Source organism: Anaeromusa acidaminophila DSM 3853 (assembly GCF_000374545.1).
Lineage (GTDB): Bacteria > Bacillota > Negativicutes > Anaeromusales > Anaeromusaceae > Anaeromusa > Anaeromusa acidaminophila.
Window position 1 is genome coordinate 1 of sequence record NZ_KB894584.1, and the last position, 57,671, is coordinate 57,671.

The following is a 57,671-nucleotide window of genomic DNA, read 5'->3' on the forward strand; positions in this document are numbered from 1 at the left end:
GAAAAACGCGGGTCTTCAACGCTCCATGTCAAAGAAGGGGTGCTCTCCAGACAACTCTGCTTGTGAAGGTCTGTTTGGACGTTTGAAAAATGAAATGTTCTATAATCGTAACTGGTCCGGTGTAAGCATTCATCAGTTTATCGAAATCCTTAACAACTACTTAATCTGGTACAATGAAACAAGGATTAAAACGTCACTGGGAAATAGAAGTCCATTGGAGTACCGACGAAGTCTTGGATTGGTTGCTTAGGGTGTCCAAGATATCGTCCGCACCCCCCCTTGAGCAATCTCTTTGGCAAACTGCAAATAGCTTTCTTCCGTCCCCAGCAAGAGCTCCGCTCGCCGGATGGCATCACGCCCAATAGCGGAATGGGTTTTCATGACCGCAAACTCTTCCACGGTCAGCTTGCCTGGTTTGAGCAAGATGCTATCGGGAATACCCACCTTGCCGATATCATGCAACGGCGCTGAACGCACCAAGAGCTGAATGTTTTCGGGCGTCAACACGTCGCGATAGCCCCGCCGATTTTGCAAAAACAGCGCCAGCTCCCGCACATACGCCGCGGTACGCTGAATATGCGCTCCTGTTTCGTTGCTGCGCGTCTCCGCCAAGGAAGCCATGGCCACAATGGAAACCTCTTGAATCAAGGAAATTTCCTTCATACGCCTAGCTACTTCCGCTTCCAGATAGCTGGCTTTATCACGGAAAAACTGCTGTGCTTGATGCAGCTTAATATGCGTTTTAACCCGAGACAGCAAAATCGCCGGATTGAGCGGCTTGGTAATATAGTCCACCGCTCCTAAAGCCAGGCCTTTCGCTTCATCCTCCTGCTCCTGCCGCGCCGTAAGAAAAATGACGGGAATATCCGCCAGCACCGGGTCGGCCTGCAACTGTCGACAGGTTTCATAGCCATCCAGCACCGGCATCATTACATCCAGTAAAATCAAGTCTGGCGCCGCCTGCTTCACAATCTGCAGCGCCTTGGCTCCATTGGTAGCCACCTTGACCTTATAGTCCGACTTTAACAACGAACTTGCCAGAGCAATATTGTCGGGCGCATCATCTACAACCAACACAACCGGCTTTTCCGCTGTCACCGCGTACACCTTCTCTCACACAAATGGTTGAGCTGCGTCAGCGCATCTTCCAATTCAAAACGCCGTAACAGCTGCTCTAAACGAGAAAATTCCATAGCGTCAAACAACGGCGCCCAATTCTTTTTATGCGCTTGAAAATAGTCTTGCGCCTCGCTGTCAAACTCCGCTAAAAGACGCCGCAATTCTCCCAGCTCCGGTTCCGCTTGGAGCCATGCGTCTTCGCCGGCTTGGGGCGTCGCTTCTTCGGTTGTTTCAGAAGGCCAGGCTTCCTGGATGGACGAAAGAACGCGCTGCAGTTCTTCTTGCGCTTGCTGGAACAAGTCAGGCGTAGCTTCTTTCCCACGCAAAGCCATCTCCAACTGCGCCGCCGCCTTGGACAACGCCATCGCGCCTAGATTGGCCGCCGATCCTTTCAAAGTATGCGCCGTACGTACCGCCACGTCCCAATCTTCCTGCAGCATAGCTTCCTGCGCTGCCATAACCGCCGCCTCCTGATCCAAGGCGAATTCTTGCAATAACTTTTGATACAACTCTTCGTTACCGAGGAGACGCTGCAACGCCTCTTGCACATTCAGTCCTACAAGTTTTTCCATCCCCTTGACCTCCCTTCCCTGCACCGTCGGCTCCCGTCGCGCCAACGCCTTGCCCTTCCCGGCCGTCCAGTAAGCCAGCGTTGAATATAACAAGTGATAATCAATGGGTTTCGGCAGATGCGCGTTCATTCCTAACTGTAAGCAAAGCTCTCTTTCATTAGCCATCGCTCTAGCGGTCATGGCGATAATCGGAACCTCCTGGTTGCACTGACGAATGCGCTTTGTCGCCTCAAAGCCATCCATCACCGGCATATGCACATCCATCAAAATCGCATCATACGGCAAAATATCCGGCGGCACCGCTTCAATTCGCTCCACCGCCAACAGCCCGTTGCCTACTACCTCCACATATACATTCTGGCGATGCAGCAACTCTACGGCGATTTGCTGATTAATAAGATTGTCCTCCACCAACAGAACCCGCACGCCCTGCAAATGATAGTCCTTTTCCGGTTCGCCTCCGCGATACTCTTCCTCGGCAACCGTCTCTTCCGCCAGCAAGCGCACCATCGTGTCAAATAATACCGACGGCCCTACGGGCTTGATGAGCACCGTATCAATCCCGCATTGCTTCGCTTCCTCCTCGGCCTTATCTTTTTCAAAGGCAGTCACCAACACCACTTCCGGCGCCGGTTCCTGAAGCGGCGTTTTTCGTAATTGCCGCGTCGTCTCCAGCCCGTTAAGCTGTGGCATCTGCCAATCCATGAAGACCGCTGCATAAGGCTGATGCGCTTCGTCGGCTTCTTCCACCCGTTTTAGCGCTTCAACTCCGGATTCCGCCGTATCTACTGTGAAACGCAGAGACTTCAAATGATCCGCCAGGATTTCCCGAGCAGCCTGATTATCATCCACAACCAGCAGGCGTTTTTCTTCCAGCCCTTTAGGGACTCTGGAACGGATTACTTCCGCACCCACTCCCAGCCAAATCGAAAAGAAGAACGTACTCCCCTGTCCCGGCTGGCTTTCCACCCACATCTGGCCGCCCATAAGCTCTACCAGTTTCTTGCTGATCGTAAGGCCCAAGCCGCTGCCTCCATGTTTACGAGTCGTAGAGCTATCTCCTTGCGTAAACGGTTGAAACAGCCGACCCTGCTGCTCCTTCGACATGCCAATGCCCGTGTCCTTGACGGAAAACTGGAGCTGCACCCGCTCTCCAGTACGGCGTATATTTTGAATTTCAAGCACAATCTCGCCAGTTTCCGTAAATTTGACAGCATTATTGACTAAATTGGTCAATACCTGTCCTAAGCGCAAAGAATCCCCCAGCAGGTATTCCGGCACATCCGGCGCCACGCGGTATAAAATTTCCAGACCCTTTAGCTGGGCCTGGCGGCTCGTCATCGTTACCACCTGATCCAGTACGCCTTGCAGGGCAAATTCCGCCTGCTCCAGATGCATCCTATCCGCTTCCATTTTGGAGAAATCCAATAGGTCGTTAATAATCGCCAACAATGCCGTACCGGCATTGTGGATTTTTTCCACATAGTCCCGCTGCTTATCATTTAAGTCGGTTTTCAGCGCTAAGTACGCCATACCGATAATCGCATTCATCGGCGTGCGAATCTCATGGCTGATATTGGCCAAAAAGAGGGATTTTGCCTGCAGCGCCTCCTGAGCTTCTGCATGCGCTTGGTTTAGTTCTTCCTCTTTCTTTTTGAGCTCGCTTACATCCACAATGGTTCCCATCAGGCCGCCTGGGCTGCCGTCAGGCAGACGAAAGCCGGAAATCCAATATAACAGCTCATGTATGCTGCCGTCGGCAAAACGGCGCGGCACTTGGCGATACATCATCGCGCCTGTAGCAATAACCTCGCGCTGTTCCTCATAGTACGCCTGCGCTTCCTCCGGGGCGATATGCGGCATCTCCAAAACGGTCCTGCCGACGAGATCCTCCCGGCGCACCTGAAACGCTTGCTCGTAGGCTTTGTTGCAGCCCAGCAGCCGTCCGTCTTTGTCTTCATAAAATAAAAGATTGGGGCTATGATCCAGCAATTGCTCAATAAAAGAAGTTCTCTCCTCCACCAAGGCGTTAAGATTTTTTTTATGCCATTCCAAACGCATCTGGTAAATACCGGCTACTGACGCAAACAAACCAAAAAGTACTGGAGCCGTATAAGCCAGCTTAGTGATCGGCGTTATACTTTGGGCCAGCAGCAAATTACTCCAAGAAAACTCTAGCTGCAAGCGCATAAGTTCATACCCTAAAACAATAACAGGGAAAATAAAACCGAACAGCGTTCCCCCTATCCAGTAGGCTAACACTATCCGGTAATTCATCGCTTCCGCCTCCTTTAAAAACAAAAGGTAACGCAATCAACTTCTTAAATGTTTTAATATATTCTTAATTCGGTTTCCTTCGCCTAACTCCTTCCATTTAACACGTATACTCAGAAAAGAATCAGCGAGTCTTTAACTCCGCCAGTAGGCACTGACAAAGCACGGCGTCTTGAAAACGTCGGCACGGATCTAAATGAAGTATTTTTTTTATTTTTTCCAAACGGAACCGCAGCGTATTGCGATGGACGTAGAGCGCCTCCGCCGCCGCAGACACATTGAGATTATGCGCCAGCAAGGTTGCAACGCTCTCTAATAGTTCCTCCTTGTCCTTAAGGGATTCCAATTTTTCCGTTAACGGTCGCAGCGCTAAAGAGGATACTCCTGGACCTGGGCTTTTTTGCAACAAATAACCCAACAGCACTTCTTTTTCATAAATAGAACGCAAACCTTCCCCAGGACGCTCTGCGGCAAAAAAAGCCTCCTGATAAGAACGCCAAAGTTCTTCGTCCCCTAGAGTCTGTCCGCCAATGCCAATACTGAAAAAAATAGCCGGCAGCGCTTCCTGCAAGCGGGCCAGCAGCTTTGCCGCCGCTTCCATCAAGAGTGTCCCCGCTTCTCCAGCTCGCACCTCCTTGAGCATGCAAAACACGTCATTTTTATAGAACAGCCCCAAATCCTCCTGCTGTAAAACGCCGCTTTCGTTAATTGTGCGCAGCACTGTTTCATGCAGACGGTCGGCCGCTAAATTATGCAGCTTTTCATCAATAAACGAGTCTGCTTCCGTACGCAAGCGCAACAACCAGACCTGCCTCGGCAAGCCCAATTGGTAGCCTTGCAATTCCGCCAACGTCCGCAGCTCGCCATCTTCCGTTTTTACTTCCGGCGACAACAGACGCTTGACCAAACGGGACCGAAAGCGGTGTTCCGAACGATAATCGGCTTGAAACATTTCCCGCTCTAAGATCAGCTCCGTCACGGTTTTTACCAGTTGCGCCGTACTGCGCACTTCATCCGGCTTGCCGGTAACGCCGACCACGCCGATCACCTTCTCGCGCAACACAATGGGCCACATCGCCCCTGGCAAGGCTCCCAGAAAATGCTGCGTTTCCGTCGGTGCGATTTCCACCACATGGCGCTGCTGCGCCGCTAAAAGCCCGCCCTGATGAAACTGCCCTAGCCGCTCCGGCTGTCCGGAAGCGAGAATAATGCCGTTGCAGTCCATGATATTCACATTGCGCTGCACAATGCCCATCAGATGATCCACAATCTGCTGCGCCAATTCCTGATCGATGATCACGCCGCCCGCCCCCTTTATCTCTATTATAGTATAAACCAGCCTCAAGCAGGACTCGAAGCCGTCCTCGGAGAAAGTATATTCTTAAAACATACTAAAATTAAAATAAACCGTTTCACGTCTTTCCTGTATTTCGCGGTTCCTTAGCAACGTCTCTATCATTTATTGTCTAACCATAACCCTTTGAACTATCGGTAACTCTCAGGGTGCCACTGACTCTGCAAGTGCTCCGCCACAACGAGAAATGTTTTAGCCTGGCAAGGCAAAGTGGCCGCAAGAATAGCGGTGCTCTTTCAAGGGTACCTTAACGCAGCCAGACAAAAAAAGAACCGTCGTGGCGCGAGATACGAGCAAGTCAGTGGCGCCTAGAAAAAGGAGCTGTTGGGAATGGATAAAAAGCAACGCTATTTTTCACTGGCCTTCTTTCTGGCCGCCCTGCTCCTCACATGGCTTTTCAATGATTTACTTTTCTCCTCGCTGCCTGTAAAAGAGCGGGAAGTCTCCTATAATACTTTTTTGCAGGAGCTGAACGCCGGCGAAATCGATAAGGTCTTTATCGGCAGCGACCGCATTCGCTTCTCGTTAAAAAAAGACGCCGACAGCAAACGCCCCATCTACTCTCAAGTCGTTCCCGTCACTGACCCGGCTCTGACAGATCGACTCCTTAAGGCCGGCGTCTCCTTCTCCGCCCAAACAGAAACCTCTAGCCCGCTAGTCACCATATTCGGTTGGATTTTGCCGTTACTGCCCTTGCTGCTGCTCTGGTATATCCTGCTGCGCCGCATGGGCGGAGCCGACACGGCTATGGCCTTGGGCCAAAGCAAAGCCAACGAAATCCAAGGAGAAATGATCGGCGTTAAATTCTCCGACATCGGCGGTGTTGAAGAGGCTTTGGTGGAATTGCGGGAAATCATTGACTACCTGCAGCGGCCGGAATCGTTTGACCGTATCGGTGCGAAACTGCCTAAAGGCGTACTGCTCACCGGCCCTCCCGGCACAGGCAAAACGCTCTTGGCCAAAGCCACCGCCGGTGAAGCTGGCGTGCCTTTCTTCTTTCTCACAGGTTCCAGCTTTGTAGAAATGTTTGTCGGCGTCGGGGCCGCCAGGGTGCGGGATCTCTTCGCCCAAGCACAGAAAAAAGCTCCTTGCATCATCTTTATCGACGAAATCGACGCAGTCGGCCAAGCTCGTTCTAATCTCAACCGCATCGGCGCCAACAGCGAACAGGAAAATACCCTCAACCAACTGCTGGCGGAAATGGACGGCTTTAAAGCCAATTCCGGCGTTGTCATCATGGCCGCCACCAACCGCGCGGACATTTTAGACCCTGCCCTGGTCCGTCCCGGCCGTTTTGACCGGCAGATTCAGGTTTCCCTGCCCACAGAATCCGGACGCCTAGAAATCCTGCACATTCATACCAAACGAATGCCTCTCGGCCCGGATGTAGACCTAGAACGGCTAGCGAAGATCACTCCCGGCTTTTCCGGAGCCGATCTAGCCAACATTGCCAACGAAGCCGCCCTCTTAACCGTACGCCGCCAGGCGGAAGAAGTTACGATGGAAGACTTCAACCTAGCAATCGAACGCATCATTGCCGGCTTACAGCGCAAAACGCCTCTTTCCAGCGAAGTACGCCGCAAAGTAGCCTACCATGAAGCCGGCCACGCTCTAACCGCTTATCACTTGCCTGGTACCGACCCCATCCACAAGGTCAGCATTATCCCTACAGCCAAAGGCGCTCTGGGATACACCATGCAAATGCCTATGGAAGATCGCTATCTAGTCGGTGAAGGAGAACTTAAATCCCGCCTAGCCGTCATGTTAGGCGGCCGCGCAGCGGAATGCCTAATCTTCGGTGAAACGTCCACAGGCGCTGCCAACGATTTGGAACGAGCCACGGAAATGGCGCGACGCATGGTGACAGAATTCGGTATGTCCGCACGCCTAGGGCCTGTACGCTATGCAGCCGCTCCGGCATATCTGTTGGGAGGCGTCTCCAGCCGCACCGATATCAGTCCAGCTACGGTGGCGTCCATTGATGAAGAAATCCGCGCCCTTTTGGAAGAAGCCCAATGCGCCGCCCAAACCATTCTTGACAAGCACGCCGACATACTGCATCAAGTAGCGCAGGTGCTGCAGCAAGAAGAAGTCATTTCCGGCGACAAAATCAAGGAAATGGCGGCCCAGAAGGGAGAAACGAAAAGTCTGGAACAGGAGTAGAGGGAGTAAAGGGAGGGTGCGACAAAGGGCTATGAAAAACGCACAGCCGCCTCGACCAGCAAGGGTCAAGGCGGCTGTTTATATTATAGCTCGTGTTTTTCCAACCACCAGAATAGTGCGCCTATCGCCGCCACCAGCGGCACGATAACCAGCCAGTGATTAACCCCCAGCACTTGAGGCCAAGTAATCTTACCGTAGTTACCCCAGGTTAGCAATGTCTTGGACAAAAAGGGAAATGCCTCGGCATATAGGCCAGCGCCTGCCAGCATGCCTAAAATACCCCATACCGCATCCCAACGACCTTCTCCTAACGCCCCCAGGGAAGTACCCGGGCAATAGCCGAGAAGTCCCCATCCCAGGCCAAAAAGTAAGCCGCCTACAATAACGCCTCCTAAAATAGTTGGCTTTACCGACAGCTTGACCAACCCCAGGTCATACAGCCAATATACGCCGACCATGGCAACGGCAATATGGGACAGCATAAATTTGACAATAGTCATATCTTGCAAACGCAGCGCCGCTAGCTGCTTATCATAACGCAGGACACGTCCCTTCTGCAGGAAAAAGCCAAAACAAATACCGGTCAGGAATCCGTACAGCAGCTCCATCATCTCCGGCCACCTCCCCGATACAGCCAATTGGCCATCAACAAACCGCCGAGGAAAAAGCACGCCAGCGCCACATAGCCGCTGACCGCCAGCTGCAGCGACCCGCTAAGACCATGCCCGCTGGGACAACCGTCCGCCAAGCGCGCCCCAAACATGGCGATAACACCGCCGACAAAAGCCGCCCGCGCCCGCAAGGCAATGGACGGGCCAAAATGACGCTCCCACATTGGCGGCAGCGCTTGAATACGAAAACTGCCGGAAGAAACAGCGGCAATCCAGGAACCGACGGCAATTCCCAGCACCATCATCCACTGCCAATCGATTATCGGCAGTTCTCTCAAAAAATAGGACATTTGCGCCACTCGCTCCGGCGCAACCAGCTGTTCCATCATACCGGTAGTTCGTACAAAGGTTGTTGACGCTCCTAAATATTTGCCTGTAAACCAGACCGACCCCACCGAGACAAGGCCGCTCAAAGCTCCCGCCAAGTAGGGGCTCCAGCCTCCATCTCCTTTCATACGCACTCCCTCCTTTACGCTACAACGCCTCATCGTCCGGGAATACAAATTTTTCTTACTTACTAATTCTTGGAATACCCTGCAAATACCTGTTTTATTTTTTCATTATTCACTCTTTTCGTCTTAATACAGTCTTTGGAATAGAAAACAGAGTTAACAGCCATCTCCCTCGCTGCTAACTCTGTTTTTGGGCTACCTATTTCTAATTTGCTTATTCCGGCACTTCAATGACCTGCCCTACCATACCGCTAACAAAGCGGTCTCCCAAACGCCGCTCCAGCTCCGCCATCATCGCAAAGCCGGTGCAGTGACTGGCGGCGATAAACTGCGGCGCATACGCTTCAATCTGCGCCAACGTTTTCGTCTGCTGCTCTGCGCCTACCGGACCTAGATGGGTACCGCCGACCCAGCCAAACAAAGTTTCCGTCCCAGTGACCGCAAAGCCATGCTCCACTGTATTCACCAGCCCGGCATGAGCGCAGCCTGACAGCGCCACCAAACCCTTTTTATGCCGATAATACAAAGAAGTGTCGTCGGCAATAATATCCTGACAATCGCCCCCACAGCCGCCGCAAACCACAAGCTTGCTGTCTCCTTGTTCGTAGTCAGTACGCCTCGGCACAGCGCCGCTGAAAAAAAGCCCCGGTAAAATTTCACCCGGCTCTTCCGCCAACCGCCACCGCGCCCCTAGGCCGCTCAGCTCTTCTTGGGTATTGGGAATGCCAATATAACGGCGCTTATTGCCGGAAACGGAATAACGCTTAGTAAACAAGCCGCTATGTCCGTATACAGCCACAGGACGGCTGCGATGCTGCAGCAAACTGACCAATCCGCCGGCATGATCAAAATGACCATGGCTGATGACGATGGCGTCCAGTTCATCTGGATGTACGCCTAACAAACTGAGATTGCGCACTACCGCTCCCGACTGCCCGGCATCCAGCAACACTTGTTTCCCCTCCGTCTCGATCAATAGCGAATAGCCATGTTCGCCAACAAACGGCTTAGACGCTCCAAAAGGAACCATATTATCCATAACAACCGTCAATTTCATAACCTAATTCCTTCTTCCTTTAGAAAGTTCGGAGGATATCCTATGTCCAGGATCCCCATGGATACCGCTGCTCCCTAGTTATTCATACTGCAGCGTCAATCCCACGCCTATTTCCCTGACCTGCACTGCCTTAGCCAAGGCCATTTTCGAGGCCAGATCCGTACAATGCCCGGCATGTACGGTGTTAGGAGAACAAGCATGAAAATAAGAAACAGTCTGCTCTAAAACCTCTGGCGAAGGATTTTGCAAATGAAAGCCGCCAATGACGTCATAAATTCGCTCCTCGCCGCACACGCTCTTAGCTTGCTCGACAATATTGGCAATGCCAGCATGGGAACAGCCTGTAATAATCACTAAGCCTTTAGACGAACAATATGCCAAGGCGGAATCATCAAGCAGGAAATCGTCTTCCCATTGTCCATTTCGTAGTGTTTTCCCCAACGGCGAACGCCCTTCAAAGGAATTGCTTCTTTTGATTTCTCCCAAAAATACCAATTTCTCAGTTAACCAGAGAGACATTCTCTCTTTGCGCACGGCAAAACTGTTTTGCAGCTGCTCCATCGAAAGCATCATCCCAATATCCAGTCCCTGCTCTTGTTTCGGAAGAAACGCATCGTCATGCGCCACTAAAGCAGGCATTTTCTTCTGAAATCCTTCTCCTTGAGCCTCTGCCAAAAATCGCACTAGCTCTCCTAATCCCCAAGAATGGTCATTATGCCCATGCGAGAGAACCACTGCATCCAAGCTGCGTAAATCGAGGCCCAGCTTTAATGCATTGAGACAAAATAATTCAGAATAGCCGGTGTCGAATAGTATCTTTTGGCCGCTGCATTCAATAAAGTACGAAACTCCAGGCTCCCCTCTAAAATATCGATCGATGATCGTATTGTTATCCACTAAAACGGTTAGCTTCATAAGCCACCTCTTTTAACGTATTTTTTCTAAAGGAAGAAACCTTGGCTCCGAACTGCCACAACGGCAGTTCACCTCTTCGAGCCGTCCCAGCCAGCCTGTGCGCATGCGAATGGCTGGCGCACTGCGCCGCCGCAAGGCGGTAAGCGCCAACTCGCCCGGTTCTCCCGCCGGCAAAGCCTGCAGCGTCACAGGATCTACCGTTTCCGCCCAAAACGAATCCGCCGCGATATGAAACCCCTGGCGGCGCGGGCATTCCCAAGCTACCGCCGACGCCTGCAAGCCCGGCAGCCCCCATTGCCGATGCACCGGCGCGCCCAAGCGTTGTTCCCAACGCTGCCGCTGCTCCTCCGCCACAGAGGAAGTTAAACAAAAAAAGTTCCGGCAAATTCCGGCGTCCGCGCCGCTTTTAATCCAGGCGTCCAAAAGAGTCGCCGTCAAAGCGCAGGCGCCTGCTCCATAGGCCTGGATGTCTTCCCAAGGCTGCTCGCTTAACGTCGCTACTGTCGCCTGCAAAGACGCGGCGCCCTGCAGCACGCCCCAGCCAGGTCCTTCCCCTGCCAGTCCGTCCGCCAGCAGCAGCACGGAGCCTCTAGATAAACCGCAAGCCTGCAGCCACAAGGCGCTTTTAGCGCCCCAATCTTCCAGTTCTTCCGCCAAATACGGCGTAGAACCCATCAGTCTGGCAACAGCGCTTAAAGGCAGCGTCAACCGGCTAAAGACAGCCGCCTGCTCCTCCGGCTGCGGCTGCAGCGGCAACATTGCTAGTTGCGCTAAGGAAAGCTGCGCCGTTTTTACCTTTGCTTCACTGCAGCGCAGTCGAAAATCCATATCTTTTTCCTGGGCCCAGCGCAGGCATGCCTGCCATAAGGCCTCCGGCGTATTTTCTTGATAGGCTTCGCTCAAAATCTTCATCCTCTCCTGGCATTGTATGATTTTAGTTTCGAGTCACGTTGAATAAAGTCCTGCTTAACGTCGGAAAAGCCGATGGGATGCGACATTTTGAACAAGAGTCGCGGCGAGAACCGGAGGGCTTAGGAGGGTATTTTAACAGGAGTAGAGGGAGTAAAGGGAAGGTACGATGAAAAAGCATGGCAGCCTTAAACTCCATCTAAATAAAAAAAACGGTTCAGCAAGCGGCCTCACTTTCTGCCTCTTGTCAAACCGTTCCTTTCTTTAGTTGTTTATATCGTCATAAAAAATTTTTTGACTTTCCTAGAAGTCCGCTGCTTTTAGGAACACTCCGCCAAGACGAGGAGTATTTTCGTCCGACGCGAAAGAAAACGCAGGCATAGCGGTGCTATGCCGAGGCTTTCTGACAAAGTCTGACGGAAAAAATACCGTTTTGGTGTGAGATGTGCCTAAAGCAACGGATTTCTTAATTAGATAACTGGCCCGCGCATGTAAATATCCATGGAGTTTACATAGCCTGACAACTCCGCCTTGGTCATCGCCCCGGAGGCAACCCGCACCAGTTCTTCTAAGACACGCTGCCCGGCGTCAGGAATGGTATCGCCGCCGTCAATCACCGCGCTAAGGTTCATATCAATATGGTCAATCATTTTTTCCGCCGCCGTGCGGCTGCCGGTAATCTTCAGCACCGGCACAAAGGGGAAACCCTGCGGCGCGCCGCGTCCGGTAGCAAAAGCAATCACATTGCACCCGGCCGCCGCCAGACCGGTCAAAATTTCCGGCTCCCGTCCGGGAGAATCCATGACGACAAGGCCTGGTTTGTCCGGCCGCTGGCCGTATTCGTAAACCGCCTGAATCGGTGCAGAGCCTGCCTTGGCAATCGCGCCGAGAGACTTTTCTTCAATCGTCGTCAGACCTCCCTTAATGTTGCCGCCGGTAGGCTGACCGCCACGAATATCCTCGCCTACCGCCATGGCCCGCTGCTCCATGCGCTCCACCAGCTTCAAAATGCCCTGGGCCACTTCCTCGTTCGCCGCATGCTTGGCCAGAATATGCTCGGCGCCGATAAATTCCGTCACTTCTCCTAGGATCGACGTACCGCCAGCAGCCACGAGAAGGTCTGAAGCTACGCCAATAGCCGGATTCGGCACCAAACCGGAGGTCGTATCGGAACTGCCGCATTTCATCCCCAGCACCAGCTTGCTGATGGGAAAAGACCGCCTCTGTTCCAAAGACGCCTCCCTCACCATGTCCTGAGCCATCAAAATGCCTTGGGCCGTCGTGCGCGCCGAGCCGCCCACTTCCTGGACAACAATGTGCTCGACCCGTTTGCCGGAAGCGGCAATGGCTTCAATAACGCTAGAAAGATCGGTGCTCTCACAGCCCAAGCTGACCAACAGCACCGAATGCAGATTGGGGTTCTTGCCCAAATTAATCAACGTGTCATTGACAATATGAATATCCAGCGGCGTCTGGCAGCAGCCTTGATGATGCGTAAAGCGCGTCGTTCCCTGCACCTGACGTACAATATTCTCCACTACTTCGTTCACGCAAACTACAGCTGATAAAACGCCCACATAATTACGCGTGCCTACCGAGCCGTCCGCCCGGCCATATCCCAAAAATTCCTTCATGTTACTTATCTCCCTTCAGATCGCCCCGGCCGCGCAAACTTTCAATGTTTTGCACATGCGCGTGGCTGCCGCCGGCAATGCTCTTGGTGGCGCGGCCAATAACCTCGCCGTATTTTAGAATATCTTCGCCTGCAGTAATATTACGCACCGCAAATTTATGACCATAAGGAATGTCCTCAGTCATAAGAATTTCCACTTCTTCCCGGTTGCGGCGCACCCGGGCTTTTTGCCCCTTGGTCAGCACCTGCACTGCGGTAGCCACATTGTCATTGTCATTAAGAATAATACCGTCGATCATGGATCTGCCTCCCTTTTCATTGTTTTTAGCGAACAATAACCGCCACACCGTCAGGAATCACTGTAATTTTAGCTTCCTTACCGACCGTTTCTTCCGCCTGCGCCAGCGCTTCTTCAAAGCTTTCCACGGCGGCGAAGCCCATACGGCGCAGCACTTCGTGCTGGGCTGGCGCGGTGACAAAGATAACCTTGTGCTTGCACTGAATCCGCGCCATGATCTGCGTCGCCCATTGATCCGGCACGGTAGAGTAACGATCCACTGCTAAAATGGTTTTAGTCACGGCTGTTGCGCCTTTTTGCAGCCATTCATATAGTTCAGCGCTGCCGTGTCCATCGCCCAGATCAGCGCAGACAATAATAACGCCGCCTTTTTTACAGGTAGCTTCCGCGGAGGACAAGCCTTTTACATGCTGGTAAATATTCTGGTCCAGCGGATAACCGCCGTTGGTAGTAACGACAATTTCCGCCGGCGCAGCCGCAACCGCCGCCAGTTCCTGCAAAAAGGCGCAGCCCTGCAAATGAGCCTGCTCCATCTCGCCGGCAAAGGCGCCGATAACTTTTTTCTGTGCATCAATAACGACATTGACGATATAGGCCAGCTTAGCCTGGCGCGCCGCATGCACCATATCTTCGTGAATCGGATTTCCTTCTAACATGCCGACTCGCGCTTTCTCATGGGCAATATGCTCCGCACAGTGATTGACGCGAATGGTGCTGTCGCCGACAATGCCCGGCAGCACGCTTTTGCGGCCGCCGGAAAAGCCCGCAAACAAGTGAGGCTCAATGAAGCCTTCCGCCAGCAGCAAATCCGCTTCAGCAGCCACTTTGTTCAGCCACAGCTCGCCGCCGGAAGGCAGTTTTTCCAGCTGTACCAGCGAGTCTTTATCCCAGCAATCATGTACAACAATCCGCACTTTTCCATATAAATCCGGCCCGAATTTTTCGCGCAGTTCCTCTTCCGTTGTGCCGCGATGCAAGCCAGTCGCCACCAAGAACGTGACTTGCGCCTGCGGATTGCCTGCTTCAATTTCCGCCAGCAATAACGGCGCAATCACTTGCGTCGGCACCGGACGCGTATGATCGCTAACAATAATCACTATATTTTTCTTGCCTCGAACCAATTCCTGCAATCGCGGCGTACCGACAGGCGCCGCCATCGCTCGCCGCACCAGTTCTGTTTCACTTGCCTCCGCCTGATAGCCATGAGCCTTTGATTCCAGCACTGCCGCTACCCGTTCCTGGGGCAAGGCCAGCGTAAGCTCTGCTTTCCCGTAGGGAATATGAATGTTCATGCTCCTAAAACCTTCCTTCCAAAAATCATCTCCTTATTCATTCGTTCTTCCTTACCGCAGGGCCTTTGTACAGCAATACGAGTCTTCCATAAAGATCCAGTTCTTTTTTAGCCAAATTGCACAATTTTTGATATCAATATCGCCTTCCCCCTTATTTTAAGCATCATTTTTTAGCCAATCTCATTTACTCTTTTCTGGAATTATTCTTTGGTCTTTCCGTATACTTTTGCTTTTTACTTCTATTGCATTGTTTCTCTTTGTGCATCTCCTGCTTACGGTTGTATTTGACAGTCTTCCCTTGTTCGATATATGATAAAACCATAATATGTCATTTGACCGAAGGGAGAGAATGCTCTCATGGCCACCACAGCTATTCGCATCGTTGTTCTCGGCGGCGGCCCCGCAGGATACCTAGGCGCATTACGCGCCGCTCAACTTGGCGCCTCGGTGACCCTAGTGGAAAAAGATCACTGCGGCGGTGTCTGTCTCAACCACGGCTGCATCCCGACGAAAGCCTTGCTGCGCACGTCCGAACTGGCGAGCTATGCCCAAAAATGCGGTGATTTCGGTCTAGACATGCCTTTGTCCGGTCTCGACTGGTCTCGAAGTCTGGCCCGAAAAGAACGGATCACTAAGATTCTGCGAAATGGCGTAGAGCAATTACTAAAGGAAGCCGGCGTTACGCGCCTTACTGGCGAAGGACGTCTAAGCTCCGCCACGGAAATGGAAGTGGTAACCGAGACGGAAAGCCACTTGCTCAACTTTGATAAACTTCTCATTGCCACTGGCTCCAAAGCCAACCGCCCGCCGATTCCCGGCACCGACTCCTTGAGCGTCTTCACTAGTGACAAGCTGCTGACTCTCAAAAAAATCCCGCGCCGCCTGGTTGTTATTGGCGGCGGCGTCATTGGTCTGGAGTTTGCCCAAATGTTTGTCTCCTTAGGCAGCGAGGTAATTCTGCTGGAACTGCAGCCTCAATTACTGCCGGAAGAAGACAAGGATATTTCCCTAGATTTGGTTAAGTCCCTGCAGCGCCAAGGCCTGCGCATCTTTACTCAGGCGCAAGTAACGAATATCCTCTACAACAGCGAAGAAACAACAGTTTCTTTTACACACAAAGGCGCCGCCAAAGACGTACCCGCTGATATCGTTCTTCTGGCCACAGGACGCCAGCCTGCTCCGCCTCCGGAAGCGGCTTCTTTAGGTCTGGCCCTGGGGGACAAAGGAGAAATTATCGTTAATAAGCGCCAAGAAACCAATTTGCCTGGTATTTATGCCGCCGGCGATGTTACAGGCGGCAAACTGCTAGCTCATAAAGCGTATGCCGAAGGACGCGCTGCGATGGAAAACGCGCTGGGTTATCCAGCCGTCGTACCGCAGCACTTGGTTCCTTCCTGTGTTTATACCCAGCCCGAATTAGCCTCCGTCGGCTTAACGGAAGAGGCCGCCCTACGCCAAGGCTATGAAGTACGTTGCGGGCGCGCTTCGTTCCGCCAAAACGGCAGAGCTCTTTGCCTGGGCGAACGAGACGGCTTGGTTAAAGTTGTCGTTGACGCCGTCACCGACCGCTTGCTGGGCGTTCATATGAGCGGCCCCCACGTGTCCGAGCTGCTGGGGGAAGCCTCGTTGGCTCTTTCTTTAGGAGTCACCGCCCTGCAGCTGTCTACACTGACCCACCCGCACCCGTCTTTGAGCGAAGCTCTCATGGAAGCTTGCGCCCAGGCCACGGAGTAAAAACAAACAGGAGTAAAAGGAGTAAAGTGAGGGTACGACGGAGGGTTACTAGACACGAATAACCACAAAGTGGCTGCGCCGAAACGCTCGTTTCAGCACAGCCACTTTCTTTTTACTTCACGCTTCCGGCATTTTCACCCGCACGCAGTTGCGCCCGTCGTGTTTCGCCTCGTACAAAGCCTGATCCGCAGCCAGCAAGCAAGTTTCCAGGCTCGCCTGCCCTTCAGCCACGCCAAAACTGGCGGAAAGAGGCCAGCCCTCGCCCAACTCCGGTAAGCGCAGTGCTGCAATGCGCAACCGCAGCCGTTCCGCTACCTGCAGAGCTTCCTGCGCCGAAGAGCGAGGTAAAAATAAAATAAACTCTTCTCCCCCGTACCGACCTAGCAAATCGCTGTCCCGCAGCACTTCTTGCGCCGCCTTCGCCACTTGCCGCAATACTTCGTCTCCAGCCTGATGTCCAAAGGTATCGTTAATACGCTTAAAGTGATCCAAGTCAAAAATAATCAAGGCAAAGGTCTTCACATCTGCCGCTTCCTTGCGAAACTCTCCCTGACAAAGTTGAAAAAAATGCGTCCGGTTGTAAATCTGCGTCAGTCCGTCCATGGTAGCCGCCTGCTGCAGACGTTCCAAGAGCCGAACCTCTTCGGTCACATTTTGCAGCACCACAATGAGTCCGCTCCCTTGGCCCTTCGGGTCAACAATAGGCACTACGCGGCTGGCGCAAATTTCCTCCTCTTTACCCGGCAGACGCCAACGCACTCGCTCTTCGCCCTCTTCACGCTGCGCCACCTGCGTCAACAATACAGTATACTGCGGCAACACCGCTTCTATTTTTCTTCCAATACAACCTGTTTCCTTAAGTTCCGGCAGCATTTTCCCCGCCGCAACATTGCTGTCGAGCAAACGCTGCTTGCGATCTAAAACCACAATTCCATCACTAATCATATCAAAGACGGCCGCTCTGGCCACCGGCACCAAATCAAATAGCTGCAGCCAGAAAAAACCGCAAGCAAACGCCAAGAGGGAGCAGGAAAAAAAAACCGGCGTCAAATCAAGCCCCCAGGGAGTCAGCTTAAGTAAGTACAGCAAGTATGCCAGCCAGGGAACCAAGGAAGCCAGAAACATCACTAAAACCTGTCGGCGATACAAAGGCTCCGCCTGCCGCCATTGCTGCAAAAAAAGTAGGTTTCCCCCGACCACGGCCAAGCTCAAATAGGCGAAATGCACCCAATACCACAGGCCGTAATGCACCTTTACATGCAAAAATGGCCCGTTAGCCGTCAAGCCTTCCACCTGATAATGAAGACCGTGAAAAGAGGAAGTAAAATGCAGCGCCAGCGTCAATACAGGAACCGTAAAAAGCGCCGCCAGGGCTCTTGGCTGCAGCCACTGCTCTCTCCCTGAATAGGTCAGCGCCACACATAGCCAAAAAGCCGGTATAAAAGGAATGCCCAAATACTGGACCTTGAGCCACAAAAGCTTTCCCGCCAGCGAAACATCAAGGATTTCCGCACCATAGCCAGCCGCATAAAGAGCGGTCGAGAAAGCCAGCGCCACAAAGTAATTCATTAAAGAAACGTGGTTTTTACGCCGTTGCCACAATGCATATCCTCCAATAAACAACAGCAGCCCTGCGCAAAATTCTAAAAAAAGAGCGCATGCTAAGACATAGCTCATTTTATCCGGTTCCTCCGCCTATTTCTTTATTTCCTTCAGTATAGGACCTTTTCCATCTCCTTACAATCCATTTAAGGGGTTCTTTCTTGTCGCCACGGTTTTTGTTCTTTCTTAAAATAGATTTTTCTTTATTGACAAATGCCGTTCAAAATAGGATACAATGAACTTATCTTTATAAAGAATCACCCTTTAAAGGAGCGCATTGCATGAATCAAGTTGCACGCAAATTTTCGGCTGTTATTTTTGATTTGGATGGCACCCTTGTCGATAGCGAACCGCTTTATCTGGAAGCGGATCAAGCAATATTCCGTCCTTTAGGCATTATCGTTGAGGCGGAACATAAAAAACCCTATACTGGCTTATCGTCTCACTGCTTTTTAGCCGACATCAAAAAACAATATAACTTATCGCTTTCCGTAGAAGAACTGCTGCGGAGAAAAAATGCCGCCTATATGGAGATGGCCCGGAAGCGCACTCATGTATTTCCTGAAATGCGAATCTTTGTCCATCTCTTAAAGGAACATGGCTATCCTTTGGCGGTGGCCTCCGGTTCTTCCAAAGAAGTCATTGACGCCGTTCTGGAAGCCGCTGATCTCCATAACTACTTTGACGTTACCCTTTCTTCCGCTCAGGTCAAACAGGGTAAACCCGCGCCTGATGTCTTTTTAGAAGCGGCCCGCCTGCTAAATACGCCGCCTCAAGCCTGTCTGGTCATGGAAGATTCCCGTTATGGCGTAGAAGCCGCCAAAAAGGCGCAGATGAGCTGTATTGCCATTCCGCCGGCTGAAGCGGCTCCCCTGGCAGAGTGCTTCTATAAGGCAGAGCTGCTCTTTGCCAACGGCATGGATGAGTTTAGCGCCTCCAAAGCCTTTGCTTGGCTCCACCAATCATAAGGAAGCGCAAAATTTACGTCTCTGCAAATGAGTTAAATTGTGCTATAGTAATAGAAAAGCCAAAGGAGGCGGAAGTTCCGGCTGTACTCGCAGCGCGTTACGGAACTGCCGCTTCCTTTTTTCAAATCCAATATGCACATTAAAGGAGGGAACCAACATGACCTGGCAACCCATCTGGCTATCCTTGCAGGTAGCTGCAGCTTCTCTATTCGTAGTCGTCACCTTTGGCTTGGCTTGGGCCTGGGCGCTGCGCCGCTGGGACATCCCCGGCAAAGCTTTGTTGGAAGCCTTATTTACCTTGCCATTGGTGCTGCCCCCAGTAGTGACTGGGTTTTGCCTGCTGCTTCTGTTAGGGCGCCAAGGTCCTTTGTTCTGGCTTTTCGGCGATCAAGCGCAGCTTGTGTTTACGCCGTATGCAGCAGTCTTAGCCGGCGCTGTCGTCTCCTTTCCTTTAATGTACCAAAACGCCAAAGCGTCCCTGCAAAGCGTCGATCCCCATCTTGAGGATGCGGCGCGCACTCTTGGCGCCAGCGAACTACGCGTCTTCTTTACTATTTCCCTGCCGCTGGCCTGGCCCGGAGTCGCTGCAGGCTGCATTCTCTCCTTCGCCCGCGCCTTGGGAGAATTCGGAGCAACCATCATGGTCGCCGGCAACATTCCCGGCAAAACCCAAACCCTGCCGCTGGCCATTTATTTTGCTTCCGAAGCCAACGATCTAACATTAGCCGGTCTTTATGTACTGCTTATCAGCGGCATTACTTTTTCCATGCTCTTTTTTCTCAACCACTGGCAGCGCCGGCTCCAGCATAAGGAGGTCCGCTCATGCTCCATGTAGATGTTCGCAAGGCCTTGCCTTCTTTTACGCTGCAGCTTCGCTTTGAGCAAGACGCCGCAGAAAAGCTGGTTCTTTTCGGTCCTTCCGGCTGCGGCAAGACCACGCTGCTGCGCTGCCTCGCGGGTTTGGAACGCCCGGATTCCGGGCAAATCCGGTTAAAGGAAAGCGTCTTTTTTGATGCCGCCACCCAGCATTTTTTGCCGCCGCGCTTGCGGCGCATCGGCTATATGTTCCAGGACTACGCTCTTTTCCCGCATTTATCCGTAAAAAAGAATATTCTTTACGGCAGCCGCCCGGACGGTTCCGCCGCTCTGTATGAGCGGCTACTGGAGCGTTTTTCTCTAACATCGCTAGCGGAGCGCTCCATCGGCGTGCTTTCAGGCGGCGAAAAACAACGCGTCGCCTTAGCCCGAGCGCTCATGAGTCAGCCGCAGCTGCTCCTTCTGGACGAGCCCTTATCCGCCCTGGACGCCGCCACCCGCCGACAGCTACAGGATGAGCTCAATGCGCTGCATAAAGAATGGCGCATCCCTCTGCTGCTGGTCACCCATGACCTTGACGAAGCCCGCCGCATCGGCGACCGCATTCTCTTTCTAGAGCAAGGCCGGATCATCGACAGCCAGTAAACCAGGACTGGGACACGGAATTCTAACAGGAGTAAAGGGAGTAGAGTGAGGGATCTGAGGCGAAAAATAGAAGTTGAACATGAGAGAGCACATGAGTAGGAACGTAACACATAAAAAGAGTAGGCTTATGTAAAAATTTTACATAAGCTTACTCTTTTAGATGCTCAAGTCCTTAGTCCACTAAAAAATTCAGTCCCATAAGGAGCTACTGATTTAATGAGTACACCGCCAGACGGAAAAAGATTTCTCCTGGCGCGTGCAGGAATAAATCAATAGTTCCGAAGTTAAGATTTTGTCTCTCTAGAGCCCCAGAATCCCGCCAAAAGCGATCCTGTAAGATTATGCCAGACGCTGAAAATAGCGCCCGGAATAGCCGCTACCGGATCCAAATGGGCAATAGCCAAAGCCACCGCCAAGCCGGAATTCTCCATGCCGATTTCAAAAGCAATAGCCCGGGATTTCTTTTCCCCCATGCCCACCGTCTTAGCTGCGCCATAACCCAAGCCAAGTCCGATAGCATTGTGCAGCGCTACCGCTGCAAAGGCAATAATCGCCACGGTTGCCAGTTTCGCGGCGCTCAGCGCAATTACCGTTGCGATAACCGCTACAATGGTCACCACCGATACAACCGGCACGACACCCATGATTTTATCAACAAAGTCGGAAGCCAGCGTCCGCAGGCCAATACCCAGAGCCACAGGCACTAAGACGATTTTAACGATGTCCATCAACAACGCTTCGGTATTGATAGGAATGATGGATCCAGCTAAATACAAAAACATAAAGGGCGTTAAAATCGGCGCCAGTACCGTATTAAAGCTGGACACGGTTACCGATAGCGCCGTATCTCCTTTAGCCAGAAAGGTCATAACATTAGAAGCCGTACCGCTGGGACAGCAGCCCACCAAAATCAAGCCCGCCGCCAACGCTGGCGGCAGCCCCAGCATAGTTGCCACGCCATAGCCTACAAAAGGCATAATCATATACCGTAAAATAATTCCCCAAAAAACGTCTTTAGGCCGTGAAAGGACCAACTTAAAGTCATCGACTTTCATCGAAAGGCCCATGCCCAGCATAATAATGCCCAAACCGTAAGGAATGAATTTGGCCATGGGTTTTAGGGGATCTGGAAAGAAAAAGGCCAATGACGAAAACAGCACTACCCAAAGAGGAAAGAGCCGGGTGATAAACTGACTAATTTTCATAATGCCTTCCATGGTTGCGCATCCTCCTCTTTTTTAATAAAGTCGTTGCAGCTCTTCTTCCACCATGCCAAAAGAATGCTCCGGCCCCGGAAAGGTTCCGTCTTCCACTTCTTTCGCATAGGTGCTCAACGCATCCACAATCGTTCCGTTTAAGGCGGCATATTTTTTCACGAACTTAGGAGTAAAACGGTCAAAAATACCCAGCAAATCGTGAATAACCAGCACTTGTCCATCGCAATCCGGCCCCGCGCCAATGCCAATGGTGGGAATGGATAGTTTTTCACTGATCATTTTAGCCACAGGGGCCGGTACGCATTCCAAAACAATCGCAAAAGCCCCGGCTTCTTCTAAGCCCATGGCGTCTTCAATGAGCTGCTGCGCTGCTGCGGCATCCTTGCCCTGCACTTTAAAACCGCCCAATTGTGAAGCCGTCTGCGGCGTCAAGCCAATATGCCCCATCACCGGTACGCCGCCGGAGGTCAAGGCCGCCACCAAATCGAGCACCCCTTCGCCGCCTTCCAGTTTGATCGCATCAGCGCCGCCTTCCTGCATCAGCCGATTGGCGTTGCGCATGGTTTCGCTCAAGCTGACATTATAAGAACCAAAAGGCATATCCGCTACAATAAAGGTATTAGCCGCCCCGCGAACTACCGGCTTTGTATGGTGTACCATATCCTCCATCGTTACCGGCACTGTGCTGTCATAGCCCAGCATCACCATGCCCAACGAATCTCCAACTAAAATCATTTCGATCGGAGACCGTTCCACCAACGATGCAAAGGAAAAGTCATACGCCGTCGCCATGCGAATTTTACGTCCCTGCTCCTTCCAAGCTTTAAACTGAGGTATCGACGGTTTTCTTTTCTCCATAAAACCTCTTCCCTTCTGCTAATAATAAATACAAGACGTTTATATGGTAACACTATTCCATACAAACTCCGAAACACCTGCCTTCGTTTTTACGGCTTCTCGAAAAGATAGTACACTCTAACAACACAAAAGGCAGTCCTACGCTCTCAAGAGCCATAGGGCTGCCTTTACCTTACGATTTTGCCGCTTGTTCTTCCTGCGGCGTCGCCTCCACTAGGCGAATCACATCCAAAAATAATTCTCTCCGCTCCACGACCCGCCAACCAGCCTCTTCTAAAAGAGGCTCGATACGCTGGTTAAAGCGATCTGCAAACAGGCGGCTGGTAAGCACATTCACCGCGTCCAGTAGCGGACCTAATAACCAATTGTCGCTGCGCACATGCTCCAGCAAAAACAGTCTACCCTCCGGCGCTAAAACACGCCGACACTCACGCAGCCCCTGTACAGGATTTCCTACGCCGCAAAAGAGAAACTGCGCCACGATCGTATCAAATGCGCCATCTTCGAAAGGCAAGGCTTCCACGTTCCCTTGGCAAACGGTTATCGGCTGACCGCCAGGCAGCTTACGCTGCGCGGCAAGAGCCAACATTTCTTGGTCCAAATCCAGCAAGACCAGCCCGTTCCAACCGGTGTGAGGATAGCAGGACAAAGATAAACCGCTGCCGCCGCCAACTTCAAGCACCCGCCCTTGCACGCGCTCCAGATGGCTTCGTCGCCAAGAGCGCGAAATGACTAACGATAAAAAGAGATCAAACGCCTTGGCCATCATGAAAGCTTACCGCCTTTCACACTGCGTACAGCCTGCGCAAGCAAACTCTTCAGTCGCCACCGTGCAGGGTTCCATGTGAATAATGACGTCGCACGGAGCAAATACATCCTTAAGCTCAGCTTCCAACTGGTCGCAAATTGCATGAGCATTCTCCAGCGGCAAGTCCTTGCCAAGAACTACATGCATGTCCAGTAGACGATAGCTTCCTGACCGGCGCGTCCGCAAACGATGCAAAGAGAGCACTTCCGGATGCGTCTGCACCAAGGCCGCAATTCGCGTTTCTTCCTCTGCCGGCAAGCTAATATCCGTCAACTCGGCGAAACTATTTTTGGTTAATTTCCACCCTGCACGGAAAACAATCACCGCTACAACCAAGGCAATCGCCGGATCCAGCCAAGGAAGACCGGTCCAATAAATCAAGCCCAAGCCAATCAAAACGCCTACAGACGTCCAAATATCGGCTCTCAAGTGCATAGCATCCGCTTCCAAGGCCTGCGATCCCGTAGTCTTAGCTACGGCCATCAGTTTTCCGGATACCAGCCAATTAACGACAATAGAAAGAGCCATTACCGCCAGACCCAGTTCCAAATCCTCGGGCATATGCTGCTGATTAAGCTTTTGTACCGCTTCCCAGACAATGCCCACGGCAGCGACAACAATGAGCACCGCCTCAATCGCGCCAGAGAGATTTTCGATCTTCCCGTGCCCATAAGCATGCCTTTCATCAGGCGGCAAGTCCGACTTGCGTACCGCGGCCCAGGCAATTAAAGCCGCCAGCAAATCCACCGCTGAATGAGCGGCCTCGGATAAAATACTCACAGCCCCGGTTTGCCAGCTTACCAGCAGCTTAAAAACAACCAATGACGTATTAGACACAACCGATAGGCGTGCTGTACGACGCTTTAACAATACCAATTCTTCATTCATGTTTACTAGCTCCTCTCAAAAAAAGGGGCGACATATAAAAAACCTACGGAGCCCCCTAGAGGGTCCCGTAGGCTGACTACTGCTGCTAAAGAGCAGCCCGGCCGCACCGTTACAACACGGCCGCCTGATCCTTATTGGTATTGTATCACAAGTCCATTTCGGTGTAAACTATGGGAATTTTTCTCAATTCCATTAGCCAATCTGAGCGACGTGAACTACTTTATAGCCTTTGGCCTCAATGCGTTTCTTGAGTTCTTCCAGATCTTTCACATCGCCGCGAATGACTTCTTCACCGCTGCCATCGGGCAAGGTGTAGCTAGCCATAGAAGTAATATTGATGCCCAAATCTGCATAAATACCGGTAATTTCAGTAATAACGCCTGTCTTATCGGGTACGCGAATCGTAACGCGCGTAGTCCCAGAAGGCAAGCCCATAATGTCTACCAGGCATTTAAAGATATCGGTCTCCGTAATAATGCCGACTACATCTTGATTCTTATCCACTACCGGCACGCCGCCAATGCGGTTATTGTACATCAATAGCGCCGCCTCTTCGATGGTAGCTTCCGAGTCAATGCTAAGAACTTTTTTCGTCATGATATCCTTAATCGAGGCTTTGGACAACAAATAATCCGCTTCATGCACGGAAAGGGTTGTCGCCGAAGACGGGGACGCCTTGCGCAAATCCCGGTCGGTTACAATGCCCACCAGTTTGCCGATATCAACCACTGGCAAACGGCGAAAGCGATGTTTCTTCATGAGCTCCGCAGCATCCGCAATGGTAGTCGCTGACGTAACAGTCACCGGATTGACGGTCATCTGATCTTTCACAAACATAATAGAAACACTCTCCTTTCATCCATGGGGAGCCAGGGACGCCTACCCCGGCGTGACGGTCTTAACCGCCGAGGTACGCTTTGCGAACATCTTCACTGGCGGCCAATTCTTTCGCATCGCCAGAAAGAGTAATGCGTCCGGTTTCCATAACATAAGCCCGGTGCGCAATGGACAAAGCCATATTAGCATTTTGTTCGACCAAAAGAACCGTGGTTCCTGTCGAATTAATATCTACAATAATATTAAATATTTCCCGAATCAACAGCGGCGCCAATCCCATGGACGGTTCATCCAGAAGCATCATCCGCGGACGACTCATCAGCGCGCGGCCCATCGCCAGCATCTGCTGCTCGCCGCCGGACAAGGTGCCAGCCAGCTGACTTCTACGTTCAGCCAGGCGAGGAAACCGACCAAATACCATATCCAAATCCTGAGCAATGCCAGCCTTATCGCTACGAGTAAACGCGCCCAGTTCCAAGTTTTCCATAACCGTCATATTGGCGAAAATGCGCCGTCCTTCGGGAACCTGGGAAATGCCGAGTTTAACTACATTTTGGGCTGCCATGCCGCCGATATCTTTGCCTTCAAACTTAATGCTGCCTTCTTTCGGCTTCAACAAGCCGGAAATGGTGCGCAGCGTAGTCGACTTGCCAGCGCCGTTGGCGCCGATAAGGGTCACAATTTCCCCTTCTTTTACTTCCAGAGAAATGCCCTTCAACGCATGAATAGCGCCATAAAATACGTTAAGGTTGTCTATCGTCAGCATCAGTTCACCTCCTCACCGAGATACGCCTCGACGACTTGCTTGTTATTCTTGATTTCATCCGGCGTGCCGCTGGCGATAATCTTGCCGTAATCCAGCACGTAAATGCGCTCGCACACATTCATAACCAGACTCATGTCATGCTCAATTAGAAGAATGGTTAAGTCAAATTCCTTACGAATCCAACGAATCATTTGCAGCAGCTGCTGCGTTTCCTGCGGGTTCATGCCGGCTGCGGGCTCGTCTAAAAGCAGCAGTTTAGGCTTAGCCGCCAGGGCCCGAGCAATTTCCAAGCGACGTTGTTCCCCGTAAGGAAGATTCTTAGCCACTTCGTCTTTTTTATCAGCCAATTGGAAGATTTCCAAAAAGCGAATGGCCTGCTCTTCCAGTTCTTCTTCTTCGCCAAAATAACGCCCCAAACGGCTTACCGCTTCCGCCAGGCCGTATTTCATATGGAAGTGATACGCAACCTTAACATTATCCAGCACCGTCATGTCACTGAACAGACGAATGTTCTGGAACGTTCTGGCAATCCCCTTTTGAGTAACCTGATACGGTTTCAGACCGACAACGCTCTGTCCGTCAAAAATGATTTCCCCTTCGGTCGGTTCGTATACGCCGGTCAACAAGTTAAAAGCCGTAGTCTTACCGGCGCCGTTCGGGCCGATTAAACCAACAAGCTCTCCCTTGTTGATTTCCATTTCAAAATTGGAAACCGCCCGTAAGCCGCCGAACACCTTGGATAGTTTCGTAGTCTTAAGCAGCGTCACGTTTGCCACCTCCAAACAGACGGCCAAACATGGCCAAACTCAATTCCTTGTTGCCAAATAGGCCTTGAGGACGATAAATCATCAAGATAATGAGCATGAGCGAATAAATGACCATGCGCCATTCGGGATACCCAGCCAGGGCTGCCGAAACAAAGGTCAGCAGCACCGCCGCCGTAACGGAACCAGTCAAGCTGCCTAAGCCGCCCAAAACCACAATGGTCAGAATATCGAAGGACTTCATGAAAGTAAACGAAGCCGGATGGGCGATATAGAAATAATGCGAAAAGAGAGCGCCCGCTACGCCGGCGAAGAACGCGCCGATCGTAAAGGCCATAACTTTATAGCGTGTCGTATCGACCCCCATGGATTCAGCGGCGATCTCATTCTCGCGAATGGCGATGCAAGCGCGTCCATGCGTAGAGTTGATCAGATTTTTGATAACGAATAAGGTAACTACTGTTAACGCAAAAACCCAAGCAAAATTCGTATATCGGGGGATGCCCATAAAGCCGGAGGCGCCGCCTACATACTGGATGTTCAGAATGCAGATACGAATGATTTCCCCCAACCCAAGGGTAGCAATGGCTAAATAGTCGCCTTTCAGACGCAGCGTCGGCAAGCCGATCATAAAGCCCAGCAAGCCTGCGCTCGCGGCAGAGCCCAAAATAGCCAAGATGAAGGGGAGTTCAAATTTTACCGACAGCACGGCGCTAACATAGGCGCCCACCGCCATGAAGCCGGCATGACCGATCGAAAACTGACCGGTAAAACCATTAATCAAGTTCAAGCTGGTTGCCAAAATAATATTAATGCCAATTAAAACTAGATTTAATTCCCAAAAAGGTCCAATAATGTCCAGGTTTATGAGCACCTGCACCACAGCGAACAGGGCAATGCACAAACCAAGAACCTTTAGGTCTTTTTTCGTTTTGCTCCGCATGCCTGTCACCTACACTTTCTCACGGGTATTTTTGCCCAGCAAGCCGGACGGCTTGAAGAGCAGAATAAGAATCAAAATGGCAAACGCCGCCGCATCGCGGAAGGTGGAAGAAATAAAGCCGCTTACCAGCGCTTCCACTACACCCAAGATAAGACCTCCCAGCATAGCGCCAGGCAAAATACCAATACCGCCCAAAACAGCGGCTACGAAAGCCTTTAAACCAGGCATAATGCCCATCAGCGGATCAATGGAGTTGTAGTAGACGCCAACAAGAACGCCAGCGGCCGCCGCCAAAGCCGAGCCAATACCGAAGGTGAAGGAAATGATTCTTCCCGAATCAATGCCCATAAGCTGTGCGGCTTCCGTATCAAAGGACACGGCGCGCATTGCCTTGCCGATTTTAGTATACTGCACGACATATGTCAGCAGCACCATGAGCAGCAGCGAAACCACCAAAATGACCACCTGTTGGTTGTTGATGATAATGCCTGCCAAATTGTACGTTTCTGTAGGAAATACTGCCGGGAACGTCCGCGGCTGAGGCGAGACAACCAGCATACCGCCGTATTCCAATAGCAGTGAAACGCCGATGGCTGTAATCAGCACCGAAATTTTCGGCGCAAACCGCAGCGGCCGATAAGCCAGGTACTCAATCAACATACCCGCTAAACCGGCGCCAACCATCGCGATTAGCAAGGCTGGAACAAAGGATAATCCCAATACGGTTGTCGCAAAAAAGCCGATATACGCACCTACCATATAAATGTCGCCGTGCGCAAAATTGATAAGCTTGATAATACCGTAAACCATCGTATAGCCAAGAGCGATCAGGGCGTAAATGCTGCCCAAAGAAATACCGTTAATTAACTGTTGTATTACTTGAATTAAAAAATCCATGGGCGATCCTCCTTTCCATTCTAAAACCGTCTAAATTCAGTCACTTCTATTCAAAACGCGAGCAACAAAAAGGGAACAAGACGGCGCGTAGCCCTATGGGTTGCGCAGTCTTATCCCCTTCGATAACTCCCGGTACATCCGCTAACAAACCTTCGGATTACGGATTGACTTTTTCCTTAAATGTTTGCTTACCATCCTTGAATTCAATGATAACAGCGCTTTTCACCGCGTCATGGTTTTCATTCAAGGTGATTTTTCCGGATACAGCCTGGTATTCCTTGGTCTTAGCCAGCTCATCCTTAATTTTCGTCGTATCCGTACCGCCAGCGCGTTTAATGGCTTCAATCACCATCATCGTGGCGTCGTAAGAGAGAGCGGCAAAGGCGTCAGGCGTTTGGCCGTATTCCTTTTTGTACGCTTCAACAAAAGTTTTGATGGCCGGACTATTGTCGTCAGGCGAATAATGGTTGGCAAAGAAGGTATTATTCAAAGCGCTAGCTCCGGCAATCTCCGGCAGCTTCGCCGAATCCCAGCCGTCGCCGCCCAGAATCGGCATCGTCAGCCCCATTTCACGAGCCTGTTTGATGATCATGCCCACTTCCTGGTAATAACCGGGTACGAAGAGCACATCCGGGTTAGCCGCTTTGATTTTCGTCAGAGTCGCTTTAAAATCCGTATCTTTGGCTAAGTACGCTTCTTCCGAAACAATAGCGCCGCCATTTTTAAGGAAGGTTTCCTTAAAAAACTGTCCCAAGCCTTTAGCATAGTCAGAGCTATTGTCGATATACATAGCCGCTTTCGTAGCTTTCAAGCTCTTGCCGGCGAAGTTAGCCATAACCGAACCTTGGAAAGGATCAATGAAAGCCGCCCGGAACAAGAAGTCTCGTACTTTTCCGGTAGCAGGGTCTACAGTCACTTTCGGATTGGAAGCCGTCGGGCTAATGGCCAATACCTTATTCGCCATGTTAACCTGAGCTGCAGCAATAACGCTGGACGAAGCAATCGGCGCAATCACCCCTACTACTTTGTCCTGAGTAATCAGCTTCTGCATCGCATTGGCCGCCTCAGCCGCTTCGCTCTTATTGTCCGCCACTACAAGTTCCAACTGCTTGCCGTTGATGCCGCCTTTGGCGTTAATTTCCTTAATCGCCAGTTTGGCTCCGTTAGCAGCCGATTGTCCGAAGGTAGCATTGTTTCCGGTCATCTCCAGGTTGGCGCCGAGCTTAATTACGTTAGCATCTTGCTTAGCACCGCCGCCACAGCCTGCAAGGGCTGCTGTCAGCAAGCCGCCTACCAAGGCAACGCCAATCCAGCGCGCGACTTTTTTCGTCAGCATTCTCCAGCCTCCTGTCATTGAATTCCCTGCACCAGCGCCATGTCTTTCCGCTATTCTGAAAACTGTGTCCATAATCCGACATCGCGTCCGCCTGCAGTGAATCTTTCCGTGTACATGTTGTCATTATAGTGCACGGTTTTTGGACTGTCAATACCACTCCTTGTATACATGAACACCACTTGTCCTCTACAGAAAAACAAAGACAAACTCTTGAATGAAAGCTTCTGCGCGAATACGATTCGGAAAAAAATGGAAAAAGAAGGGCTAAGGCAAGTTGCCTTAGCCCGCTTTCCTTAGGGATTGACTTTTTCCTTAAAGGTTTGCTTGCCGTCCTTCATTTCAATGATAACCGCGCTCTTAACCGGGTTGTGATTAGCATCCAGGGAAATAATACCGGTAGAAACCTGAAGGTTCTTCACCGCCGCCAAGGCTTCGGTCAGTTTCGCCGAATCAGCGCTGCCTGCGCGTTTGAGAGCGTCTACCAGCAACAAGCCGGCATCATAGCCCAACGCGGACAAAGCGCTAGGAGCTTCATTGTATTCTTTCTTGTAAGCTTCTACAAATTTAGAAACATTAGGATCCTTATCTTCTGCCGAATAATGGTTGCTGAAGAAGGTATTATTCAGTGCCGCTGCGCCAGCCACTTCCGGCAGCTTGGCATTATCCCAACCGTCGCCGCCAGTAATCGGAATGGTAATTCCCATTTCACGAGCTTGTTTGACAATTTTCCCTACTTCTTCATAGTAGCCAGGAACATACAGCACATCCGCACCAGCCGCTTTAATCTTGGTCAAGGTCGATTTGAAATCCTGATCCTTTTGCAAGAAGGCTTCTTTAATAACAACGGTGCCGCCATTTTTAACAAAATTCTCTTCAAAGAATTTAGCCAGCCCTTTCGAATAATCCGAGCTGTTGTCTACATAGATAGCCGCTTTCTTAGCGCCTAAGGTTTTCGTGGCAAAATTAGCCACTACGGTTCCCTGGAAAGGATCAATGAAACAGGAACGGAACGCATACGGCCGAACCTTACCATCTTTAACAGTCACATCCGGGTTGGTAGCTGTCGGTGTCAAAAGAGGCACTTTTGCACTTTCCGCTACCGGCAGTGCAGCCAGTGCATTCGAGCTTACTACAGGTCCGAGAACAGCAATAACTTTATCCTGATTGATTAGCTTCGTTACCGAGTTGGTAGCCTCCGATGCTTCCGACTTGTTGTCCGCCACAATCAAGTTGATTTTTTTGCCATTGATGCCGCCCGCGTCATTCGCTTGTTTTACAGCCAGTTTAATGCCGTTCAGCGTTTGCTGACCGTACGCAGCTACACCGCCAGTCAGTTCCATACTAGCGCCAATGCGAATCTCGTTAGCGTCTCCTTTAGGTTCGCTTTTGCCGCCGCAACCGGCTACCAACGCTGTTGTCAGCGTGGCTGCCAAGGCTACGCCGAGCCACTTCTGCCATTTTTTACTCACGCTACATGCCCCCTGTTTCATCTCAATCTTAGAATCTACCTTATAATGCCTGGACCTTCTCACCATGTTTCATTTTCGCGCGGATGTTACAAAATTACATAGCACATAGAAACATGTGTTTTTTGCACGGATAATCTTGTCCGTTGTCCTTTATTATATTTTCCTACATCCTCCATGTCAATCAAAAGTTCACATATTTTTTCATTTATCGACATGTAATGTTCACGATGTCGAAACATGTCTATTTTTAGACACCATTTGTTTCTTTGGTGAGGATTTTGTGATTTAGCACTCTCTTTCGCAGGAAAATACCGGGGAACATTGATTAAACAGGAGTAAAGTGAGGGCTATGACAGCAAAGAGTGAACAAGAAAATCGGAGTCACGGGAGGATACACCGGAGAAGAAAGAGGAACATGAAAAGACATAATCTCTTTAAAACCCATTTCGCGTGTGTTGTGTATTTCGCGGTTCGTTAGCAACGTCTCTCGAAATTTTTATCCAACCGCGAAAATCGCGAAATTTGATTTGTCGTCCGTACAAAGCCGCTCTATTCCTCCTTGCACAGCCTCTCAAAACTTATAAATTCTGGTGCAGCAAGAAAAAAAGCGCCGCCTCTACAGGCGGCGCTTTACTTGTTTAGTTACAAGGCAAGGGAGTATTGTTCGGATGCATCGACCAGATGCCGCAAGGGCAAATGCCTGCGCATACGCCGCAGCCAATGCAGCGGCTGTCGTCCGAAACATAGGCGAACGAACCGTCTTCCTTTATTTCCCGGGAAATAGCCTTTTCGGGACAAGATTTTTCGCACATATGACAGTCGCGGCAAGTACCACAGCTGATACAGCGCAGATAGTCTTCCTTGGCTTGAGGAACTTGACCGGTTTGGCAACGTTCGAAATACTCCGTAGAGAGGCGGCCTTGCGGCAGCGCCACTTTTTCCTTCGTTGCATAGGCTTCACCAGTCAACTCCGCATGCAATGCTTTGGCCGCTTCACGAGCGGCGCCGATGGCATCCACCAAGAGGCCGGGGCGAATGGTATCCCCTGCGGTATAAAGGCGTTCTGCCAACTTCCCTGCTGCTCCGGCTTTCATAAAGCCGCGCTCTTGGGGCAGCTCCGCAGGCAGGAAGGACAGATCCGGCACTTCGCCGATACTGATAATCACCGTATCCGCCGCCAGCATCCTTCCATCTGTCAAGCGTACGCCTTCCGCCGTTATTTCCTGGGTGGCCGCCGGCCAAAGCAGTACGCCTCCCAGCTCTTCTACATGTTCAATTTCCTTTTCAAAAGCAGCCGGCTTAGCCACGTCGATGCAAGTGACTTCTTCAGCTCCCATTTCATAGGCGCCGATAGCCACGTCCATACCTGCATTGCCGCAGCCTATGACAACGACTTTTTTGCCGATTTTCGGCTTTTGCCCACTGTTGACGGCTTTGAGGAATTCCAGCCCTTTGACCAAGCGCTCGGAACCAGGCCAGGGAATCACTTTTGACACATGGCCCCCGGTAGCCACTACCACGCCATCGTATTGTTGCCGCAGCTGTGCAAATTTCGCGGCATCCACGGTCTCATTGTTGCGATACGTTACACCCAGCGACGCCACGCGGGCTACTTCGGCTTCAAGTACTTCCGCCGCCAGACGGGAGCGGGGAATGGCCTGTTCCATTTTGCCGCCCATTTTCGCATCACTTTCAAAAACGGTTACGTCATGTCCCTGACGCACTAGTTCCCACGCAGCTGTCAGACCGGCCACGCCGCCGCCGATCACAGCAACGGTTTTGCCGGTTTTTTGCACTGCCTGCGGCAGTGTTACTTCGCGCGAATACCGTCCCAAAGCGCCGATTTGCGCAGATAAATCAATTTGACCGCGAGTACAGTCGTCCATGCACAAATTGGGGCAAACACTGCCGCAAACCGAGCCTGGGAACGGCGTGTATTCCAACACCAGACGATACGCTTCTCCTACCTTGCCGTCGCGCAGCAAGTTGAAACGATCCTGTGACGGAATGGACGCCGGGCAATTAAATTGGCAGGGAGCCGCAAAGCGGGCATTTTCCCATTGCGGTACGCGCTGACGCATCACGCCGCTCGTAACCAAACCAACTACGGAAAAATCATCCTTTACTACATCACTGAAAATACCGCCGGGAACCCACTCATTTGTCCGGAAATCAAAAAGATGGGACTCAACTTTTTTAGGCCGTTCTTCATAGGTGAGGGGTACGATTTTTTGCCATTCATTCCACTTGGTCAATTCCGCCTGCAGTTCTTTCCGTTCTACAGACTGCAAAAAATCATCCATGTGACTGGACAGATAGTCAATATCCGCCGCTTCCAAGGCGCGCACCTTTACGTCCTTGGCCGAAACACCGTGAAGCGGTCCGCGGACGTATACTACGCCGCCCACCATGCCAACGCAGGAGCGATCGCCTAGAACCGACTCGTCCGCTTCAACATCTACGCCGCAAACAACAGCAATACCGCCGGACATAAATTCAAAGGAGAAGCTGCCGCAACGCTTCAAAACCCAAAATTCAGGCGGCGCATACAGAGGGTCATGCTTCATCAAGGAGCCGGAACGCGTTCCGGCTCGGCCGCCGACATAAATACTGCCGCCAGCAGCGCAATGGGCGGTAGTATCACCGCCATCGCCTTTGACAACAATGCGGCCGCCGGCGTTCAGCCAGCCTACATCCGCCGAGGACGAGCCTTCTACAATGACTTCCGTTCCGGGCATGCACATGGACCCCACGCGCTGCCCTGGATTCGTTACCGTGAAACGAAGCGATTTTCCTTCGGGGTGCCATAAAGGACCGCCGATATCATGCTGGCCGCTGGCCAAAATATGAAATTCTGTTTCTCCCGCCGCTAGCGCCTCGCTGATGGCGGTCAGGAGTTCTTGTGTGGACAGGCGTTTTCCTCCTGCCAAAGTGTCAATCGTAAGCATCTCCAGTTCCTCCTTCTCCCTATCAGCAGACGTATTGGATGGCTAATTTTTCCGCTATGGCGCGATCAGTCGTTACCAGCGCATCAGAACGGCCGATAGGCAGCGAGCTGTTGCCTACAGGGGCCATCAGTTTCTTGAATTCGCTGTTTAGCGCCAGGGTATAATCGACAACCGCCTGAGCCGCTTTGTCGATGTCCAGACGCCCTACCAGCCGCGGGTCCTGCGTACAGATGCCTGTAGGACACTTGCCTGTGGAACAGGAGTTACAGCGCCCGTGTTCGTTGCCGACACAGCCCATCAACTGGATCAGGATCTTGCCGATAAAGACGCCGTTAGCGCCCAGGCAGATCAGTTTAAACGCATCCGCAGCCGCGTTGCCTGTAAGGCCCACGCCGCCGCCGGCGAAGATAGGAATCTGACCTTGACGGCCTTGCTTAACCGCCGCCAAGTAACACTCACGCAGCTTGGAAACCACCGGATGGCCCGTATGGTCCAGCGATACTTCATTGGCTGCGCCGGTGCCGCCCTGAATGCCGTCGATGAAAAAGCCGCCGCAAATGCGGTACGGGTCGCGAAGCAAGTTGTTGTATACGGAGACCGAAGTAGCCGAGGCGGCGCATTTGATCGCTACCGGCACCCGGAAGCCAAAAGCGGCGTTCATGGAAAGGAACATTTTCTGTACCGACTCCTCAATGGAGTACAGGCCCTGATGGTTAGGGGGAGACATAAGGTCCGCCTTGGGTACGCCACGGATGGCCTGAATATGAGAAGCCACCTTAGCCGCCGGTAAAAGACCGCCATCGCCAGGCTTAGCGCCCTGACCGATTTTGATCATCACCGCCGCCGGATCGACTTTCATTTTCGGCATAGCCTGAATGATACGATTCCAGCCGAAATGGCCGGAAGCAATCTGCAGAATCACGTACTTAAGCTGCTCGGATTCCATCAGCTTCACCGGCATGCCGCCTTCGCCGGAGCACATGCGTACTGGCAAGCCATGCTTTTCATTGAGATAGGCCGTAGCCAGCGCCAACGCTTCCCAGGCGCGAGTCGACAGCGCCCCAATGGACATGTCGCTGAAAATAATCGGATAAATCCAGCTGACTGGCGGCGTATGACCGTTTAACTGCAACGAACCGTTGGCCGAAGCCAGCGGCAGCTGCGACGGCGGAAGCACGCGCCCCAAAGGAGTGCGCATATCAAAGGTATGACGCTCCGAATCCAGCGAAGGGTCAGTCATCTGCGAAATGCGACCAACCACAATACGATCCAGCGTACGGTCAGCGTTCAGATTGGTCCGTCCTCCTCGCTTAATCGTAGCGCCGCCAGCCCGGGCCAGCAGATTCTGACGCGTATCTTCATTGCGCACTGGCCGGATGGCCTGATTAGGACAAACCTTCTCGCACATGGCGCAGCCTACACAGGCATTCGCTACAGAACGCTTCTGACGAATCACAGGCATAGCCGCATGCTCTTTTACCGGGTTGGGTACAGGGCCGCGGGATACGACGCTGCTGCGCCGTTCTACGGCCGCTTCAATAGCTCCGAAAGTACAGGCGGCTACACAGCTGCCGCAAAGAGTACACCGCTCTGGGTTATACTGTATTTTCCAGTTGAGGTCGTTGACGCCTACATCCTGGGTTCTTACTGTTTCCATCGCTCTACCTCCAACTGGTTGTTAATCAGCACGATTTCGCGCTCGTTGGGATAAATATCGCTGGCAATATCACGATCCGGCAAAATAGCGTTCAAGCCGCACACTTCCGAAGAAATAGCTTTCGTCACTGCGTCGCCGCCAATAACAACAGGCCGCAGCTTTTTGGAATCGCAGCATGTCATCATGCGTCCATCCGGCAAAAGCCCGATAACCGTGTTCGGTCCGTTGATTTCCAAATGCCCCATAGACTGACGAATGGTGGTCAGCACATCCTTGTCGGGGCGCTCTTCCATTTCACTAAACGGCAATGGCGTAATTACATGTTTATAGTACTGCAATGGCCACTTAAGTTCATGCAGCACATAATGCAAGGTATAAAGGAAATTTTGCGAATCCGACTCAAAACCGATATAGCCGCGATGCAACGATTTCTGATACTCCTTGTTTTTGGTATAGAAAGTGTTTTCCCCATTAGCGCAAAGGGTATAGCCCTGCAAGAAGAAGGGATGCGCCGCATAGCGAACAATATCGTAGTTGGTATTTTGACGGCACTGCACCACCAGGTTGCGCGCTAAAAGATCGCCTGTATCGTCCCAAAGACGGAAATAGGTGGCGATATCTCGGGGATCGCCGATTTCTTTTAGGGTCAGTACATCCGGCCAGAAAGAATACACATAGCCTTCATCTTCCGGCTCCAAAAGCGCCCGTAAAGCCAGACGGGTATCCATAAGCAGATCTTCTTTTTCTTCTGCTGGAGCGGTCGCCAAATAATCCGGATAGTCATATTGGCGGAAAATGTAGTACGGCATGGCTTGGATATCTAGGCCCGCTTTGCGGCTGCCCCGAGGAATCCATTCCTGCAGAGGAGTAAAGCCGGCAGAGTCCATATAATCCTCTACCAGTTTGGCCCCTCGCTGAGTACAAGCCAACGACAAGAGAGGCTTGTCCTTATGCTCAGCGAAACGCCCCTCCAAATCCTGCAAGGTCATAGCAAAACCGGAATTATCATGCCCTTTTTGTTGGGGCAGCATGAGCCGCAATGCGGCAGACGGGTGGAATACTTGACTGCTCTTAATGGCGCCAATTCTACACATATGACTGTCTCCCTTCCTTCTCTCTCTGCAAAACCAATCAAGCACATCGCAGCTTCAGCACAACTTTCTCCGCTGAACAAAAAAGGAAAAGACCCTGCGCAAAGTGCCGACATCCGCCGGGACCTTCCGCAGGGTCTTTTCTACCCACGGTGTAAAGAGGCGGCTTCGCCTCTCCTGTGCCGCTTGGACCAGCCGCTAAATAGCGCGGAACCCTAGGCACACTCCCTGAAAACATTTGTCTTTTTGTATACAACAGTGTTTTCATGCTAGTATTTATTATAGGCCATGGTTTTATACTGTCAATATGCATTTTAAAAATACTTTTTTTCTGACAAATCCTTTGTTTCAGGGCCGTTTCTTATGTATGTATTTTGTTTTTTGTATATTTATACTTCAAATAGGCTATAGTAAGCAAATATGCCACATCGCCATAAGTGTTAAGTCACGTACATACTAAGCCTATAACCGAGGTATTTTCTCTCTAAAAAATACCTTGAATGAAGAGTAGTATGTTTTGCATTGTTTTGCTGTATACATACATCTTCCGCCCAAAAACACAGCGTTTTTAATACTAAAAAAATCCTCGCTGCCGCTAAAAAAAGCTGCGCGAGGATTGATTCTATAGTTTATACAGTATATATAGGAAGAAATTACGCCTGAATTTTTTCCATTTCGCAAGTGCCGTGAAAAAAAGCGCCATCGGAAATATTCAAAACGGCCACCTTCACGTCCCCTGTTAAATGAGCGGTCGGGTACAACTCCAATTTACCGTTAATTTTTAGATTCCCCCGAACCGTTCCGGCTAAAATAACATTTTGAGCCTTAATATCGCCTTCAATCAAACCGCCTTCTCCTACCAACACATCGCCGTCGGTAGTAACATCCCCGGCCACTTTTCCATCAATGCGCAAGCTCCCTTTTGCTGCAATACTGCCTAAGAGTTCGCATTCTTTACTAATCATAGTTTCCACCGGAGCGGATGCTGCATCGCCTTTTTTTCTAAACATACTTCCTCCATCTTATACATTGTCCAAAAGCCTCCGAAACAACGAATCACGGTTGAAAACAAAAGCTTTGGCAGAGATTAAAAAATGAGTCAACGGCTCCTAGGAAACCGTTGACTAAATGATTCTGTCATATTTCAGGAACAAAAAGATTTCTTAAAGGAAGCTGGCCGGATTGACCACGCTGCCGTTCACGCGCACTTCATAATGCACATGCGGCCCCGTACTGTAGCCGGTACTGCCCATATACGAAATAAGCTGTCCCTTCGTCACGTGCTGGCCCACAGAAACAAGATTCTGCGAGTTATGTCCGTATAAGGTGTGGATGCCATTGCCATGGTCAATCTCCACCAAATACCCGTAGCCGCTAACCCAGCCGCTGCCCACAACCGTTCCTTCGGCTGTAGCCAAAATCGGAGTTCCTGAGTCATTGGCAATATCAATACCAGGGTGCCAGTCTCCGCTACCGCCGCCAAACGGAGAGTTACGCCAACCAAAACGAGACGTTACCGACCCGCTGGCAGGCCAAATGGATGGAGTGGCCGCCTGAACTGCTTTCTTTTCTAATAAATTGCTGCGAAGTTGACTCAAACTTTCTTCTCGTTCTTGCATTTGCACTCGAAGATCATGGACTACATTCAGCAAATCGCCTGCTGAAGGCTTTGCTTCCGGCCCGCCTTGACCGTCATAAGCAGTTCCATTAGCCGGACGGTTCACACCGCCGCGCGACACATCTGCCTTTTCCTCGCTGTTTACCATGCGGCGCAGATCAGCATCCAGCTGATTCAAACGCTGCATATCGGATTGAATGGATGCCGTCTCCTTAGCCAGCTGATCAATCTGTTGCGCTTGCACCAGATTTACTTGCCGCAATTGCTCTAGTTCCTGCTTATCTGCGTCCGCCATAGAAGCCTGGCTGCGATAGGAAAGAGTCATACCGCCTACAGCAATAACGCAAACAAAAATAGCTGCAGCAACCGTCTGTATTAACTGCAAGGGAATCCGAATTGAGCGTACATTCTGTCCATGGTGAGGCACCATCATCAACGTAAAATCTTTACGTTCTTTTTTTTGCTCCGGTTTCTTCAAAACCAATAGCCTCCTTTCTTAGGTCTTAGGAAGTAACTCCCAAAAATATTTTATTCGCCATAAAACAAAAAAATCCTGCCGTTGCAGAAATATGCAGCAGGATTTTTTTGTTTCTTTTGTTACTTAATCAATGTTTGCTTTTTGGCCTTGCCCAGGGCTTCATTCTCTTCTGTTGATAAAAGATAGCTGGAAGTACCGTGTTCTACGGGCTTAGCATAGACCCTGGATTCGGTTCGACCAAACAAACTGGACAGCACTACGCCATTGTCCTCTGAATCCAAAAGGGCAATAGCAAAACTTAAATCGCTGCCCGTATCTTCAAAGGCCCGAAAGCGTACTACGCCAACTTTTTGCACACACACGCGCGAAACCGCTGTCAGATCTTCTACCTGCTGCGTTAGCTGCTCTACCTGGCCGCGCAACTGACGCACTTCGCTGATGTGATTTTCCAGCAATTGCTCCAGATTTACGCCTTCCATACCGGTCATCAATTTCTCATAGCGTTTTTTGGCCTTGCTCATCTTGAAATTCAGACTGATGAAAAAAGTTAGCGCAATTAACACCATTACCGCAAAGACTAACAATAAATACGGTAAATAGTTCAAAATCCATTGCTGAATTTCAATTAACTCCTGTTGTCCCAAGATCGATCGCATCCTCCCCTATGTAACTACGGCTTATCCTTAAAAGCCGCACAGACCTTTGCCTAAACAGCATGCATCCGCATGTGGTATTTTACTACAAATTCCCCTAAGAAGCCACTGCTTTCCTAAGGGCTTTCATAAAATTAACTATTGCAATTTTATGGCCTTCTAAACAAACTAAAAAGAAAAACCTAAGAAGGCCAAAACAAAACCAACAGAGGCGCTACAAATACGGCTGGCAACAAGTTAGCAATGCGAATCTCCCCCAGATTTAGCATCCGCATGCTAATGCCTACAATCAAAAGCCCGCCGACGGCGCTCATCTCGGTGACAGCCTCGGTTGGCAAGGTAGCTCCAAAAGCGGCTGCAGCTAAGGAAATCCCGCCTTGATATAATAACACCGGCAGCGCCGAAAGAGCTACACCGGCGCCCATACTGGAAGCAAAAACTGCGGATGCGATGCCATCCAGCGTAGCTTTTGCATATAGTGTCGCCGCATCGTCGGTCATGCCGTCTTGAATCGATCCGACTACCGCCATAGCGCCGACACAGAACACTAAGCTGGCCGTAACAAAGCCTTGGCCGACATTGCCATACTGAGCTCCTAAACGCTGCGTCAGCCAAGCTCCCATTCTTTCCAGCCGAGCGTCAATATCTAAAAATTCCCCAATTAGTCCCCCTAGCACCATGCTGACAATGACTAATAAAATGTTTTGTGTTTTCAGCGCCATAGTCACGCCAATCAGACCAACCGACATGGCTACGCCCGATAACACGGTCTGCTGGTACCGTTCCTGAATGCCCTTGCGCAGCAGAAGCCCCACCGCCGTCCCTGCCACGATGGCCGCGGCATTGACCACGCTTCCCTGTATCATACACAACCTCCTTAAAGTCAAACCCCTTGCGTCAACTGTTGCAACGCTTTAATCGCCTCTTCTATTTCCGCATCTGTATTAAAGTAGCCTGGACTTAAACGGACAGTTCCTGTTTCCAGCGTTCCCAAAGCCTCGTGCGCCCATGGCGCGCAATGCAGCCCGGCCCGGCAAACAATTCCTGCTTTTTCTTCTAACCACAAGGCCGCTACATTACTGTCCATGCCCTCTACCGTAAAGGAAAGCACCGCCGTCTGCAGTTGTCCCGGCTTTTCCCCTTTCATGCTGATCCCCTGCATATGGCGAAGCGCAACACGCAATTTTTCAGCCAGGCCGCTCTCGCGACAACGAATTTTCTCCACTCCCGTAGCGCGCACAAAACGCACTCCTGCCAATAACCCGGCCAGACCAGGCGTATTCAACGTACCGCTTTCCAGGCAATCTGGATAAAAGGAAGGCTGTTCCCGCTTCTCCGAACTACTGCCGGTACCGCCGAAAATCAAAGGTTTCACAGAAACATGAGGAGCTACGTATAAGCCGCCTGTCCCCTGTGGTCCTAACAGGCCCTTATGACCGGCAAAAGCAATCACATGCAAACCCCAGGAAGCTTTAATATCTTCTACCCCTGCCGTTTGCGCCGCATCCACAAGCACCAAACAGCCATGCCGCGCCGCCAGAGCCGCCGCTTCCCGAATAGGCAGAATAGCGCCGGTTACATTGCTGGCGTGCGTCAAAACTAACGCTTTGGCCCCAGGCAGAGCGGCTTCCAACGCGGTTAAGTCCAGAGGACCGTCTTGGCTGGGAGTGATTTTTCGGATAATCACGCCTTGCTTTTCTAGTGCGTACAACGGGCGCACTACAGCATTATGTTCCCAAGACGACGTAAGCACCACATCACCAGGCTGCAATAAACCAAAAAGAGCCGTATTCAAGGCCTGCGTAGCATTACCGCAAAACGCAATGCGCGTCGCATCTTCAACGTCAAACAAAGCCGCAATTTCTTCTCTCGCTTCAAAAGCGATACGCGCCGCCTGCCTTGCACCCTGATGCGAACCTCGTCCTGGCGTGCCGGGAACCGCTTCAATACAGGCAGCGACAGCTTCAGCCACCGCTTTAGGCTTGGGCCAGGTTGTCGCAGCATTATCCAAGTAAATCATAGTTTCACCTCTAAAAATCACGATAGAGAAAATATGGGGAATGTGGAATGAACAGGAGTATAGGGAGGGTGCGGAGAATACCGAGGAAAAGAGGAAGACATACTAGCGTGAAAACCTCTTTCGCGTCTTTCGTGTATTCCGCGATTTGTTAGCAACATCCTACATTTTATCATCTATCTGCGAAAAGCGTAAAATTATGGTATCTACATAAAGACAACGGCAGCTTAATAAAGCTTCCGTTGTCTTTTGTTTTTATATTGTTTCACGTGAAACATGTGTAAATTTTTCTATACACTAAAAGGTCCTTGCTGCTTCATTGCAAAGCCAGCCAAATTCTGCTGCTCTTGAATTAATTCTAAAAGACGTTCTAAGTCCTCTTGGGAATAAAATTCGATTTCAATTTTACTTTTTAGTTTACCCGGTTTAATGCGAACCTTCGTCCCTAAACGGTTTTGCAACCGGTCTTCAGCGTCTTGCCAATATACATCAGGCACAATTTCATCTTTTTGACGAGGTTTACGTTCTTTTTGCCCGGCCATCAAGCGCCGTACCCATTCTTCCGCGTCTCGAGCCGACAATTCCTGCTCTAAAATGGTTTGCGCCGCTTCTTCTTGGAGCGCTTCTGTTGGCAACGCTAGAATAGGCCGAATTTGTCCGGTTGTCAATAAACCCATCGATACATGTTGTTGTACGCCTACGGGAAGGTTTAACAAACGCAAGGTATTGGCAATTAACGAGCGACTACGGCCAATCTTACGCGCTACTTCTTCTTGCGTTAGTCCAAACTCTTCCATAAGACGTTTATAGGCTTCCGCTTCCTCTATCGGATTAAGATTTTCGCGCTGCAGATTTTCAATCAGCGCAATTTCCGTCATTTCTCCGTCAGTATAATCCCGTACTACCGCAGGAATTTCTTTTAGTCCGGCTTGCTGCGAAGCTCGCCAACGACGCTCACCGGCTACTAATTCATATCCGGTCATCGTCCGCCGTACAACAATAGGCTGTAAAACGCCATATTGACGTACTGATTCCGATAATTCCGCTAAAGCGTCTTCATCAAAATGCTTTCTCGGCTGAAAGCGATTCGGTGTAATTTTACCAATCGGTACGGTGCGCACCTCTTCTGAGGCTGCATTATGGAACAAAGCATCCAAGCCGCGCCCTAAGCCACGTTGCGGTGTTTTAGACACGTCGAATCACCTCCCGCGCCAGTTCGCCATACACTTCGGCGCCTTTAGAGCGCGGATCATATTTTACAATAGGCTGCCCATAACTTGGGGCTTCGCTCAAACGAACATTCCGTGGAATAATCGTCTCATAAACCTTGCCGCCAAAGTGACTGCGAACCTCTTCCGCCACTTGCAAGGACAGATTCGTACGTCCGTCAAACATAGTCAACAAAACACCTTCTAGTTCTAACTGAGGGTTTAAGTTGTTTTGTACCAAGGAAACGGTCTGCATCAACTGAGATAATCCTTCTAACGCATAGAATTCACATTGAATGGGCACTAATAGCGAATCAGCAGCCGAAAGAGAATTAATTGTTAATAACCCTAACGAAGGCGGACAGTCAATCACAATATAATCAAATTTCTCTAAACTTTTTTGCAAAGCCCGCTTTAATTTCAACTCCCTAGAAAAAGCGCTGACCAATTCTACTTCCGCCCCAGCCAATTGAATCGTAGCCGGCACTAAAAAAAGAGACTCTAATTCAGTAGATACTACCGCCTCCTCAAGCGGAGTGTCACTAACAAGCACATCATACAAGGAAATTTGCAGCTCTTTTTTATTGATTCCTAAGCCGCTTGTGGCATTTCCTTGGGGATCAACATCTACTAACAACACTTTTTTGCCGTTTTCCGCCAAACAGGCACTCAAATTCACTGCCGTCGTCGTTTTACCGACGCCGCCTTTTTGATTGGCAATTGCAATTACTCTAGCCAAACCTTTCACCTCATACCCTTCCTAAAAAGCTTATTTTTCTTTCATTCCACATAGTGTTATCTTTTCCCTGCCATTTTCTTGTTTCACGTGAAACATTTTTAAAAAAGAAAGAGAAAAAGCTATGAACAAGAGAATCGACGACGACGCTGGATGCGCCTGACGGTATGTGAGATACCTAATGCCGGCAGGCCAAGGATGGCATATTCTCCGGTCGCCACCAGAAAGGCCAGAGAGAATGGAATAACCACACTCCCTTACCTCCCCTTCCGTTTAGCATCTAAAAACGTATATAACAGAAAAGAGAAAGAATAAAATCTCGAACACATTATTTTCCTATGCTATAATGAAGAAACCACTAATTTAGTGAGAGGAGGCGCTTGTGTCATGCCTTTTTATCATCCCATGATCAAAGAAATTGATGAAAAAGAAATGCGCCGCTATGCTGGCTTGGCCCGGGCCAAAGACTTTCCTGACAGCTTAATTAAAGAAGCGTGCGAAGAAGCGCTACTGCTCCTCCAACCCAAGGGCATTTGGCAGATATACGGTTATGATGATCGAAATCAAATCATCCTCAGCCCTACTCCTCTAAAACTAAAAAGTCAGCCTCTGATCGAGCATCTGCAAGGCTCTGTCCAAATAGCAGTTATGGCCGTAACCATCGGCGCTGAGCTGGAATATTCCATTGAAAACTGCTTTAAACAAGATCGCTACGCCCTTGGCTTACTCTTGGATGCGGCGGCTACTGCCGCCGTCGAGCAAACAGCCGATGCTGTCAATTCTTTTATTGCCCAAGAAATGTCCAAAGTCGGCCTTGTCGCTTTGCGACGTTTTAGCCCCGGTTATGGAGACTGGGATATTACGGATCAGCCTCTAGTAGTCGAAGCGGCGCAGGGTGAACAAATTCAACTGTCCGTTACCGAAAGCTGTATGCTGGTACCGCGCAAATCCGTTACCGCCGTCATCGGCCTAGCGCCTCATGAAGAACGTTTAATTTTACCCGCAAGCGAGACTGCGACTTGTCTCTATTGCGAACAAGAAAATTGCGCATCTCGAAAGGAGAACCATCGTAAATGATTGCTATTTTTGACGGTGCCATGGGCACCATGCTGCAAAATGCAGGTTTAGCCGTAGGCGCATGCCCAGAGGCCATGAATTTGGATGCATCCAATGTCGTCACCTCAATTCACCGCCAATACATAGAGCACGGCGCTACCATCATTGAGACCAATACCTTTGGCGCTAATCGCATCAAATTAAAGCATTACGGCCTCCAAGATCAAGTTTCCATAATTTGTAAAAAGGCAGTAGAAGCTGCCAAAGCAGCTTGCCGCCCGGAAACACGGATCGCTGGCTCCATTGGACCAACAGGCAAGTTGCTTCATCCTCTTGGCGATTTATCCTTTGATGAAGCCTATGATGTCTTTTGTGAACAAATTCGCGCCCTCGACGCTGCAGGCGTTGATCTGCTGCTCATTGAAACCATTATTGATATCCAAGAAATGCGCGCCGCTCTCTTGGCTGCAAAAGACACCAGCAGCAAACCGGTTATATGCCAGCTTTCCTTTGGCGCTGATGGTCGCACTGTCACAGGCACGGACCCGGAAACGGCTGCGATTTTACTTACCGCCATGGGTGCTGACATCCTGGGCGCAAACTGCTCCCTAGGACCGGAACAACTGCTGCCGGTAGTAGAAAAATTAGCCCGTGCTACGCATTTGCCCCTTAGCGTACAGCCAAATGCAGGCATGCCGCATTTGGTAAACGGTGAAACCGTATTCCCCATGTCCCCGGAAGAAATGGCCCATTGGGCGCCGAAACTAGTTGCCGCCGGCGCTTCCTATTTAGGCGGCTGCTGCGGGACCACCCCGGCTCATATCCGCGCCCTCAGCCAAGCTGCCGCTTCTCTCTCACCCGTAGAGCGCAGTAAACCCCTGGCAGGCCGTGTCGCCTTAACCAGCCGCAGCCGTACGGTTTGGCTCGGCGCTGATTTGCCGGCTGCGGTTATCGGCGAACGGATCAATCCTACTGGCCGTAAAGCCTTAGCTGCAGAAATTCGTGAAGGCAGCTTTGCCATGGTAAAACGAGATGCGCTCGCTCAAGTAAAAGCTGGCGCACAAGTATTGGACGTAAATATGGGCGTAGCTGGCATTGACCAAGCTCCCGTGATGAAGCGCGCCATTGAAGAGCTCTCCATGCTCGTCGACTTGCCGCTGGCGATTGATACCAGCGACACTGCCGCCTTGGAAGCCGGACTAAAACAATATCCAGGGCGCGCCTTAATCAACTCGGTCTCCGCCGAGCCAGAACGTTTGGAACAGTTTTTACCCTTAGCCAAACGTTACGGCGCCGCTATATTATGTCTACCTATTTCTCCGGCAGGCGTCCCTGCTACAGCCCCGGAGCGCGTAGCTGTCATCCAGGAAATCCTTGCCGCCGCCCAAGCGCAAGGTCTTAGAGAAAATGATTTTATTCTCGATGCCTTGACGCTGACAGTTGCCGCCGAAGCGGATGCAGCCCTGCAAACACTCGCTACGCTGCGCTCCTATCGTCAAGAATTCGGTTACCCCAGCACCATGGGGCTCAGCAATATCTCCTTTGGCCTTCCTGCGCGGGACGCTATCAACACTTCCTTTGCCGCTATGGCCTTTGCCGCTGGCTTAGACGCCCCGATTCTCAATCCCTTGCATCAAGGCATGATGCAGACGGCAGCCGCGTCTATGGCCCTTACAGGCCGCGACAGCAATGGTCGTCGTTATAGCCAAGTCTTCGCCCAGGCGCAGCCGCAGACTGCTACGCCTGCAGCAACAGCTACACCGGCGGACATCTTGGAACGCCTGCGTCAAGCCGTTATTGAAGGAGAAAAAGAAGCCGTACCGGCTTTAGTAGAAGAAGCGTTAGCTCAGGGTCGCTCTTCGTTAGAAATTACGGATCAGGGCCTTACCGCCGCCATGACGGAACTAGGCGAAGCTTTTGGCGCTGGCCGCTGTTTCCTTCCCCAAGTTCTTTTAGCCGCCGAAACCATGCGCCAGGCATTTATTACGCTAAAAGACCGGCTTCCCGGAGAAGCTACGCTTTCTCTAGGAAAAGTAGTCTTGGCTACCGTCAAAGGCGACATTCACGATCTGGGAAAAAACATCGTCGCCGCGTTACTGGAAAACAACGGCTTTACGGTCATTGACCTCGGCAAAGACGTGCCTATTGAAGCCATTGTCGCCGCCGTCAAAGAACACCAAGCAGATGCCGTCGGCTTATGCGCTCTAATGACCACCACGTTGCCGGCGATTGACGCTACCATCAGCGCCTTGCGCCAAGCAGGGCTGCAAGTTCCGGTCATCGCCGGCGGCGCGGTAGTCACAGCCGATTATGCAGAACAAGCCGGCGCACAAGCCTACGCCCCGGACGGCGTAGCCGCTGTCCAGATCGCCAAGAAACTGTTGGGCTAAGCACGTACGAAAGATTGAACAAGAGTCACGGCGAGAACCAGAAGAGGGTACGCTAGAGGACACGAATAATCTATTTTTAACAGGAGTATAGGGAGTAGAAAGAGGGCTCGAATGAGAGTTAAGATATTGATATTTTAGTAAAGCTAAAACGGCTGTTGCAACATGTATTAGTACATGCCGCAACAGCCGTTTATTTATATCCGGCTATGCCATCCTTGGCATAGCCGGCATTAGGTACATCACTGTCATACTCCTGTTAAATATTACATACTCAGTAACCCTCTATCGCACCCTCACGTGACTCCGGTTCTCTTGTTCAATCCAACTCCGTCATGCCCTCCCTTTACTCACTCTACTCCTGTTAAATTATACGCAATCTTTATTTCCCAGCCGCTTTTTTCTTAGGAATACGCAGCTCCACAATAATGTCATCATCTTCTTGACGCTGCTGCATCTGTACGGCAAGCCCATTTTTTTTCATTGTATCAGCCACCTGCTGAATGGTATTCAAGAAAATACGCACATCCCGAATCACGCCAGTCAAACGCTTCCGTTCTTTTTTCTTGCTCTTCCCGTTTGCCTCTTCTTCCACAGGCAACTGCTGACGGCAGACAATTAGCTCCTCCGTCTGACGCACATTAAGCTGTTCGGCGCAAACCACAGCCAGCACCGCTTCTTGCTCCTCCGGAGACTCCAGCTTCAAAAGCGCGCGAGCATGACGCTCCGATAAACGCTCTTCTTGCAACCGCTTCCGTACCTGCGGCGTCAGCTTTAACAAGCGCAATTTATTGGCCAGCGTAGATTGGCTTTTACCCACTCTTTTAGCCAATTCTTCCTGTGTAAAACCAAATTGCACTATGAGCAATTGAAAGCCTTCGGCCTCTTCGAGAAAATGCAAATCTTCGCGCTGCAAATTTTCAATCATGGCCATCTCGGCCATTTCCTTATCGTCAATCTCGCGCGCAATCACAGGCACTTCCGTCAAACCAGCCAGTTTCGACGCTCGCAAACGCCGCTCGCCAGCAACCAGCTCAAATCCTTCTTCTAGAGGACGCACCAATAAGGGCTGCAGCACGCCAAACTCACGAATCGACGCGGCCAGCTCCTCCAACGATTCGTCATGAAACGTCTCCCGCGGCTGAAAGCGATTGGCCTGAATGGTTTCGATTAAAACAGAACGCACTTCTTGCTGCTTCGGCTCTGCTTCAGCAGCAGCCTCCGTCTCTATGGTCGCCTCAACCGCCGCTGGCGCTTCTTTCGAGATCTCTTCGTTAATTTCTTCTTTTGTTTGTCCAAAGCCAAAAAGCTTCGTCAAAGGATTCATGGATTTCCACCCTTTCCCCGATTTTAATATCACAAAATCGGGAAGCTATGTAATGCTACATTGATTATAGCATGCGTTGATCTTGTTTTCATAGAGCCTGTATAACGATACCAAAAGTCCTTTAGAAGCACGAAATACGGCGCAACGGAGGCACAGATAATGGATTGAACAAGAGAATCGGAGTCACGTGAGGGTACGAATGAGTGGCACATTTTAAACAGGAATAGCGGGCGACGGCGAAGGCGGAAGAAAGTAATAGGATCTCACCATGCTTCCTATTTCCCGGGAAATAAATATAGCTATTTCTGTATTCCTTACTTTTCAGCCCTCCTATCGTACCCTCCCTTGACTCCCTCTACTCTTGTTCGATGTACGTTCCCCCGTTAGATCAATGGCTTTTTCTCCGGCAGTCCCGCGCGGCGCGGGTAGGCCTTAGGAGTTGCCTTTACTTTTTTCAAATAGATTACTGCTCGTACATCCTCTAAACCCGGGAGCTGCACCGGTTTCACCTGCGCGACTTCTGCTCCCAAAACGCGCAAAGCGCGCTCTGCTTCAACTAATTCAGCCTCATATTGGGCACCTTTAAGAGCTATAAAATAACCTCCAATTTTTACCAGCGGCAGGCACAGCTCACACAATACCGGCAGCCTCGCTACCGCTCTGGAAGTAACAAAATCAAATACCTCGCGTAGCTCTTTCTTTTGACCGGCTTCCTCCGCTCGATAGTGCAATACCGCTACGTCTTTCATGCCGGTGGTCTCAATGACAGCCGTTAAAAAATTCAAACGCTTCTGCAAAGAATCAATTAAAGTCAGCTTCAAATCAGGCTGAAACAGCTTTAGGGGCACCCCGGGAAAACCAGCGCCAGTGCCCACATCCGCTATGGAAGCGCCTGAAAAAAACAATGTCTCGTCAAAAGCGGTTAAAGAATCCACCATGTGCTTTACTGCTACTTCCGCAGGTTCAGTAATCGCGGTCAGATTCATTTTTTGATTCCACTCTACCAATAATTGATAATAGATATCAAATTGTCGAATCTGTTCTTCAGACAAATTATAACCGCTTGTCGCAGCGGCTTGCCGCAAATGTTCTATAAAACTCATGCTTCTTCCTCCCTGCGCCGCTGCTCCAGGTGTACCAACAGCACTGCAATATCCGCAGGGGATACGCCGGAAATACGCGAAGCCTGCCCAACCGAGCGCGGCTTAATCTCCTGCAGTTTTTCCCTGGCTTCTACAGCCAACCCTTGCAAGGATAGATAGTCCACATGACTCGGCAGCAGCTTACTTTCCAGTTTTTCCGCTCGCTGCACTTCTTCCAGCTGCTTTTTAATATATCCTTCATATTTCGCGCCAATTTCTACTTGCTCTTTTACGTCCGCTGGCAAAATAGGAGCTTCTAAATGCGCTTCTAGCATAGCGTAGGTCACCTCGGGGCGACGCAGCAAACCATATAGAGAAATACCGCTTTTCAGCTCGCTGCTTCCCATTTGCGCCAGCGCCTGCTGCACCGCTGGAGATGGTCCGATATGCCTCTCCCGCAGCTGTGCCGCCGCTTCTTCGATCGCTGCTTTCTTAGCCTGAAAGCGCGCATATCGTTCATCATTGACCAAGCCAACTTGGCGTCCTTTTTCCGTCAGTCGCAAATCCGCATTATCCTGACGCAAAAGCAAGCGATATTCCGCCCTGGAAGTCATCATCCGATACGGTTCATTCGTTCCCTTGGTCACCAGGTCGTCAACCAGTACGCCTAGATAGGCGTCACTGCGGGACAATACCAAAGGCTCTTTGCCCTGTACCTTACAGGCAGCATTAATTCCTGCTATCAAGCCTTGTCCCGCAGCTTCCTCATAGCCGGAAGTGCCGTTAGACTGCCCAGCGGAAAAAAAGCCTGCAATCTCCTTATGTTCTAACGTCGCCGCCAGCTGCGTCGGATCCAGACAATCGTAATCAATAGCATAGCCGGCGCGCATAATTTCTACTTTTTCCAAACCTGGGATGGTCCGCAAAAAAGCCAGCTGCACATCCATAGGCAGACTGGTAGACATACCTTGTACATACATTTCTTGCGTATTACGTCCTTCTGGTTCCACAAAAAGCTGATGCGCTTCTTTTTCGGCAAAACGGACGATCTTCGACTCAATGGACGGACAGTAACGCGGCCCCACGCCTTCCACTACGCCCGTATACATCGGCGCCCGATGCAGATTTTCCCGAATAATTCGGTGCGTTTCCGCATTGGTATACGTCAGCCAGCAAGGAAGCTGTTCTCTCGTTGCTACGTCACTAAGAAAAGAAAAATTATGACACTCCTCATCGCCTGGCTGAACAATCATTTTTGAAAAATCCAAGGAACGAGCGTCAACCCTCGCAGGCGTGCCGGTTTTAAAGCGCATTAACTTAACGCCATGCTTTTTCAAGGAAACCGTCAAATTTTCAGCTGCTCGTTGTCCATTAGGACCGCCAGCGTAAACGGTCTCACCAATAATAATTTTACCGCCCAAATACGTCCCTGACGCCAAGACTACGCAGGAAGCTTCGTAAACCTCACCCGTTTCGCAGCGAATACCCTTGACAGCCCCCTGCTCCACTAACAGTTCCTCTACCAGTAATTGTTTGATGAAAAGTCCAGGCTGGTTTTCCATGACTTCCTTCATACGCCGCTGGTATACTACCTTGTCCGCTTGCGCCCGTAAAGCGTGGACCGCAGGGCCTTTGCCGGTATTGAGCATACGCATCTGGATACAAGTAAGATCCGTATTGACGCCCATCTCGCCGCCTAACGCATCGATTTCCCGCACAAGATGTCCTTTCGCAGATCCGCCTACGGCCGGATTGCACGGCATCAAGGCAATATTATCCAAGTTCAGCGTAGCCACCAGCGTTGAACAGCCCATGCGCGCTGCCGCTAACGCCGCTTCGCAGCCGGCATGGCCGGCGCCGATGACAATCACATCAAAACTTCCTGCATGATACAAAGCCTTATCCTCCTTGCAGGCGTCCTCTCCGACACCTTGCGCTTACTTATTTACCGATGCAAAACCGGCTGAAAATCTCCGTAATCATATCCTCGCCCACGGTATCGCCAGTAATTTCACCCAGCAAAGTCCAGGCGGCACGCAAATCGATAGACAAACAATCCAGCGGCATGCCTGCAGCCGCTGCATCCCCTACTTCCTGTAAATGACCCACCGCTTGCTGTAAGAGCGCCTCCTGGCGCACATTAACCGCTAAAAGCCCTTCTCCTTGACTCGCCGCACCGCAATACACCTGCTGTATGATAGCTTCCTCCAACTCCTCTAAGCCGGAAGCAGAGGCAAGAGATATACGCAGCACCTGCTGCTGCGGCGCCAAGGCGCGAATTTCTTCCTCACCCCACAAAGAAGGCAAATCGCTTTTATTTAATAGCACCAGGCTTTTTTGCGCTCCCAAAAGCGCCAGCACTTCCTTATCCTCTGCGCTTAAGGGACGCGAGGTATCCAGCAGCACCAACACCAAATCCGCTTGCTGCAGCATTTGCCGGCTGCGCTCCACCCCCAGCTTTTCTACAACATCCTCGGTTTCACGAATACCGGCGGTATCAATAATACGCAAAGGTACGCCACGTAGATTTACGTATTCCTCGATCACGTCCCGCGTCGTACCGGGAACATCCGTTACGATGGCCCGCTGTGTCCGCACTAACGCATTTAGGAGGCTGGATTTGCCTACATTAGGCTTGCCCAAAATAACCGTAGCTAAGCCCTCGCGCAACACTTTTCCCTGATCAGCCGTATCTAATAAGCGCTGCAAACTCGCTGCTCCTAACGCAGCTCCCTCAGCAGCCTGACGGGCGCTGACTTCTTCAATCTCTTCTTCCGGAAAATCAAGCAGCGCTTCAATATGAGCGATTAACGCCAACAGGCGCTCCCGCTCTGCGCGAATAGCAGCAGCCAGACCGCCCTCTAAATGCCGCACCGCCAGCCGCAAAGACGCTTCTGTTTTAGCGCGGATGACATCCATCACCGCTTCGGCCTGTGTCAAATCCAAGCGACCGTTCAAAAAAGCGCGCTTTGTAAATTCCCCGGGCTCGGCCAACCGAGCGCCGCAAGACAAGGTTAACGCGAGAATACGACGCAAGGAAACATGACTGCCATGGCATTGAATCTCCACCACATCTTCCCGGGTATACGAATGCGGCGCCCGCATCACCAATAGCAATACTTCATCAACCATAGCATCGTCTGCAGGATTTACCACTTTGCCGTACGAGGCATAGTGAGAAGGCAAATCGGCAAGCTTACGTCCTGAAGCGCTCCGAAACAAAGCCTCTCCAACGGTCTGCGCCAACGGCCCTGAAACACGCACAATACCCACACCGGCTTCTCCCGGAGCCGTCACAATGGCGCTGATCGTATCTTCAGCCATAATCCTTCCTCCTTAATAAAAACGCCCCACAACATAGCGTACATGCGAAAGTACACCAGTTTGCGGGGCATTGCACACCATTTCATCACGCTATTTTACGATTTTCTAGCGTTTTAAAGCAATTACTACTTTACGATTCGGCTCTTCGCCTTCGCTATACGTAGAAATCCGGCGATCATCCTGCAGCGCCATGTGAATAATTTTACGCTCATGCGGCGTCATCGGCTCTAAGACAACCGGTTCGCCCATACGCTTCACTTTGCTGGCCAAGCGCTGCGCTAAACGCGTCAGCGTTTCCGCCCGCCGCCGCCGATATTCTTCCACATCAATGACGAATTTCATTTTTTCTTCTGCATCACGGTTCGCAGCCAAATTCGTCAAATATTGCAGCGCATCCAAAGTCTGACCATGCTTGCCAATCAAAATGCCCAAATCTTCACCGCGCAGATTAATGGACACAGGGCCTTCTTCTTCCGGCACAGCCACTTCCAATTCTACTGCAATATGCATGGCTTGAAACAAGTCGCTTAAAAACTGTTTTCCTACAGTCAAGGCATCCAAAGGACGCACGCTGACTAAAACCCGAGCCGGCTTGCCGCCGATAAAACCAAATAGCCCTTTACTAGGCTCTTCCAGTATTTCCACCGTAACTCGGTCTTCACTGACACCTAACTCCTCCAAAGCGCTGGCAAGCGCTTCTTCCATAGTTTTAGCCGTTTTTTCCACAGATTTCAGCATATTGTTCCTGCCCCCTTATCCGAGCTTACGCCGCCTCGCGGCTCATCCACCATTGCTGTACGATCTGCACCGTATTCATCGTTACCCAGTACAATACCAGGCCGCTGGAGAAGGTCGTACTAATATAGCCGATAAACAGAGGCATGAACATCAGCATCATTTTCGCCTGCTGATTCATCTCTGTTGACGTCTGCTTTTGCTGGTAATATGTCGTCAAAGCCGACAATACGGGAAGAATGTACAAAGGATCTGGCTGCGCTAAATCGACCAGCCACAAAAAGGATGTCGCACCATTAAAGGTAAAGTCGCGCAAACCGTAAAAAATAATAATGAAAATAGGCATTTGCAGCACAAGAGGCAAGCAACCGGCCATGGGATTTACGCCGGTTTCCTTATAAAGCTTAATCATTTCCTGCTGCAGTTTTTCCGGTTTATCTTTGTATTTAGCCTGCAGTTCCTTCATTTTAGGCTGCAAAATTTGCATGCCCTTCATGGATTTTACCTGCTTAACAGTCAACGGGTACATAAGCATTTTAATGACCAGAGTCATCAAAATAATAGCTAAACCGTAGCTGGGAAATCCCAGCGTTGCTGTTAATTGGTAAAAAATATTTAAAATATCCTGTAATACCAAAATCGCCGAATCGAATAATTCGAACAAAATCTCACATCCTGTCTTTTTTTTAAACCCACAAAAAAACTTACGTCAATACTTTCTATCTATTGTACAGGGTCATATCCTCCCGGGTGAAAAGGGTGGCATTTAGCTAAGCGCTTTACAGCCATCCAGGTACCGCGGGCGACGCCGTATTTTTCAATCGCAAGATAAGCATATTCAGAACAAGTCGGCATAAAGCGACAAGTTGGCGGCTTTAACGGGGAAAGAAACTTTCGATAAAAAACGATGGCTCCCATGAGCAAACGCTTCACGATTCCTCTCCCCCTGTTTGCCACACCTTACTTTTTCGACAAATATGCCTAAAAGATTCGGCTACAGCCTCATAATGGCTGCCCACCATAGGTTTTCTGCAAATAAAAACAAGCTGCACTCCTGTTTTAAGATAATCACGGTTTAAACGAAACGCTTCCTTCAAAAGTCGTTTACAACGGTTGCGCACCACAGCGCATCCCAAACGCTTGCTGACGGAAATGCCTACTTTTCGTTCCGTGCCTTCTACAGGAAGTACATACAAGACCAGCATGCGGTTAGCTAAAGAACGTCCTTCTTTATATACCGCTTGAAATTCTTGATTTTTGCGTAGCTTCTCACACTTTTTAAAACAATGCATGCTTTCCTCAAGCCGAAGTCCGAATGGAAAAAATAGGCCACGCTTGGCGGCCTATTATGCGGACAGTTTTTTGCGGCCTCTTGCGCGTCTTTTCTTTAAAACCAGACGGCCACCTTTTGTCTTCATGCGCTCACGAAATCCATGGGTTCTTTTTTTCCACAGATTATTCGGTTGATACGTACGCTTCATTCTGTTGCACCTCCTTGCTACAGGCATAAAGCCGTTGTACCCGTAACTATTCAAATTATATGCAAGACGCAAGAAGGTGTCAAGAAAAATCCCTTGCTAATTCCAGATATCCTGTTGATAACTTGCTTTTTACCCTGCGGATAACACAAAAACCTGTTGATAACTTCCCTTTGTTTTGCTAATATAGACACACAAGAAGTTCCGCGCACACCTTTAAAAAAGGTAAATCCACAGCAGATATCCACAGTTATCCACAACTCACGCTACTTATCAACAACTTTATCCACAAAAACAGCAACAATCAGCAAGGGCCGTATTATCCTGAAAATAATTAGGCCTTTTTACTTTTTAAAAATCTGTTGCTGTTGTTTTTTTTCGCCAAAAACCCTTATTATTCCATTTTTTATACACATCTGTTGATAGTTTGTGGATAACTTATTTTTTTGTGTATGGTTTTTGTTGATAAAAGAGGCCATTCAAGAAAGGACGATTCTTATTATGGAACAATCACAACTTACTGCTATCTGGGAACAGCTCTTGGCAGAAATTCAACAATCCATAAAAAACCCCATGTTTGCTACATGGATTCAACCTAATACATTGCTGCACCTCGACGAGCAGGAACTCGTGATTGGCACTCCCAACCAAATTCGTAAAGACTGGCTAGAATCGAAATATATGCCCATATTGCAACAAGCGGCGGAGCATATTTTAAAACGCCCTATGCATATAAAAGTAAGTCTTGTAGAAACTATCGCCGAAGAAGCGGCGGCGGCTCCTATCATCGCCCACCCTGCCGCAACGGTTCCTCTGGTACAAAATATCTCTTCCCTGCCGGAAACTCCAGCAATAGAAACTGACAATACTCAAGATGTATCTTCTGCTTCCGCTTCCGCCACCGTCAACGATCCGGTTGCTTTTCTAAATCCAAAATATATTTTTGAAACCTTTGTTATTGGCAACTCAAACCGTTTAGCCCATGCAGCCTCGCTAGCGGTTTCCGAAGCCCCGGCAAAAGTATACAATCCTTTTTTTATTTACGGCGGCGTTGGTTTAGGTAAAACCCATCTCATGCATGCCATTGGCCATCGTATTTTAAAAAGCCATCCCCATTTAAAAGTTCTCTATATTTCCAGCGAAAAATTCACAAATGAACTTATTAATTCCATCCGCGATGGTAATCCGGAAGATTTTCGCCAAAAATACCGCAATATTGATGTCCTCCTCGTAGACGATATTCAATTTCTTTCTAAAAAAGAACATACCCAAGAAGAATTTTTCCACACCTTTAACACGCTGCATGAAGCCAATAAGCAAATTATTATATCCAGCGACCGTCCCCCAAGGGAAATTCAAACGCTGGAAGACCGCCTGCGCTCTCGCTTCGAATGGGGCATGATCGCTGACATTCAAGCGCCAGACTTAGAAACTCGTATTGCTATTTTACGTAAGAAAGCAATTATTGAAAACTTAGACGTTCCTAACGACGTCATCGTTTTTATTGCCAGCCGCATCGACAGCAATATTCGCGAATTGGAAGGCTCGCTGATCCGAGTCATGGCTTACGCCTCCCTTGTCAAACAACCTGTTACCATCGCCCTCGCCACGGAAACGTTAAAAGACATTTTCCCCGCTAATCAGCCCCGGCAAATCACCGTAGAGCTGATTCAAGACATTGTGGCGGTATATTTCAAACTGAAAGTCGACGATTTGCTGGCTAAAAAACGGACCCGCAATGTTACGTACCCTCGGCAAATCGCCATGTATCTGGCCAGGGAGCTAACGGACACCTCCCTGCCGCGCATTGGTGAGATGTTTGGCGGCCGCGATCACACCACCGTCATTCACGCCTATGACAAGATCGGCCGGGAACGAAACGAAGACGCTAAACTCAGTCAAACCCTTAAAGAATTGATCAAACGCATCGAAAATGTGTAGTTTGTGTATAACTCTGTGCGCAATAGCTCGAATGTCCTGTCGATAAACTGTGTATATCTTTTACACCTCTTTTTCCTGTTAATTTTGTGGATAACTGTACGCTAGGACATCCACATCTTACACACAAGTGCAAACTCAATGTTTTCCACAGCTCTATCCACTTATCCACACAGCCCACACCCCCTACTACTATTACGACTAAAATTTCTATATATATAAGCACGTATTAATAAGGAAAACCTGCCCTGAAGGAGGCTGTTTCTAAATGAGAATAACCTGTCAACAAGACGTATTGAATCAAGCTTTACAAACCGTACAAATTGCCGTTCCCTCTAAGGCGCAAATCCCCGTTTTAAGCGGGATCTATTTGAATGCAGAAGACGGCTGCCTGCAATTACAAGCCAGCGACCATCAAACAAGTATGATTTACACGATGGAAGCGGAGATAGCAGAACCAGGTGAAATGGTAGTTTCTGGACGTTACTTTTATGATTTGATTCGTCGCTTACCTTCACAGACGGTCACTTTATCTAAGGACATTTCTTCGAATACCTTAAAACTGGTTAGTACAGAAGAAGCTTCCGGTCGTTACGACTATCAGCTTTTAACAATACCACCCCAAGATTTTCCAGTTTTGAAACCTCAAGAAGGACGTACTTCTTTTTCAATTTTGGATCA

At 50.3% G+C, this 57,671-nt stretch carries 52 protein-coding genes and 1 riboswitch (1 of these 53 running past the window's edge); of the genes, 10 read left to right on the forward strand and 42 right to left on the reverse strand.

What is annotated here, in order from left to right; translation table 11 throughout:
• Positions 1-250 (forward strand): IS3 family transposase (locus C508_RS0102755; protein WP_018702008.1); only part of this gene is annotated, 250 nt, incomplete at its 5' end.
• On the opposite strand, the gene C508_RS17695 is transcribed toward C508_RS0102755, so the two are convergent.
• The 3 genes from C508_RS17695 to C508_RS0102770 all read right to left on the reverse strand — a co-directional run bounded on the left by C508_RS17695 (position 247) and on the right by C508_RS0102770 (position 5,265).
• Positions 247-1,098, reverse strand: a complete 852-nt coding sequence (locus tag C508_RS17695) for a response regulator (protein WP_018702009.1) — start codon at positions 1,096-1,098, stop codon at positions 247-249. The genes C508_RS0102755 and C508_RS17695 overlap by 4 nt on opposite strands.
• A complete protein-coding gene (locus C508_RS17700; RefSeq protein ID WP_018702010.1) occupies positions 1,095-3,968 on the reverse strand; it encodes a PAS domain-containing hybrid sensor histidine kinase/response regulator in 2,874 nt (957 codons plus the stop codon). Before C508_RS17700 ends, C508_RS17695 begins: the two co-directional genes overlap by 4 nt.
• A gap of 121 nt (positions 3,969-4,089) precedes the next feature.
• Positions 4,090-5,265 carry a CdaR family transcriptional regulator gene (locus tag C508_RS0102770; protein ID WP_018702011.1) on the reverse strand — a complete coding sequence of 392 codons (1,176 nt, stop codon included), beginning with the start codon at positions 5,263-5,265 and terminating at the stop codon, positions 4,090-4,092.
• A 384-nt stretch (positions 5,266-5,649) separates the two neighbouring features.
• Between C508_RS0102770 and ftsH the strand changes: the two genes are divergently transcribed.
• Positions 5,650-7,482 (forward strand): ATP-dependent zinc metalloprotease FtsH, encoded by a 1,833-nt coding sequence (ftsH, locus tag C508_RS0102775; RefSeq protein WP_018702012.1) that lies wholly within the window; start codon positions 5,650-5,652, stop codon positions 7,480-7,482.
• Between the two features lie 83 nt (positions 7,483-7,565).
• On the opposite strand, the gene C508_RS0102780 is transcribed toward ftsH, so the two are convergent.
• From C508_RS0102780 to larA, 8 genes are all read right to left on the reverse strand, one after another.
• The gene (locus C508_RS0102780; protein ID WP_018702013.1) at positions 7,566-8,093 is read right to left on the reverse strand and encodes a YeeE/YedE thiosulfate transporter family protein; all 528 of its coding nucleotides are present in this window, start codon (positions 8,091-8,093) and stop codon (positions 7,566-7,568) included.
• Positions 8,090-8,608 (reverse strand): YeeE/YedE thiosulfate transporter family protein, encoded by a 519-nt coding sequence (locus tag C508_RS0102785; protein ID WP_018702014.1) that lies wholly within the window; start codon positions 8,606-8,608, stop codon positions 8,090-8,092. Before C508_RS0102785 ends, C508_RS0102780 begins: the two co-directional genes overlap by 4 nt.
• A 211-nt stretch (positions 8,609-8,819) precedes the next feature.
• Positions 8,820-9,662: an MBL fold metallo-hydrolase gene (locus C508_RS0102790; protein ID WP_018702015.1), complete on the reverse strand. Its 843-nt coding sequence runs from the start codon at positions 9,660-9,662 to the stop codon at positions 8,820-8,822.
• A 78-nt stretch (positions 9,663-9,740) separates the two neighbouring features.
• Complete coding sequence (locus tag C508_RS0102795) at positions 9,741-10,577, reverse strand: MBL fold metallo-hydrolase (protein ID WP_018702016.1); 837 nt, start codon at positions 10,575-10,577, stop codon at positions 9,741-9,743.
• Positions 10,578-10,589: 12 nt separating this feature from the next.
• Entirely contained in the window at positions 10,590-11,489 is a 900-nt protein-coding gene (locus tag C508_RS0102800) for a phenylacetate--CoA ligase family protein (protein WP_018702017.1), read from the reverse strand.
• A 467-nt stretch (positions 11,490-11,956) separates the two neighbouring features.
• Positions 11,957-13,120, reverse strand: a complete 1,164-nt coding sequence (locus C508_RS0102805; RefSeq protein WP_018702018.1) for a UxaA family hydrolase — start codon at positions 13,118-13,120, stop codon at positions 11,957-11,959.
• Position 13,121: 1 nt separating this feature from the next.
• Positions 13,122-13,418, reverse strand: a complete 297-nt coding sequence (locus tag C508_RS0102810) for a UxaA family hydrolase (RefSeq protein ID WP_018702019.1) — start codon at positions 13,416-13,418, stop codon at positions 13,122-13,124.
• A 25-nt stretch (positions 13,419-13,443) separates the two neighbouring features.
• Positions 13,444-14,709: a nickel-dependent lactate racemase gene (larA, locus tag C508_RS0102815; RefSeq protein ID WP_018702020.1), complete on the reverse strand. Its 1,266-nt coding sequence runs from the start codon at positions 14,707-14,709 to the stop codon at positions 13,444-13,446.
• A gap of 357 nt (positions 14,710-15,066) precedes the next feature.
• Between larA and lpdA the strand changes: the two genes are divergently transcribed.
• Entirely contained in the window at positions 15,067-16,443 is a 1,377-nt protein-coding gene (gene lpdA, locus C508_RS0102820) for a dihydrolipoyl dehydrogenase (protein WP_018702021.1), read from the forward strand.
• Between the two features lie 117 nt (positions 16,444-16,560).
• On the opposite strand, the gene C508_RS0102825 is transcribed toward lpdA, so the two are convergent.
• Positions 16,561-18,120 carry a histidine kinase N-terminal 7TM domain-containing diguanylate cyclase gene (locus C508_RS0102825; RefSeq protein ID WP_018702022.1) on the reverse strand — a complete coding sequence of 520 codons (1,560 nt, stop codon included), beginning with the start codon at positions 18,118-18,120 and terminating at the stop codon, positions 16,561-16,563.
• Between the two features lie 206 nt (positions 18,121-18,326).
• On the opposite strand from C508_RS0102825, the gene C508_RS0102830 reads away from it, so the two are divergent.
• From C508_RS0102830 to C508_RS0102845, 3 genes are all read left to right on the forward strand, one after another.
• Entirely contained in the window at positions 18,327-19,013 is a 687-nt protein-coding gene (locus tag C508_RS0102830; protein ID WP_018702023.1) for an HAD family hydrolase, read from the forward strand.
• Between the two features lie 157 nt (positions 19,014-19,170).
• Positions 19,171-19,848 (forward strand): molybdate ABC transporter permease subunit, encoded by a 678-nt coding sequence (gene modB / locus C508_RS0102840; RefSeq protein ID WP_018702025.1) that lies wholly within the window; start codon positions 19,171-19,173, stop codon positions 19,846-19,848.
• The gene (locus tag C508_RS0102845) at positions 19,836-20,474 is read left to right on the forward strand and encodes an ATP-binding cassette domain-containing protein (RefSeq protein WP_018702026.1); all 639 of its coding nucleotides are present in this window, start codon (positions 19,836-19,838) and stop codon (positions 20,472-20,474) included. Before modB ends, C508_RS0102845 begins: the two co-directional genes overlap by 13 nt.
• A gap of 284 nt (positions 20,475-20,758) precedes the next feature.
• On the opposite strand, the gene C508_RS0102850 is transcribed toward C508_RS0102845, so the two are convergent.
• The 21 genes from C508_RS0102850 to C508_RS0102950 form a co-directional block, all read right to left on the reverse strand.
• Entirely contained in the window at positions 20,759-21,691 is a 933-nt protein-coding gene (locus tag C508_RS0102850; RefSeq protein WP_018702027.1) for a bile acid:sodium symporter family protein, read from the reverse strand.
• A 21-nt stretch (positions 21,692-21,712) separates the two neighbouring features.
• Complete coding sequence (gene panB / locus C508_RS0102855; protein WP_018702028.1) at positions 21,713-22,549, reverse strand: 3-methyl-2-oxobutanoate hydroxymethyltransferase; 837 nt, start codon at positions 22,547-22,549, stop codon at positions 21,713-21,715.
• Between the two features lie 172 nt (positions 22,550-22,721).
• Entirely contained in the window at positions 22,722-23,318 is a 597-nt protein-coding gene (locus C508_RS0102860; RefSeq protein ID WP_018702029.1) for a class I SAM-dependent methyltransferase, read from the reverse strand.
• A gap of 6 nt (positions 23,319-23,324) precedes the next feature.
• Positions 23,325-24,245: a cation diffusion facilitator family transporter gene (locus tag C508_RS0102865; protein ID WP_018702030.1), complete on the reverse strand. Its 921-nt coding sequence runs from the start codon at positions 24,243-24,245 to the stop codon at positions 23,325-23,327.
• A gap of 58 nt (positions 24,246-24,303) precedes the next feature.
• A riboswitch (NiCo riboswitch) is annotated at positions 24,304-24,389 on the reverse strand.
• Between the two features lie 48 nt (positions 24,390-24,437).
• Positions 24,438-25,082 (reverse strand): CBS and ACT domain-containing protein, encoded by a 645-nt coding sequence (locus tag C508_RS0102870; RefSeq protein WP_018702031.1) that lies wholly within the window; start codon positions 25,080-25,082, stop codon positions 24,438-24,440.
• 61 nt (positions 25,083-25,143) lie between these two features.
• Positions 25,144-25,848, reverse strand: a complete 705-nt coding sequence (locus C508_RS0102875; RefSeq protein ID WP_018702032.1) for an ABC transporter ATP-binding protein — start codon at positions 25,846-25,848, stop codon at positions 25,144-25,146.
• Positions 25,848-26,615, reverse strand: a complete 768-nt coding sequence (locus tag C508_RS0102880; RefSeq protein ID WP_018702033.1) for an ABC transporter ATP-binding protein — start codon at positions 26,613-26,615, stop codon at positions 25,848-25,850. The genes C508_RS0102875 and C508_RS0102880 overlap by 1 nt, the downstream gene beginning before the upstream one ends.
• The gene (locus tag C508_RS0102885) at positions 26,602-27,555 is read right to left on the reverse strand and encodes a branched-chain amino acid ABC transporter permease (RefSeq protein ID WP_026319316.1); all 954 of its coding nucleotides are present in this window, start codon (positions 27,553-27,555) and stop codon (positions 26,602-26,604) included. Before C508_RS0102885 ends, C508_RS0102880 begins: the two co-directional genes overlap by 14 nt.
• Before the next feature lie 9 nt (positions 27,556-27,564).
• The gene (locus tag C508_RS0102890; RefSeq protein WP_018702035.1) at positions 27,565-28,452 is read right to left on the reverse strand and encodes a branched-chain amino acid ABC transporter permease; all 888 of its coding nucleotides are present in this window, start codon (positions 28,450-28,452) and stop codon (positions 27,565-27,567) included.
• 157 nt (positions 28,453-28,609) lie between these two features.
• Complete coding sequence (locus C508_RS0102895) at positions 28,610-29,788, reverse strand: ABC transporter substrate-binding protein (protein WP_018702036.1); 1,179 nt, start codon at positions 29,786-29,788, stop codon at positions 28,610-28,612.
• A 293-nt stretch (positions 29,789-30,081) separates the two neighbouring features.
• Positions 30,082-31,257 (reverse strand): ABC transporter substrate-binding protein, encoded by a 1,176-nt coding sequence (locus tag C508_RS0102900; protein ID WP_018702037.1) that lies wholly within the window; start codon positions 31,255-31,257, stop codon positions 30,082-30,084.
• Between the two features lie 638 nt (positions 31,258-31,895).
• Positions 31,896-34,205, reverse strand: coding sequence for an FAD-dependent oxidoreductase (locus C508_RS0102905; protein WP_018702038.1), 2,310 nt, complete (start codon positions 34,203-34,205; stop codon positions 31,896-31,898).
• Between the two features lie 22 nt (positions 34,206-34,227).
• On the reverse strand, positions 34,228-35,862 hold the full coding sequence (locus C508_RS0102910) for a glutamate synthase-related protein (RefSeq protein WP_018702039.1): 1,635 nt from the start codon (positions 35,860-35,862) through the stop codon (positions 34,228-34,230).
• Positions 35,850-36,956 (reverse strand): class II glutamine amidotransferase domain-containing protein, encoded by a 1,107-nt coding sequence (locus C508_RS0102915; protein ID WP_018702040.1) that lies wholly within the window; start codon positions 36,954-36,956, stop codon positions 35,850-35,852. Before C508_RS0102915 ends, C508_RS0102910 begins: the two co-directional genes overlap by 13 nt.
• A gap of 650 nt (positions 36,957-37,606) precedes the next feature.
• Positions 37,607-37,963 carry a bactofilin family protein gene (locus C508_RS0102920; RefSeq protein WP_018702041.1) on the reverse strand — a complete coding sequence of 119 codons (357 nt, stop codon included), beginning with the start codon at positions 37,961-37,963 and terminating at the stop codon, positions 37,607-37,609.
• A gap of 153 nt (positions 37,964-38,116) precedes the next feature.
• Positions 38,117-39,049 (reverse strand): M23 family metallopeptidase, encoded by a 933-nt coding sequence (locus C508_RS0102925; RefSeq protein WP_018702042.1) that lies wholly within the window; start codon positions 39,047-39,049, stop codon positions 38,117-38,119.
• A 119-nt stretch (positions 39,050-39,168) separates the two neighbouring features.
• Positions 39,169-39,705: a DUF4446 family protein gene (locus tag C508_RS0102930; RefSeq protein WP_037351043.1), complete on the reverse strand. Its 537-nt coding sequence runs from the start codon at positions 39,703-39,705 to the stop codon at positions 39,169-39,171.
• A 179-nt stretch (positions 39,706-39,884) separates the two neighbouring features.
• The gene (locus C508_RS0102935) at positions 39,885-40,568 is read right to left on the reverse strand and encodes a DUF554 domain-containing protein (RefSeq protein WP_018702044.1); all 684 of its coding nucleotides are present in this window, start codon (positions 40,566-40,568) and stop codon (positions 39,885-39,887) included.
• Between the two features lie 17 nt (positions 40,569-40,585).
• A complete protein-coding gene (locus C508_RS0102940; protein ID WP_018702045.1) occupies positions 40,586-41,722 on the reverse strand; it encodes an aminotransferase class V-fold PLP-dependent enzyme in 1,137 nt (378 codons plus the stop codon).
• A 287-nt stretch (positions 41,723-42,009) separates the two neighbouring features.
• A complete protein-coding gene (locus C508_RS0102945) occupies positions 42,010-42,912 on the reverse strand; it encodes a ParB/RepB/Spo0J family partition protein (protein WP_018702046.1) in 903 nt (300 codons plus the stop codon).
• Positions 42,905-43,666 (reverse strand): ParA family protein, encoded by a 762-nt coding sequence (locus C508_RS0102950; protein ID WP_026319319.1) that lies wholly within the window; start codon positions 43,664-43,666, stop codon positions 42,905-42,907. Before C508_RS0102950 ends, C508_RS0102945 begins: the two co-directional genes overlap by 8 nt.
• 384 nt (positions 43,667-44,050) lie before the next feature.
• Between C508_RS0102950 and C508_RS0102955 the strand changes: the two genes are divergently transcribed.
• The gene (locus tag C508_RS0102955) at positions 44,051-44,740 is read left to right on the forward strand and encodes a hypothetical protein (RefSeq protein ID WP_018702048.1); all 690 of its coding nucleotides are present in this window, start codon (positions 44,051-44,053) and stop codon (positions 44,738-44,740) included.
• Positions 44,737-47,109, forward strand: a complete 2,373-nt coding sequence (locus C508_RS0102960; protein ID WP_018702049.1) for a homocysteine S-methyltransferase family protein — start codon at positions 44,737-44,739, stop codon at positions 47,107-47,109. Before C508_RS0102955 ends, C508_RS0102960 begins: the two co-directional genes overlap by 4 nt.
• Positions 47,110-47,488: 379 nt before the next feature.
• Here the strand turns inward: C508_RS0102960 and C508_RS0102965 are convergent, their stop codons facing one another.
• The 9 genes from C508_RS0102965 to rpmH form a co-directional block, all read right to left on the reverse strand.
• Positions 47,489-48,433 carry a ParB/RepB/Spo0J family partition protein gene (locus C508_RS0102965; RefSeq protein ID WP_018702050.1) on the reverse strand — a complete coding sequence of 315 codons (945 nt, stop codon included), beginning with the start codon at positions 48,431-48,433 and terminating at the stop codon, positions 47,489-47,491.
• A 383-nt stretch (positions 48,434-48,816) separates the two neighbouring features.
• The gene (rsmG, locus tag C508_RS0102970; RefSeq protein ID WP_018702051.1) at positions 48,817-49,536 is read right to left on the reverse strand and encodes a 16S rRNA (guanine(527)-N(7))-methyltransferase RsmG; all 720 of its coding nucleotides are present in this window, start codon (positions 49,534-49,536) and stop codon (positions 48,817-48,819) included.
• Positions 49,533-51,410 carry a tRNA uridine-5-carboxymethylaminomethyl(34) synthesis enzyme MnmG gene (mnmG, locus tag C508_RS0102975; RefSeq protein WP_018702052.1) on the reverse strand — a complete coding sequence of 626 codons (1,878 nt, stop codon included), beginning with the start codon at positions 51,408-51,410 and terminating at the stop codon, positions 49,533-49,535. The genes rsmG and mnmG overlap by 4 nt, the downstream gene beginning before the upstream one ends.
• Before the next feature lie 46 nt (positions 51,411-51,456).
• The gene (mnmE, locus tag C508_RS0102980) at positions 51,457-52,839 is read right to left on the reverse strand and encodes a tRNA uridine-5-carboxymethylaminomethyl(34) synthesis GTPase MnmE (RefSeq protein ID WP_018702053.1); all 1,383 of its coding nucleotides are present in this window, start codon (positions 52,837-52,839) and stop codon (positions 51,457-51,459) included.
• A 105-nt stretch (positions 52,840-52,944) separates the two neighbouring features.
• Complete coding sequence (gene jag / locus C508_RS0102985; RefSeq protein ID WP_018702054.1) at positions 52,945-53,577, reverse strand: RNA-binding cell elongation regulator Jag/EloR; 633 nt, start codon at positions 53,575-53,577, stop codon at positions 52,945-52,947.
• Between the two features lie 25 nt (positions 53,578-53,602).
• The gene (locus tag C508_RS0102990; RefSeq protein WP_018702055.1) at positions 53,603-54,238 is read right to left on the reverse strand and encodes a YidC/Oxa1 family membrane protein insertase; all 636 of its coding nucleotides are present in this window, start codon (positions 54,236-54,238) and stop codon (positions 53,603-53,605) included.
• Positions 54,239-54,297: 59 nt separating this feature from the next.
• The gene (yidD, locus tag C508_RS0102995) at positions 54,298-54,492 is read right to left on the reverse strand and encodes a membrane protein insertion efficiency factor YidD (RefSeq protein ID WP_051086785.1); all 195 of its coding nucleotides are present in this window, start codon (positions 54,490-54,492) and stop codon (positions 54,298-54,300) included.
• An 11-nt stretch (positions 54,493-54,503) separates the two neighbouring features.
• The gene (rnpA, locus tag C508_RS0103000; RefSeq protein ID WP_018702057.1) at positions 54,504-54,866 is read right to left on the reverse strand and encodes a ribonuclease P protein component; all 363 of its coding nucleotides are present in this window, start codon (positions 54,864-54,866) and stop codon (positions 54,504-54,506) included.
• A 54-nt stretch (positions 54,867-54,920) separates the two neighbouring features.
• Entirely contained in the window at positions 54,921-55,055 is a 135-nt protein-coding gene (gene rpmH / locus C508_RS0103005; RefSeq protein WP_018702058.1) for a 50S ribosomal protein L34, read from the reverse strand.
• 498 nt (positions 55,056-55,553) lie between these two features.
• Here rpmH and dnaA point away from each other — a divergent pair, with 498 nt between their 5' ends.
• Together dnaA and dnaN are read left to right on the forward strand one after the other, a co-directional pair.
• The gene (gene dnaA / locus C508_RS0103010) at positions 55,554-56,993 is read left to right on the forward strand and encodes a chromosomal replication initiator protein DnaA (protein ID WP_018702059.1); all 1,440 of its coding nucleotides are present in this window, start codon (positions 55,554-55,556) and stop codon (positions 56,991-56,993) included.
• A 265-nt stretch (positions 56,994-57,258) separates the two neighbouring features.
• Positions 57,259-57,671 carry the beginning of a DNA polymerase III subunit beta gene (gene dnaN / locus C508_RS0103015; RefSeq protein ID WP_018702060.1) on the forward strand. It continues 703 nt past the right edge of the window, so only the first 413 of its 1,116 coding nucleotides appear in the window; the start codon lies at positions 57,259-57,261; the stop codon falls past the right edge of the window.

What these genes read in the sequence shown, in the direction of transcription:
- C508_RS17700 (WP_018702010.1), bottom strand. Translation starts at nt 3,968, where the DNA reads ATGAATTACCGGATAGTGTTAGCCTACTGGATAGGGGGAACGCTGTTC.
- ftsH (WP_018702012.1), top strand. Translation starts at nt 5,650, where the DNA reads ATGGATAAAAAGCAACGCTATTTTTCACTGGCCTTCTTTCTGGCCGCC.
- C508_RS0102780 (WP_018702013.1), bottom strand. Translation starts at nt 8,093, where the DNA reads ATGATGGAGCTGCTGTACGGATTCCTGACCGGTATTTGTTTTGGCTTT.
- C508_RS0102785 (WP_018702014.1), bottom strand. Translation starts at nt 8,608, where the DNA reads ATGAAAGGAGATGGAGGCTGGAGCCCCTACTTGGCGGGAGCTTTGAGC.
- C508_RS0102790 (WP_018702015.1), bottom strand. Translation starts at nt 9,662, where the DNA reads ATGAAATTGACGGTTGTTATGGATAATATGGTTCCTTTTGGAGCGTCT.
- C508_RS0102795 (WP_018702016.1), bottom strand. Translation starts at nt 10,577, where the DNA reads ATGAAGCTAACCGTTTTAGTGGATAACAATACGATCATCGATCGATAT.
- C508_RS0102800 (WP_018702017.1), bottom strand. Translation starts at nt 11,489, where the DNA reads ATGAAGATTTTGAGCGAAGCCTATCAAGAAAATACGCCGGAGGCCTTA.
- C508_RS0102805 (WP_018702018.1), bottom strand. Translation starts at nt 13,120, where the DNA reads ATGAAGGAATTTTTGGGATATGGCCGGGCGGACGGCTCGGTAGGCACG.
- C508_RS0102810 (WP_018702019.1), bottom strand. Translation starts at nt 13,418, where the DNA reads ATGATCGACGGTATTATTCTTAATGACAATGACAATGTGGCTACCGCA.
- larA (WP_018702020.1), bottom strand. Translation starts at nt 14,709, where the DNA reads ATGAACATTCATATTCCCTACGGGAAAGCAGAGCTTACGCTGGCCTTG.
- lpdA (WP_018702021.1), top strand. Translation starts at nt 15,067, where the DNA reads ATGGCCACCACAGCTATTCGCATCGTTGTTCTCGGCGGCGGCCCCGCA.
- C508_RS0102825 (WP_018702022.1), bottom strand. Translation starts at nt 18,120, where the DNA reads ATGAGCTATGTCTTAGCATGCGCTCTTTTTTTAGAATTTTGCGCAGGG.
- C508_RS0102830 (WP_018702023.1), top strand. Translation starts at nt 18,327, where the DNA reads ATGAATCAAGTTGCACGCAAATTTTCGGCTGTTATTTTTGATTTGGAT.
- modB (WP_018702025.1), top strand. Translation starts at nt 19,171, where the DNA reads ATGACCTGGCAACCCATCTGGCTATCCTTGCAGGTAGCTGCAGCTTCT.
- C508_RS0102845 (WP_018702026.1), top strand. Translation starts at nt 19,836, where the DNA reads ATGCTCCATGTAGATGTTCGCAAGGCCTTGCCTTCTTTTACGCTGCAG.
- C508_RS0102850 (WP_018702027.1), bottom strand. Translation starts at nt 21,691, where the DNA reads ATGGAAGGCATTATGAAAATTAGTCAGTTTATCACCCGGCTCTTTCCT.
- panB (WP_018702028.1), bottom strand. Translation starts at nt 22,549, where the DNA reads ATGGAGAAAAGAAAACCGTCGATACCTCAGTTTAAAGCTTGGAAGGAG.
- C508_RS0102860 (WP_018702029.1), bottom strand. Translation starts at nt 23,318, where the DNA reads ATGATGGCCAAGGCGTTTGATCTCTTTTTATCGTTAGTCATTTCGCGC.
- C508_RS0102865 (WP_018702030.1), bottom strand. Translation starts at nt 24,245, where the DNA reads ATGAATGAAGAATTGGTATTGTTAAAGCGTCGTACAGCACGCCTATCG.
- C508_RS0102870 (WP_018702031.1), bottom strand. Translation starts at nt 25,082, where the DNA reads ATGTTTGTGAAAGATCAGATGACCGTCAATCCGGTGACTGTTACGTCA.
- C508_RS0102875 (WP_018702032.1), bottom strand. Translation starts at nt 25,848, where the DNA reads ATGCTGACGATAGACAACCTTAACGTATTTTATGGCGCTATTCATGCG.
- C508_RS0102885 (WP_026319316.1), bottom strand. Translation starts at nt 27,555, where the DNA reads ATGCGGAGCAAAACGAAAAAAGACCTAAAGGTTCTTGGTTTGTGCATT.
- C508_RS0102890 (WP_018702035.1), bottom strand. Translation starts at nt 28,452, where the DNA reads ATGGATTTTTTAATTCAAGTAATACAACAGTTAATTAACGGTATTTCT.
- C508_RS0102895 (WP_018702036.1), bottom strand. Translation starts at nt 29,788, where the DNA reads ATGCTGACGAAAAAAGTCGCGCGCTGGATTGGCGTTGCCTTGGTAGGC.
- C508_RS0102905 (WP_018702038.1), bottom strand. Translation starts at nt 34,205, where the DNA reads ATGCTTACGATTGACACTTTGGCAGGAGGAAAACGCCTGTCCACACAA.
- C508_RS0102910 (WP_018702039.1), bottom strand. Translation starts at nt 35,862, where the DNA reads ATGGAAACAGTAAGAACCCAGGATGTAGGCGTCAACGACCTCAACTGG.
- C508_RS0102915 (WP_018702040.1), bottom strand. Translation starts at nt 36,956, where the DNA reads ATGTGTAGAATTGGCGCCATTAAGAGCAGTCAAGTATTCCACCCGTCT.
- C508_RS0102920 (WP_018702041.1), bottom strand. Translation starts at nt 37,963, where the DNA reads ATGTTTAGAAAAAAAGGCGATGCAGCATCCGCTCCGGTGGAAACTATG.
- C508_RS0102930 (WP_037351043.1), bottom strand. Translation starts at nt 39,705, where the DNA reads ATGCGATCGATCTTGGGACAACAGGAGTTAATTGAAATTCAGCAATGG.
- C508_RS0102935 (WP_018702044.1), bottom strand. Translation starts at nt 40,568, where the DNA reads ATGATACAGGGAAGCGTGGTCAATGCCGCGGCCATCGTGGCAGGGACG.
- C508_RS0102940 (WP_018702045.1), bottom strand. Translation starts at nt 41,722, where the DNA reads ATGATTTACTTGGATAATGCTGCGACAACCTGGCCCAAGCCTAAAGCG.
- C508_RS0102955 (WP_018702048.1), top strand. Translation starts at nt 44,051, where the DNA reads ATGCCTTTTTATCATCCCATGATCAAAGAAATTGATGAAAAAGAAATG.
- C508_RS0102960 (WP_018702049.1), top strand. Translation starts at nt 44,737, where the DNA reads ATGATTGCTATTTTTGACGGTGCCATGGGCACCATGCTGCAAAATGCA.
- C508_RS0102965 (WP_018702050.1), bottom strand. Translation starts at nt 48,433, where the DNA reads ATGAATCCTTTGACGAAGCTTTTTGGCTTTGGACAAACAAAAGAAGAA.
- rsmG (WP_018702051.1), bottom strand. Translation starts at nt 49,536, where the DNA reads ATGAGTTTTATAGAACATTTGCGGCAAGCCGCTGCGACAAGCGGTTAT.
- mnmE (WP_018702053.1), bottom strand. Translation starts at nt 52,839, where the DNA reads ATGGCTGAAGATACGATCAGCGCCATTGTGACGGCTCCGGGAGAAGCC.
- jag (WP_018702054.1), bottom strand. Translation starts at nt 53,577, where the DNA reads ATGCTGAAATCTGTGGAAAAAACGGCTAAAACTATGGAAGAAGCGCTT.
- yidD (WP_051086785.1), bottom strand. Translation starts at nt 54,492, where the DNA reads ATGGGAGCCATCGTTTTTTATCGAAAGTTTCTTTCCCCGTTAAAGCCG.
- rnpA (WP_018702057.1), bottom strand. Translation starts at nt 54,866, where the DNA reads ATGCATTGTTTTAAAAAGTGTGAGAAGCTACGCAAAAATCAAGAATTT.
- rpmH (WP_018702058.1), bottom strand. Translation starts at nt 55,055, where the DNA reads ATGAAGCGTACGTATCAACCGAATAATCTGTGGAAAAAAAGAACCCAT.
- dnaA (WP_018702059.1), top strand. Translation starts at nt 55,554, where the DNA reads ATGGAACAATCACAACTTACTGCTATCTGGGAACAGCTCTTGGCAGAA.